Source organism: Lysinibacillus sp. BPa_S21 (assembly GCF_023337795.1).
Lineage (GTDB): Bacteria > Bacillota > Bacilli > Bacillales_A > Planococcaceae > Lysinibacillus.
Genome location: NZ_JALIRS010000021.1, coordinates 1 through 45819, shown reverse-complemented (window position 1 = coordinate 45819; position 45819 = coordinate 1). Strand labels below are relative to the sequence as shown.

29 protein-coding genes, 1 rRNA gene, 3 pseudogenes and 1 riboswitch are annotated in these 45819 nt (G+C 37.5%); of the genes and pseudogenes, 23 read left to right on the top strand and 10 right to left on the bottom strand.

Annotation, left to right across the window (positions count from 1 at the left end):
- Nucleotides 1-70: ribosomal RNA gene (gene rrf, locus MOK21_RS24080) — 5S ribosomal RNA — on the top strand; the annotation flags it as partial.
- A 526-nt stretch (nucleotides 71-596) separates the two neighbouring features.
- On the opposite strand, the pseudogene MOK21_RS22600 reads toward rrf, so the two are convergent.
- From MOK21_RS22600 to chrR, 3 genes and pseudogenes are all read right to left on the bottom strand, one after another.
- Nucleotides 597-1476, bottom strand: a pseudogene (locus tag MOK21_RS22600) (helix-turn-helix transcriptional regulator).
- Between the two features lie 320 nt (nucleotides 1477-1796).
- On the bottom strand, nucleotides 1797-2267 hold the full coding sequence (locus MOK21_RS22595) for a peptide-methionine (S)-S-oxide reductase (RefSeq protein ID WP_249076195.1): 471 nt from the start codon (nucleotides 2265-2267) through the stop codon (nucleotides 1797-1799).
- Nucleotides 2268-2422: 155 nt separating this feature from the next.
- On the bottom strand, nucleotides 2423-3154 hold the full coding sequence (gene chrR, locus MOK21_RS22590) for a class II chromate reductase ChrR (protein WP_249076194.1): 732 nt from the start codon (nucleotides 3152-3154) through the stop codon (nucleotides 2423-2425).
- A gap of 276 nt (nucleotides 3155-3430) precedes the next feature.
- Between chrR and scpC the strand changes: the two genes are divergently transcribed.
- Nucleotides 3431-4951, top strand: a complete 1521-nt coding sequence (gene scpC, locus MOK21_RS22585) for a succinyl-CoA:acetate CoA-transferase ScpC (protein WP_249076193.1) — start codon at nucleotides 3431-3433, stop codon at nucleotides 4949-4951.
- Between the two features lie 315 nt (nucleotides 4952-5266).
- On the opposite strand, the gene MOK21_RS22580 is transcribed toward scpC, so the two are convergent.
- Both MOK21_RS22580 and MOK21_RS22575 read right to left on the bottom strand, forming a co-directional pair.
- Nucleotides 5267-6748, bottom strand: coding sequence for a DASS family sodium-coupled anion symporter (locus MOK21_RS22580; protein ID WP_249076192.1), 1482 nt, complete (start codon nucleotides 6746-6748; stop codon nucleotides 5267-5269).
- 192 nt (nucleotides 6749-6940) lie between these two features.
- The gene (locus MOK21_RS22575) at nucleotides 6941-7573 is read right to left on the bottom strand and encodes a glycerol-3-phosphate acyltransferase (protein ID WP_249076191.1); all 633 of its coding nucleotides are present in this window, start codon (nucleotides 7571-7573) and stop codon (nucleotides 6941-6943) included.
- Nucleotides 7574-7880: 307 nt separating this feature from the next.
- A riboswitch (SAM riboswitch) is annotated at nucleotides 7881-7994 on the top strand.
- Between the two features lie 116 nt (nucleotides 7995-8110).
- On the opposite strand from MOK21_RS22575, the gene MOK21_RS22570 reads away from it, so the two are divergent.
- The 3 genes from MOK21_RS22570 (at nucleotide 8111) to MOK21_RS22560 (ending at nucleotide 11879) form a co-directional block, all read left to right on the top strand.
- A complete protein-coding gene (locus tag MOK21_RS22570; RefSeq protein WP_249076190.1) occupies nucleotides 8111-9412 on the top strand; it encodes an O-acetylhomoserine aminocarboxypropyltransferase/cysteine synthase family protein in 1302 nt (433 codons plus the stop codon).
- A gap of 388 nt (nucleotides 9413-9800) precedes the next feature.
- Nucleotides 9801-10187, top strand: coding sequence for a hypothetical protein (locus tag MOK21_RS22565; protein ID WP_249076189.1), 387 nt, complete (start codon nucleotides 9801-9803; stop codon nucleotides 10185-10187).
- 705 nt (nucleotides 10188-10892) lie between these two features.
- A complete protein-coding gene (locus MOK21_RS22560) occupies nucleotides 10893-11879 on the top strand; it encodes a homoserine dehydrogenase (protein ID WP_249076188.1) in 987 nt (328 codons plus the stop codon).
- 54 nt (nucleotides 11880-11933) lie between these two features.
- Here the strand turns inward: MOK21_RS22560 and MOK21_RS22555 are convergent, their stop codons facing one another.
- The gene (locus MOK21_RS22555) at nucleotides 11934-12164 is read right to left on the bottom strand and encodes a MerR family transcriptional regulator (RefSeq protein ID WP_049667308.1); all 231 of its coding nucleotides are present in this window, start codon (nucleotides 12162-12164) and stop codon (nucleotides 11934-11936) included.
- Nucleotides 12165-12605: 441 nt separating this feature from the next.
- Between MOK21_RS22555 and MOK21_RS22550 the strand changes: the two genes are divergently transcribed.
- The 3 genes from MOK21_RS22550 to MOK21_RS22540 are packed head-to-tail and all read left to right on the top strand — an operon-like array spanning nucleotide 12606 to nucleotide 15639.
- The gene (locus MOK21_RS22550; protein ID WP_249076187.1) at nucleotides 12606-13298 is read left to right on the top strand and encodes a response regulator transcription factor; all 693 of its coding nucleotides are present in this window, start codon (nucleotides 12606-12608) and stop codon (nucleotides 13296-13298) included.
- On the top strand, nucleotides 13276-13431 hold the full coding sequence (locus MOK21_RS22545) for a hypothetical protein (RefSeq protein ID WP_249076186.1): 156 nt from the start codon (nucleotides 13276-13278) through the stop codon (nucleotides 13429-13431). The genes MOK21_RS22550 and MOK21_RS22545 overlap by 23 nt, the downstream gene beginning before the upstream one ends.
- A 15-nt stretch (nucleotides 13432-13446) precedes the next feature.
- Nucleotides 13447-15639, top strand: coding sequence for a histidine kinase dimerization/phospho-acceptor domain-containing protein (locus MOK21_RS22540; RefSeq protein WP_249076185.1), 2193 nt, complete (start codon nucleotides 13447-13449; stop codon nucleotides 15637-15639).
- A gap of 339 nt (nucleotides 15640-15978) precedes the next feature.
- On the opposite strand, the gene MOK21_RS22535 is transcribed toward MOK21_RS22540, so the two are convergent.
- Nucleotides 15979-17127 carry an acyl-CoA dehydrogenase family protein gene (locus MOK21_RS22535; protein ID WP_249076184.1) on the bottom strand — a complete coding sequence of 383 codons (1149 nt, stop codon included), beginning with the start codon at nucleotides 17125-17127 and terminating at the stop codon, nucleotides 15979-15981.
- Between the two features lie 383 nt (nucleotides 17128-17510).
- Here MOK21_RS22535 and MOK21_RS22530 point away from each other — a divergent pair, with 383 nt between their 5' ends.
- From MOK21_RS22530 to MOK21_RS22515, 4 genes are all read left to right on the top strand, one after another.
- Complete coding sequence (locus MOK21_RS22530; RefSeq protein WP_249076183.1) at nucleotides 17511-18590, top strand: metallophosphoesterase; 1080 nt, start codon at nucleotides 17511-17513, stop codon at nucleotides 18588-18590.
- A gap of 324 nt (nucleotides 18591-18914) precedes the next feature.
- Complete coding sequence (locus tag MOK21_RS22525; protein WP_308221955.1) at nucleotides 18915-19748, top strand: undecaprenyl-diphosphate phosphatase; 834 nt, start codon at nucleotides 18915-18917, stop codon at nucleotides 19746-19748.
- A gap of 174 nt (nucleotides 19749-19922) precedes the next feature.
- Nucleotides 19923-21218 (top strand): protoglobin domain-containing protein, encoded by a 1296-nt coding sequence (locus MOK21_RS22520; RefSeq protein WP_249076182.1) that lies wholly within the window; start codon nucleotides 19923-19925, stop codon nucleotides 21216-21218.
- Between the two features lie 326 nt (nucleotides 21219-21544).
- Entirely contained in the window at nucleotides 21545-22507 is a 963-nt protein-coding gene (locus MOK21_RS22515) for a 2-hydroxyacid dehydrogenase (RefSeq protein WP_249076181.1), read from the top strand.
- A 191-nt stretch (nucleotides 22508-22698) separates the two neighbouring features.
- Here the strand turns inward: MOK21_RS22515 and MOK21_RS22510 are convergent, their stop codons facing one another.
- Nucleotides 22699-23499: a TIGR00266 family protein gene (locus tag MOK21_RS22510; protein ID WP_249076180.1), complete on the bottom strand. Its 801-nt coding sequence runs from the start codon at nucleotides 23497-23499 to the stop codon at nucleotides 22699-22701.
- A 645-nt stretch (nucleotides 23500-24144) separates the two neighbouring features.
- Here MOK21_RS22510 and MOK21_RS22505 point away from each other — a divergent pair.
- The 6 genes and pseudogenes from MOK21_RS22505 (at nucleotide 24145) to MOK21_RS22485 (ending at nucleotide 33864) form a co-directional block, all read left to right on the top strand.
- Nucleotides 24145-25623 (top strand): aldehyde dehydrogenase family protein, encoded by a 1479-nt coding sequence (locus tag MOK21_RS22505; RefSeq protein ID WP_249076179.1) that lies wholly within the window; start codon nucleotides 24145-24147, stop codon nucleotides 25621-25623.
- Nucleotides 25624-25649: 26 nt separating this feature from the next.
- Nucleotides 25650-26822, top strand: coding sequence for a saccharopine dehydrogenase family protein (locus MOK21_RS22500; RefSeq protein ID WP_249076178.1), 1173 nt, complete (start codon nucleotides 25650-25652; stop codon nucleotides 26820-26822).
- 10 nt (nucleotides 26823-26832) lie between these two features.
- Entirely contained in the window at nucleotides 26833-28026 is a 1194-nt protein-coding gene (locus MOK21_RS22495; RefSeq protein WP_249076177.1) for an acyl-CoA dehydrogenase family protein, read from the top strand.
- A gap of 263 nt (nucleotides 28027-28289) precedes the next feature.
- Nucleotides 28290-29054 (top strand): annotated as a pseudogene (locus MOK21_RS24075) (M9 family metallopeptidase N-terminal domain-containing protein); the annotation flags it as partial.
- Nucleotides 29055-29129: 75 nt separating this feature from the next.
- Nucleotides 29130-31520 (top strand): annotated as a pseudogene (locus MOK21_RS22490) (collagenase); the annotation flags it as partial.
- 253 nt (nucleotides 31521-31773) lie between these two features.
- Complete coding sequence (locus MOK21_RS22485; protein WP_249076175.1) at nucleotides 31774-33864, top strand: beta-propeller domain-containing protein; 2091 nt, start codon at nucleotides 31774-31776, stop codon at nucleotides 33862-33864.
- A 269-nt stretch (nucleotides 33865-34133) separates the two neighbouring features.
- Here MOK21_RS22485 and MOK21_RS22480 read toward each other — a convergent pair whose 3' ends face one another.
- Nucleotides 34134-35540 (bottom strand): polysaccharide deacetylase family protein, encoded by a 1407-nt coding sequence (locus tag MOK21_RS22480; RefSeq protein WP_249076174.1) that lies wholly within the window; start codon nucleotides 35538-35540, stop codon nucleotides 34134-34136.
- A gap of 258 nt (nucleotides 35541-35798) precedes the next feature.
- Here MOK21_RS22480 and MOK21_RS22475 point away from each other — a divergent pair, with 258 nt between their 5' ends.
- Both MOK21_RS22475 and MOK21_RS22470 read left to right on the top strand, forming a co-directional pair.
- A complete protein-coding gene (locus MOK21_RS22475; protein ID WP_249076173.1) occupies nucleotides 35799-36551 on the top strand; it encodes a threonine/serine exporter family protein in 753 nt (250 codons plus the stop codon).
- A 12-nt stretch (nucleotides 36552-36563) separates the two neighbouring features.
- Nucleotides 36564-37031, top strand: coding sequence for a threonine/serine exporter family protein (locus MOK21_RS22470; RefSeq protein ID WP_249076172.1), 468 nt, complete (start codon nucleotides 36564-36566; stop codon nucleotides 37029-37031).
- Between the two features lie 222 nt (nucleotides 37032-37253).
- On the opposite strand, the gene MOK21_RS22465 is transcribed toward MOK21_RS22470, so the two are convergent.
- Nucleotides 37254-39275 carry a GGDEF domain-containing phosphodiesterase gene (locus tag MOK21_RS22465; RefSeq protein ID WP_249076171.1) on the bottom strand — a complete coding sequence of 674 codons (2022 nt, stop codon included), beginning with the start codon at nucleotides 39273-39275 and terminating at the stop codon, nucleotides 37254-37256.
- A gap of 983 nt (nucleotides 39276-40258) precedes the next feature.
- Between MOK21_RS22465 and MOK21_RS22460 the strand changes: the two genes are divergently transcribed.
- From MOK21_RS22460 to MOK21_RS22450, 3 genes are all read left to right on the top strand, one after another.
- Nucleotides 40259-41980 carry an ABC transporter ATP-binding protein gene (locus MOK21_RS22460; protein ID WP_249076170.1) on the top strand — a complete coding sequence of 574 codons (1722 nt, stop codon included), beginning with the start codon at nucleotides 40259-40261 and terminating at the stop codon, nucleotides 41978-41980.
- Nucleotides 41980-43812, top strand: coding sequence for an ABC transporter ATP-binding protein (locus MOK21_RS22455; RefSeq protein WP_249076196.1), 1833 nt, complete (start codon nucleotides 41980-41982; stop codon nucleotides 43810-43812). The genes MOK21_RS22460 and MOK21_RS22455 overlap by 1 nt, the downstream gene beginning before the upstream one ends.
- 432 nt (nucleotides 43813-44244) lie before the next feature.
- Nucleotides 44245-45111 carry a GNAT family N-acetyltransferase gene (locus MOK21_RS22450; RefSeq protein ID WP_249076169.1) on the top strand — a complete coding sequence of 289 codons (867 nt, stop codon included), beginning with the start codon at nucleotides 44245-44247 and terminating at the stop codon, nucleotides 45109-45111.
- Nucleotides 45112-45819 lie beyond the last annotated feature (708 nt).

Sequence of the window (45819 nt, the reverse complement as noted above, 5' to 3'; positions counted from 1 at the left end):
CGGAAGTTAAGCTCTTTAGCGCCGATGGTAGTTGGGGGCTTCCCCCTGTGAGAGTAGGACGTCGCTAGGCACTTAAATAAGTCGAGGATTTATTCCTCGGCTTTTTTTTGCGATTTTTTAGTCAGTTAATCAAAACATATTGGTTCCTGCTAATCTCCAAATGTGTTGGGAAACGAAGGGATCTTAAGGCTGATACTAAGAAGTTTTTAATTTGTGTTTGAAATGACTGATACGTATGATAGCTTACGTCTAATTTATCTTCTAAATCTGTTTATAAAAGTACAGTTAACAAACATAAGGCAAGATTGACAACAAGCAATACCGATGTTGTTTGGAAGTTCTTTCTGTAAAAACTTTATTGCATATTCAATAGAGCTTTATAATAAAAAAAGAAAGTATATTGAACAATGAGTGATCAAAATGCTTTCTTTTCCTGTAATATAGTAAACAGTTTATACAACGTTGAGGGTTTAATGAGACAAATTTCTTATTCTCCAAGTCGCATTTCAAATTTAGTCTTAGCAGCAACCCCTCTAGGGTATGATCAGTTTCCTTTAATCCCAAAACCTAGTGACGTATAGACTATATTAAAATAATCACCCTTCATCAAATCCTAAATTAATCGGCTCTAATGGCAAATTTTCTTCTTGCCCAAGCATATTTGTTGATGTAACAGATAAATCTACTTCTTCAAACTTAAATCCATCAGCCCATACTTTACCTGTTCCTGTTAATAAAATGCCGAAGTGAATAGAAGCACTTTCTTTTGGTACATCTAATACAACCGAATAGAAGTTCCAGTCCGTTACCCTGAATAGGTCTATTATCCATATTATCAAACTGAATAACGTCACCTGTACTATTATCTATGCGGCACCAAACTCCACATTTTGCAACAACTTCTTCTGTCTTTAAGAAACAAGACAGTTTAATACGTTTTCCTAACCAATTTTCTGCAGAAAAACTTTGCATCATTGTCCCGAATTGCCCTTCACCTACATCTGTTTTCGAAGATAGTAAACCTGATTTCATGCCTGTATGAAATATTTGTCCATCCGTTTTCATTTCGTAAAAGGTTGGGTGTGAACCACTTAAAATCCAGCCTTTAATTGTCGTTAAATCACTCATGTTTTTTTCCTCCGTCCCTTGAAGTGTTCGCATGATTTTGCGATATTTACCTGGTGGCATTTTATATAGCTCTTTAAAAGAACGTGTGAATGCTTCTTGTGATTGATAACGTAACTCAAACGCAATTTGAAGTATCGATTCATCTGAATATAATAAATACATTGCTGCTAGTGCCAGCCTTCGTTTTCGAATATATTCACTTATCGTCAATCCAGTTTCTTGCTTGAAAATACGTGATAAATGAAATTTTGAATAGCCAATATGTGATGCATAATCATCTAACTGCCATTCATCTAATAAACACTCTTCTAAAGAATAAATTACATCTTGAGTTACTTTGCTATACATTTTGCTCACCTCACTTCCTAAGTTTAGAGGATATATCATTTTGTTTTTTAATATTAATTGCTATTTTACTACTCTTTCTATAATTAGATGAATAGTGTAAAAATTGATTTTGCAATCTAATCTCAAAAGAGGGGGGAAATCAAAATGCTTAGTCGCTAAAATCACTTTCATAAGGATTATCGTTCAAATCTACATCAATTTTATCTTCAATGCAGCAAACTTTATACCGAGACACTTATTAAACAGTTCTGTTTCCCTTATTATTTGATCAAGCAGTTTTGAAAACTTAAATCCCATAAACAATCTTTTAATAATCTCCCTTACTTATACCTATTTAATATTTCTTCTGGGATATGACAATAATCATCTGGACATCTAGCTAACCTATCTTGATGTTCTTCTGCACTTCTCATATAGTTTGTAAGAGGTAATACTTCAACAACTATAAGGCTGTAATCATTTCTCTCACTAAGAAACGCCTTCGCCTCTTTTAAGTGTTCAGGCTTTTCACTATATACTCCTGTTCTGTATTTCTCGCCAACATCCTGTCCTTGTTTATTTAAACTATATGGGTCAATGATTTCAAAAAAGTATCCCATTAATTCTTTTATTGTTACAACTGTCGGATCAAATCCTGTTTTTACACATTCGGCGTACCCATCATAAACACCCTCAAGTGTATGACTTGTTCCATTAGCTCTTCCTGCTTCTGTAAACTTAACTCCAGGTAAAGTTTTTATAAATGCTTGTACTCCCCATAAACATCCTCCTGCAAAATATACTACTTCCATATGGACTCTCCTCTTTGTTTAAAAAGTTCATTGATTTATTCCCTTTGATGTATCATAGCTTTTAAAAGCTAAAGAAAACTAGTGTATTAAAAATAAAATATAAAAAAGTGAAGTTACTATCATGCGAATGTAACTCCACTTTTTTATTGATGAGATTATTTCCAATTAAAACCCTTTTTCGCTAAGAAATCATTGATATGGGGACGGCGTTGTTCAATTAAAAAATCTGCCATTTGCTTTGTCCAGTTATCAATTTTTCGATTGGATGAGCGATTATTATAGTATGCTTCCATTGTGTCGTTATAAGCTGGTAAAAGTTCCTCATATTTTTCTGTATTGTATTCATTTTCATGTAATACCGCGGCAACAGGTAAACGAGGTTTTACTTCATTACGACGTGCGGGAACCCCAATTGTTAAGCCGAATAGAGGGAAAACGTATTCAGGTAGATTAAATAGTTCGCTTATTTCTTCAGGCTTATTACGCACTCCTCCGATGTAACAAATTCCATATCCCATAGATTCTGCAGCAACCACAAAGTTTTGCGCGAATAATGATACATCAGCTACTCCAACAAGTACATTTTCTGCGGAATCAGCGACAATGTCTACACCTTCTAATTTGCCTGCTGATTGAAGACGTTTGAAATCTACACAGAAGACAAAGGCGCCGCCAGAAGTTTCATATTGACGGGGATTACCAGAGAGCATCCCTAATTTTTCTTTTTTCTCCTCATCAGTTACCCAAATAACACTATAAGCTTGTACAAAATGTGATGTAGCCGCCATTTGAGCAGTAGCAATTAATTCTTCAATAATTTCCTTTGAAATCGGATTTCCATCATAAATACGAACTGAAGAGTGGTTACGTAATAATTCTTTTACCATCAAAAAAATCCCCTTTTCCCTTTTATATATCAAAAGCATATCACGCTTTTTCGTCAAAATCGAATTTTTCCGATGTTGAAATTATTTTTAAATAATTTGCGAATGCATAGAATTTCTCGTAAAATAAAATATTTTGTTAGTTATAGATTAAAAATTCTAAATAGTTTAAAATTATGGTGGCGGTTCATTTGGTTGGATTTCTAATAAATAGATGACTATACCAAAATGAGTAAACCGGATAGTTGGACAAAATAAAGTGGGACGGAGGAATAAGGGATGGAAGAGAAGGTGGCGAAAAAGCTTCGTAATGAACAGCTACGAAGCAAGGTTGTAACAGCAGAAGAAGCAGCGTCTTGGATTAAGGATGGTATGGTACTTGGGATGAGCGGATTTACCCGTGCAGGTGATGTTAAAGTGGTACCTCTTGCGCTTGTGGAGAAAGCTAAAAAAGAGAGCTTCCAGGTAGATGTGTATACAGGTGCATCACTTGGCCCAGAAGTTGACCAATACTTAGCGGAAGCTGGCGTTATTCGCAAACGTGGACCGTTCCAAGCGGATGCTGGTATTCGTAATAAAATCAACAGTGGTGAGATTACATTCGTTGATGCGCATCTATCACATAATGCGGAGCTAGTACGCCAAGGTATTATTGGTCCTATTGATTTTGCGATTATTGAAGCGTCTGCTATTACAGAAGACGGCTTACTAATTCCTACAACTTCAGTTGGTAACTCTCCTATTTTTGTGCAAGAGGCAGATCAAATAATCATTGAGTTGAACGTAGCTCAGCTTGATGCGTTAGAGGGTATCCACGATATTTTAATACCTGGACCACAGGGGAAGCGTGATCCAATTCCATTACAAAATGTATCCGATCGCCTTGGCACAATTGGTATATCACTAGATTTAAATAAAGTAAAAGGTATTGTGATTTCGGATATTTTAGATGCACCATCGACAATCGTCCCTGCGGATGAAGAAACAGATATTATGGCTAATCATTTATTAAATTTCCTTCGTGAAGAAATTAAGGTAGGTCGTTTAACGACTAGCTTAAGACCGATTCAATCGGGTGTAGGCTCAGTAGCAAATGCCGTTTTATTAGGTTTTAAAGATTCAGAGTTTGAGAATTTAGAAGTTTATTCAGAAGTGTTGCAAGATGCAGTATTCGAATTAATTGATGCAGGGAAGGTAAACTTTGCATCTGCTACTTCGATCACTCTTTCCGAGGAAGTTGGAAAACGAGTTTATGGTAATTTTGAGAAATATGCAGATAAACTTGTATTACGTCCGCAAGAAATTTCTAACCAGCCAGAAATTATTCGCCGACTCGGATTAATTTCTGTTAATACAGCATTAGAAGTGGATATTTACGGGAACGTAAATTCTACGCATGTTTCAGGAACAAAAATGATGAATGGAATTGGCGGCTCTGGAGATTTTGCACGTAATGCGCGATTAGGTATTTTCGTCACAAAATCTTATGCGAAAGGCGGAAATATTTCTAGTATCGTTCCAATGGTGTCGCATGTTGACCATACAGAGCATGATGTAGACGTTATCGTAACAGAGCAGGGGGTAGCAGACTTACGTGGTCTTGCTCCAAAAGAACGGGTTGGGTGCATTATTGATAACTGCGCACACCCGGAATATCGTGAGCAATTATGGAAATATTTTAACAATGCCAATGAAGCAACAGGTGGACATCATACACCACACATTTTAGAAACAGCGCTCTCATGGCATGTGAATTACGCAAAGAATGGTACGATGAAAAACCCTGCTTTATCCAAATAATTAACTAATAAAAAGCCTTGAAGGACTGTTGACTTGTTCCTTCAAGGCTTTTAATTGTTAATAACGTAATCCAAAATGCTCGGGTATCTCTGGAATTAGGGGAGAGACCTACGAAGTGATTAGGTAAGCCTCTGAAGTGATCAGGTAGCCCCTCGAAATGATCGGGTAAGGCACTAAAGTGATCAGGTAGCCCTCCGAAGTGATCGGGTAGCTCCCTGAAGTGATCGGGTAGCTCTCTGAAGTGATCGGGTAGCTCTCCGAAGTAATCAGGTGCCCCAGAGAAGTGATCAGGTATTCAAAGAAAACCCTGGATTTTTATAATAATCCGATCCATTTCCAATACGTTGCGGAAAATAGCAGAACTAGAATGTATCCAATAATCGTTAAGGGGATACCAGATTTTAAGAAATCCTTTGTTGTAAAGGCTCCTGTACCGTAGGCAAGCATATTTTGCGGTGCACTAATAGGTAAAAGGAAGCCAAAGCTAATAACGAATTGTTGTACGATCACGAAACCAACCTGATCGACATTAGTCGTTAGTGTTGAGGCTAGAACGATAAATACCGGTACAAGTGCTGATGCTAAACTTGTTGCACTTGCAAAACCTAAGTGAATAAGAATATTAAATAAAGTAACAAGCGCGATTGTTGCAAGAATCGGCATAGAATCTAAACCAAGTGAACCGAATACTTTATCAGATAACCAGGATGCACCTTTTGTATTAAGCAAGACCGTTCCTAACATTATACCTACTGCAAAGACGATAATTGTTCCCCAAGGAATATGAGGTTCAACTTGCTTCCACGAATAGACTCCGATTTTGGGCATTAATAGAATAGCGATTGCAACGATTGTGACGGTTGTCGTATCGAATGGGTGAAGTTTACCCTCTGCAGCCCAGAAAAATAGTAAAACTACAGATGTAATGATTAATCGAATTTCGGGAGCTTTTAATGGACCAAGCTCCGCAAGTTGTTTTTTGATTACTTCTTTACCACCTTCAATATTACTTGTTTCAGGTTTGATTAGTGTAATCATAATGAAAAATAGAGCCACTGACATGATGATCGAGAAGGGGGCAGCATAAAGTAACCAAGCACCCCAAGAAATATCAACACCAAATTGTTCTTTGATGAAATTTAAAGCGACCATATTTTGAGCTGCTGCCGTCTTAATACCGATATTCCAAATGGAAACAGCTTGTACAGAGGTAATGACAAGTAAAGCAGCAAGTCGACTATCACGTGGTAGGCCAAATGCCGCAACCATTCCGAGTAGTATTGGTACAACTGCGCCTGCACGTGCAGTAGCAGAAGGGACGAAGAATGCGAGTGCAATAGATACCAAAATAGCACCGAATACGATGGCTTTCGTTTTTGTCCCTACTAGTGAAAGAATCCATAGCGCAAGACGTTTATGTAAATTGGTAATTTGCATGGCTGCCGCTAGGAAAAGTGCTGCTGCTACTAGTGCAACTGCTGAATTACTAAATCCGCTCAATGCTAATTTTAATGCATCTGATGTTCCTAGCTCTCTCGTTGGATCTTCCATTGATGGAGCTAATCCTAGTAAGATGGTCACGAGAGCAATAATCATGGCAGAGCTAACGGGATAGGATACTGCTTCTGTAACCCAAAGGATGACCGCGAAAGCTAAAATAGCTAAAGCTCGTTGTCCAGCTATAGGTAAATCGCCACTGTTGGGTAAAAATGTAATTATAATTAGTGAAGCAAAGGCTAATCCAATCCAAAGAGGCTTTAAATTACGTTTCGGTTTTGCTTGTTCAGAAGTAGACATACATTTTCATCCTTTCTATAAGCATGGATATTATTTCCTATAACATCGGCTAGTAAAATGCTTTATTAAGAAAGGAATTTGTCTATTTATTGTAAAGAAAACTAGTGTGTGAAATACGCTCTATTTATAGCGATAACGGACAGTTACGAGAAAATATGTGGTCACAAAAAATACAAAAAAATCCAAAAGTTATTATTTTTTCTTTTTGAATGCAGAAGTCACTTTAGGCTCAGTTCCCTGTGTCAATCGTTTAATATTTTCGATATGCAAAATGATGGCAATACCAAAAAGAAATAAGGCTATACTCGTCGGGCCTATTCCAGGAATCCATAAATATGTGGCCATGTAAAATACGAGATAAAATACAAGTACACCGACAATTAAATAGTTCGTCAGGAAAGATAAAATAACAAATAAAATGAGTGCAAATAAACCAATTTTCCAATCAATCGCAAGTAATATACCAATGATGGAAGCGGTACCCTTGCCGCCGTTGAAGCCCATATAAAATGGGAAATTATGTCCAAGAATGACACCAGCAGCTACGATGTAGGTAAAGAGCCAAGCGTGTATTTCTGTTAATTGTGTTATATCTGTTAGGTAGGCTTGTGTACCGAGAATAGCGGCAACGCCTTTACCGATATCGATCAGTGCAACTAATATGCCGTATTTCCATCCAAGGGAAAGTGTTGCATTAGATGCACCTGCATTGCCATAACCTGACTTTTTTAAGTCTACCCCGGATAAAAACTGAGCAACTTTAGAGCCGTGAACACAGCCAATTAAATAACCAACAAGAAGAAAAATGATAATGGCTTTTATCATAAAAGGTCCTCCTTTCTAAATAATAGGCTCATCAAAAAAAGTAGGGATGATATTTTTAAAACATCGTCATTGTAATAAAGTGAAGTGCAGGAGCCCCCTGGAACCTTTGCTCTAGCGAAAGCGAAGTGCCCAATCGGAACGGAAATCAACCCTACGTTTTGATGAGAAGAGTAAACACTAAAATAGTGTATGCGTTGGTATTACGTAAAAAAGCATACAGAAGTTTCGGAAAAAATAAAATTTTAGTGTTGACAGAGAAAAAGTCTATGTTTATACTGTGTAACAACGATGGAAATTGAATCTCATACTCTTATCAAGAGCGGCGGAGGGATAGGCCCTATGATGCCCGGCAACCAGTAAGTGACGAACTTGCTAAGGTGCTAATTCCTACAGATTCTTACTTGGATCTGGCAGATAAGGGGAGGAAAACTTGCAACCGCAACCCTCTTCTTAGCTGAAGAGGGTTTTTGTTTTCTACTGAAAAATCCTCCTCATCTCCGGTACCATCGTAAAAAAATAACCATTTGGAGGTATACAATGACAAATTTTAAACCAGAAACATTGCTGTTACACGGTGGCCAAGAGCCAGACCCGGTAACAGGATCTCGTACAGTACCCGTATATCGCTCAACGGCATTTGTTTTTAAAGACACTGCTCATGCGCAACGTCTATTTGCCTTAGAGGAAGCTGGCAATATTTACACGCGAATTACAAACCCAACTGTAGATGTTTTTGAAAAACGCGTCGCTTTATTAGAAGGCGGTACAGCAGCAGTAGCACTTTCATCTGGTGCAGCGGCTATTGCGTTTTCCATTTTAAATCTAGCTGGCGCAGGTGATGAAATTGTCGCGGGTAGCTCTTTATACGGAGGTACTTATAATTTATTCGCCAACACACTACCAAACTACGGTATTAAAACAATTTTCGTAGACGAAACAAATCCAGAAAATTTCCGCGCAGCTATTACGGATAAAACAAAAGCGGTATTCGCTGAAATTTACGGTAATCCAAGTTTAAAGGTATTAGATATTGAAGCGGTAGCTAATATAGCACATGAAAACGGCTTGCCATTAATTATTGATAGCACATTTGCTTCACCGTACGGCTCTACACCGATTGATTTCGGTGCAGATATTGTTGTTCATTCCGCAACAAAATGGATTGGTGGCCATGGTACAACTTTAGGTGGCGTTGTAGTAGATGCAGGAAAGTTTGATTGGACACGTGGACGTTTCCCAGGCTTTACGGAGCCAGATGCTTCTTATCACGGTTTGCGTTATGGTATTGATACAGCAGAGGCTGCATTTGCCACAAAACTGCGAGTGCAATTACTACGCGACTTTGGACCAACATTAAGTGCAGATGCAGCATTTAATTTATTGCAGGGTTTAGAAACGCTTCATTTGCGTATTCCTAAACACAATGAAAATGCATTAGCGGTAGCCGAATATTTACGAAACCACCCATCTGTGGAATATGTAAATTACAATGGCTTAGAAGATTTCCCTACCCATGATTTAGCCAAAAAATATTTGAGAAACGGCTTTGGTTCAGTGCTTACATTTGGTATTAAAGGTGGACGTGAGGCGGGGCGTAAATTAATTGATAGTGTGAAATTATTCTCGCACGTAGCAAATGTAGGGGATGCCAAATCATTAATTATTCACCCTGCGTCTACTACACATCAGCAACTTTCCGCTGAAGAACTAATCCAAACTGGTGTAACCGAGTCGCTCATTCGCTTATCCATCGGTCTTGAGGCAGTAGAGGACATTATTGCAGATTTAGAACAAGCTATTGAGCAGGTAACAGCTTCACAACAACAAGTAGAAGCTTAATAAAAAACATTGGCTAATGTTGTAGCGTTTACGTATTTTCTCATTCGATAGGCCTCATCCGGTAATGCGTAAAACGTTGCTGCATCATCCGCTCGCCTCATTTGGTGAACGTAAGGATGTTCTTTAACATTAATACCTAGTAATTTTATAAGTATTATTGACTTATTTAATTCCTTGTTTTATACTAGGGAATAAGAAAAGTGTTCGAATGGCTACCAACCTGAACCAATCCGAGGTATTTATAGCACCGACTTGTTGATCGGTATAGCAAATCAAACTAACTTAGTTTCATAAGTGCTCCCCCACTTTTGAATATATATCAAGAGGAGTAGTTGCTCAGCCAGTAGCTACTCTTATCTACAAAACTGATGATAAAGGAGTGTTTTAAATGGGAAATGTGTATAGTGCGCAAAACATTGCATCTTATCTTATTTATGAGTTAAATGAAGGTCATGTGTTTGTGAACAACATGTCCATTCAAAACATACTTGCGTCAGTTGAGAGTAAATGGCAAGAGAGATTTGGACATTCTGCTTTTGAGGAGATTGTTTATGTCAATGAGGAAGTCTATACAGTAAAAGAAGTTTTCGAAGCTTATGAAAGCTATGGAGCAAGTCATATTCCTCTACCTGCGACAGAGTATTACTTAAAATACGGCACATTTCAATTAGTTGAACGTACGTATGCAATACCTAACTTTACGCAGGAGGAGATAATACTGGTGCAACAAGCTTTAACACATTATCGTTATAAATTGCTAGCCAAAGCTAGTTAATTATCCCTCATATATTTTAGCTCATTCTCTGCTGCTACAGGGAATGAGCTTTTTAAATAGATGAGAAGATAGACTGGCATAATTGAAAAAAATTTTTTTCATATATTTCAAAAGAACAATTTTTATGAACGTATTTTACATACATATAATAGAAGAAAGGTATTTATTTTGGGATCATCGTCAAAAGTTGTGGATGACATTTATTAAAATTTATATCAAATATAAGTTGATTGTAGTGAAGGTAAGAAAGCGCCAGCCGCGACGGAAATCAACCCTACGCTATGGTGATGATCCTTATTTGTTTATAAAGAATCGTCAATATTTGTTCAATTATTATAGATCAAGTGAAAAATCATATAATAAAAGGGATGAAAACGATTTCCTTTGCACGTCTGAAGAAAACAAATGTCCACACTAGGGAGATTTCCCTTGTGCAATGTATGTATTTACGTTACAATTTTCTTTAAGTTGAATTTCGAATTATTTGAATTTGTGTGTTTCACGATTTTGTATCTTCTTTCAGAATATTTTTGTAGTGAAAGTGAAACGCCATGACTAAATATCTGTTTGTAGACGAAGTATTAGAAACACTGCAAACTGACCTGCTTTGTAAAGTCGGCGCACAATTCAAAATCTGTACGAATTAAGCTGAGACGAAATAATTATAATGAAACTGCGGAATGTAAGTTGGAGGGAATAACACAAATGGCAACTATAAAGGCAGCTATATTAGGATTTGGAACGGTAGGTCAAGGAATTTACCATATTTTAAATGAAAAGCGTGAAGAGCTTAAAAATAAATTAGGAATTGAGCTAGAAGTAGCAAAAATTTTAGTTACAGACACTAGCCGTGAACGTGTACCAGGGACAGCGCATTTAATGACAACTAGTATGGATGAAGTCTTAGCAGAACCAGGTATGCAGGTGGTTTTTGAGGCGATCGTCAATGAGGAGCCAGCATTTACTTACTTAAAGCGTGCTGTTGAACATAAATGTCATGTCATCACAGCTAATAAAGTAATGTTTGCAAAGCGAGGTTTAGAGCTACAGGATCTTGCAAAAGAAAACGGTGTTTTTGTAGGCTTTGAGGCAACAACTGCTGGTGGTGTACCAGTTATTAAAACGATGAAAAATATTTTGCTTGTCAATGATGTTAGTCGAATTCAGGGTGTTTTAAATGGGACATCCAACTATATTTTAACGAAAATGCGTTCACAGGGCTGGTCGTTCGAAACGGCCTTAAAAGAAGCGCAAAATTTAGGCTATGCAGAGGCAGATCCATATAATGATATTTCAGGACAGGATGCCTTTAAAAAATTAATGATTTTAAGTGCGTTGGCATTTGGCGAACAACCAGATTGGGCTGACGTTGAAGTAGTTGGCATTGATAGTATTTCAGCAGAGCAAGTAAAAGAAGCCTGTGAAAAAGGCTTACGTTATCGCCATGTTGCTGAGGTTGAGAAGTTAGCAGATGGTAAAGTAGTCGCAAAGGTCGGTCCGCAATTAGTGGATAAAGAACATCCGCTTTATCCAGTTGATGACGTCAATAATGCTGTGGCATTGGATACAAATTATATTGGTACATTAACGTTAGTTGGACCTGGCGCAGGTATGTATCCAACTGCTAGTGTAATGGTTGAGGATTACGCAGAAATTATCGGTAAGCGAGCAGGGTTTGTCGTAACAATATAATAAAGAATGCCTATCACTCAACAATGTTCTACTTGTTTGAATGATAGGCATTTTTTAATCCTCATCTTTAACATCAATATCCTCTGGAATAGGTGTATTTCGCCAAATTTCAATTTCCTCTTTAATACGGTCTAACTGTTCAAAATAAGTGCTAAACTGTCCGCTATTAATCAGTATTTGATCCCCGTCGTATACTGAGCGAATACGGCCCTCGTAAACTAGTCGAAGTACTTGATCCTCTGGCATACCAAGCTCGATGGCTGTTTCTTCAATTGTTTTATACATAATTTCGCTCCTTTTGTTGTTTTTATTATAACCTCCCTTTAATAGAAAGCCTACTATGGGTTAATAAATGAAAGAAAAAGGGAAATGGTAATTGTTTGCTTTTGGATAAATCTGTATTATTAATATTAGTGGTTGCGAGGGACTATTATTACTACTAAGAGCAGTAATAATAGTCCGTTGTCTTTTTTTTCTAATTCATTCGTCTAACCGATACAACTATTTGAACAATTGATAGCATTCCTTGTTTAGAAGGGATACTATGTTATTGACATTAGAAGGATGCTTTGAGGACAAGCGATACTAGCTAATTTATATATGCTCTAAGTTGATCTACGTTTTGTTGAGGAGACTCATTAAAACCTTAAGAAATTCTTCATTTTTATAATAACTGGTTTTTAAGATTTAAAAGGTACACTATTTATTGAGAGCGAGGTGTATATCATGACGAAACTAACAGTTCTTGTAACAGACGATGATCAAGATATTCGTGATGGTATTGAAATTTATTTAAAGAATGAAGGCTACAATGTCATTAAAGCTGCTGACGGCGTAGAGGCACTCGAAAAATTAGAAAACAATGAAGTACATTTAATAATTTTAGATATTATGATGCCAAATATGGATGGAATAACAGCGACGTTTAAAATTAGGGAAGAGCGTAATATTCCAATTATTATGCTTAGTGCAAAGGCGGAGGATGGCGACAAAATTCATGGTCTGTCTGTAGGTGCAGATGATTATGTTACAAAGCCCTTTCATCCGTTAGAACTGTTGGCCCGAGTAAAATCTCAGCTGCGACGCTATGTACAACTTGGGACGTACAATGAGGAAGCGGCAAAGGTGGAAATCGACGGGCTTGTATTAGATGAAGATGCAAAGGAAGTTCATTTAGAAGGGGAGCCTATTCGATTAACACCAATCGAATATAAAATTACAGAACTATTAATGAAAAATGCAGGGCGTGTATTTTCGATAAGAGAGATTTATGAGCGTGTGTGGAATGAGGAAGCTTACAATGCAGAAAACATTGTGGCTGTACACATTCGGAAAATACGTGAAAAAATCGAAGCAGATCCGAAAAATCCACGTTATTTAAAGGTGGTGTGGGGCGTTGGCTATAAAATGGAAAAATAAAATAGAGCAGTATGCTACAATTGCAGGGTTTGTAGCAGGAGTTATTGGACTAATTTACTTTGGTGTGTACGCCTATCAGATCGTAACTGCCCGCTCTTCGGGGATGCTACAATTGCTTGAGAGAATTTTTTAGAGAGGAGTTAAAAGCATGTTGAAAAATTGGAAACCTCTTCTCGCTCTTATATGTTTAATCTGGGTAATTTTCGGTATATTTACGTTCTCTAAAGTAGGGTACCAATACATTGGGAAGTCCTATTTTCAATCCGGTAATTTCCAACAAGAACTTGATAATTTTCAGTCAGAAATAGGACCATTAGTGTTAAATGTGCCGACTGCTGAGGATTTGAAAAGTAAAATTGTGGTGACACAGAGTGAAATTGAAGAACATCGTAATTTTTATGGAACCTTAGGACAACAGATAGATAATATTAAAGCTCAATACGAAGAACGCATTCAAGAAGCTACTAATTTAAATGCAACAGAATTAAAAACAAAGCTTGAGAAAGAGCGAGATACAACCATTAAAGATATAAAGGCGAATTTTGAGGACGATGAGCATGTCCGTAAAAAAATTCTAGCCCAAAAGAATGAACTCGTTGATCAATATATAAAGGCAGTAAAAGAAGAAGCAAAGAGTTTTGTGAGAAATAATAATTACTGGTCTTATGAATTAACGAACACTGAAACAGGCAAAACGTATCGTTCAGGTGATGTTTCGGATAGTGGTGCGTACAAAATTAAGTATAATGAACAACATCCATTAACTACTTGGAATATTAGTGATAATTTAAGCCAAATTTTTTATCGAACGGATAACAGCTTGGATACGGAAAGTTTAAGGGAAACTTCTGATTACACTGGTACCATCACCATCTCTACAAAAACGGCGCAAGCAGCCAATATCTTGGAGGAATATGACCATTTTACACGCCAGCAATACATTTACTACTTCATATGGTTAACGGGTATTGTGGCAGCAATTTTTGCATGGAACGGACGTAAAGAAGTACTGCAGATGGTACGAGGTTTAAAGGAAAAAGAAGCTCTTGTAAAAATGAAAATTGATTATCAAGTGGGATTATTATTAATAAATGCATTCATCTATTTGGTAGCATCTGAAATTGCTTTTGAAGCGATTGAGTTTACTTATCAATCCAACTATGTACAGTATTTCACTAGTGTGCTGGTGAAATTGGGTGTCTTAATCATTATTGCAATGCTATTCTTTGTACAGCTAATTTGGTTGTATGATCGAGTGAATACAGTACAGAAATTAGAAGAGAATATAAAAGCTAGCTATTTATGGTCACTAGGTGGATCAATTACGGATTTATTTTTAAATCGTTCCATTGGATTACATGCTATTGTCATGATTGGGGCAGCGTTTTTTGGTGGCGGAAGTCTTGTTGCTTTTATGCTAAGAGGGGGAGGATTCCCCTTTCTAGTATCGGGCATCTGTGCGATGATCGGTATTCCAGCTATGATTCTTTTCCTTTCAAGAATGGGCTATTTAAACCGAATTATGAAGGATACAAAAGACATGGCAGAAGGGCGTTTAAATCATGATGTCAAAGTAATGGGCAAATCACCACTTGCGGAACATGCTGAAAACCTTAATCATTTAAGAGAAGGTGTCAGCACGTCTATGCATGAGCAGGCAAAAAGTGAACGTTTAAAAACAGAGCTTATTACGAATGTTAGTCATGACTTACGCACGCCATTAACGTCTATTATTACGTATACAGATTTACTGAAAAATCCTGATATTACTGAGGAAGAGCGCCAGCAATACATTCATATCCTTGATAAAAAATCAGATCGTCTAAAACTACTGATTGAGGATCTTTTTGAGGTATCTAAAATGGCGAGTGGTAATATAGAGCTTCATCGCAGTCGAGTCGATTTAACGCAGCTTGTACAGCAGGCAGTAGGGGAGCATGAAGAAGACTTAGCACAGGCGCATTTAGATTTACGCATGACAAAACCACAGGAGCCAATCTACGCGATTGTGGATGGACAAAAATGGTGGAGATTGATCGATAATTTAATCGTTAATGTTTTAAAATATGCATTAGAAGGTACACGGGTTTATGTAACATTGAAACGTACAGCAGACGGTGATGCTGAATTCACGGTTAAGAACGTTGCAAAATATGAAATTAGTGAGAATGCCGATGAGTTATTTGAACGCTTTAAGCGCGCCGATGCTTCACGCCATACAGAGGGCTCTGGGTTAGGGTTAGCCATTGCGCAATCTATTGTAGATTTGCATGGTGCTCGTATGAGTATAGAGGTAGATGGAGATTTATTTAAGGTCATCGTTCGAATTCCAACGGCATAAAGCAAAACCAGTGGCAATTATTTTGCCGCTGGTTTTGTTATGTTGAAAATGAAATGTTTGAGGGAATCTTTATGAATATTGTGGTCGTTGATCCGTCGTTATGGCGGGGTATCCGCAGCTTTGGCGGTTCTATCCACGACTTTGACAGTTCTATCCGTCACTTTGACGGTTCTATCCATCGCTCCGGCAGTTCTATCCGTCGTTCCGTCCCATCAAACCGTCGCCTTGGCTACAATTCGTCACTCCAGGCCATCCATCCGTCACTCCGGCCAAGCTCGGACGTCTTCAGGAACGGAAATCAACCCCTCTGCGGAAGAGCCATACACCTCAATTTCACAGTTATAATCCTAAATTCTTAGCAATAATTACTTTCATGACTTCATTGGTACCTGCATAAATCGACATGACTGGAATATCACGATATCTTCTAGCAATCTTATATTCTTCCATGTAACCATAGCCACCATGCAACTGCATACATTGGACAGCAAGCTCACGTGCATTTTCTGTTATCCAGTATTTTGCCATCGAAACTTTTGTCACGACATCATTTCCTGCGATATGTTCTTCTATTAAAGATTCTAAAAATGATTTGCCAAGTTCGATTTTCGTTGCCATTTCCGCTATTTTAAATTGCGTATTTTGGAAGTCGCTAATTGATTTGCCGAAAGCTTCACGTGATTTTACATAATCAATTGTTAAAGCTAGCATGTCCTCAGCGGCTGTTTGTGCGGCGATGGCTACTGCTAAACGTTCTTGCTGCAGCTTTTCCATCATATAGATAAAGCCTTTACCTTCTTCACCAAGGAGATTCTCTACTGGTACGCGACAATCTTCAAAATATAGCTCGGCTGTATCCTGTGCGTGCATACCAACTTTTTCAAGCTTGCGACCTTTCGTGAAGCCTGGTGTCCCATCTTCAATGACAAGAAGGCTAATGCCACGATGTTTTTTTTCTGCCTGAGGATTTGTCTTTACCGCAACGACCGCTAAATTTGTATGAATCCCATTTGTAATAAATGTTTTTTGTCCGTTGACGATATAGTGATCACCATCACGAATAGCAGTTGTTTGGATGTTTGCCAAATCTGAACCTGTGCCTGGCTCCGTCATAGCGATTGCTGTAATATTTTCACCTGTCACGCATTTCGGTAGCCAGCGTGATTTTTGCTCATTCGAGCCGTATGCCTCAATATAAGGCACGACAATATCGTTATGCAGACCAACGCCAATAAGGCTCGAACCTACACGCTCAAGCTCTTCTTGAATAATTACGCCGAAACTAAAATCGAGTCCGAGACCGCCGTATTGCTCTTCTACTTGAGGGCATAGATAACCCATTTCCCCAAGCTTACGCCAAAAATCAAGTGGAATAAGATGATCTTTCTCCCATTGTGGATAGTTCGGCTCAGCTTCTTCTGCTAAAAACTTACGTAAGGTTTTACGAAATAACTCATGCTCTGTTGATTCGAATTTATATTTTGTCATATGAACAACACCCCTTTTTTCCCCGTACATGCGTAAATTTTCTCTTGCAATTATAATGTTACTGAAATATTCAGAAAAATTAAAGTATATTATTCATAGATTTTCTACATAATCTTATATAATTAGGTTGAATGAGGGTCTTACCATTTAGTAGGCGCTTTCTAGTGATGGCTGTTGCATATGATTTCGTGTAATCACCTAAATTACGAAATTGTCACTTTCCTGATTAGATTGTCATGTAAATCATACGATTAAATGACAGAGGAAATGTACACTAGATATAATGAGCTAATTGGATACCCTTGTGCACTTACTTTCTTTAAGAGAAGGTTAAGTAGAATGCTATAATCAACTAAGACTATAGGAAAGTAGGGAACTGAAATATGCCTAAAGTAATTGGTGGAATTCTTTTTATAAGTATATATAGTGCATCAACTTTTTACTTAGGATGGGGATTGAGACAATGGCTTATGGCGATGGGGTGGTTCCATTATCCAATTGTCTATTGGTTTGTGCTGTATATCATTGCGTTCAGTAGTATTATTAGTAGATTACATGAGTCCTTACGAGTGTTTTCAATCATCAATAATTACTGGATGTTTATTTTTGAATACGGATTATTTCTTTGTTTGATAGCACACTTGATTATTTGGCTAAGTCCTTTTAAAACTGTACCGATAGTTGGCGGTATGGCAATGGCGACGTTGTTTGTACTAGGTATTGTAGGTACCTATTTAGCGTATTCACCTGTAGTCCGCCATTTAGAAATAACGATGGATAAAAAGAGTAGTGAACTAGAATCGATGAGAGTTGTAGTCGCATCAGATTTCCATTTAGGTGTTCTAGCAAATAAAGGACATTTACAGCGCTTTGTTACGTTATCGAATGAAGCAAAGCCGGATATCGTTTTTTTAGTTGGGGACATTGTAGATGACGATCCTAAATGGTTTGTTAAAGAGAGAATGGCAGATGTGATGAAGCAATTAACATCTACATATGGCGTGTATGGTGTACTAGGCAATCACGAGTATTATGGTAAGAAAATCCCTGAATTTATTAAAGAAATGGAAAACGCTAATGTAAAAGTTTTGTGTGATGAAACTATTAGAATTGATAATGTGTTAGTATTAACGGGGCAAGAGGATATTACAAACAAGGATAGAACACAACTAGAGGCACTGAAGATAACAGATGACTTGCCTTGGTTTGTCATGAATCATACCCCAAATGATTTAAATACGCCTACAAAAATGGGCGTAGACTTCCATATGTCAGGTCATACACATAAGGGTCAACTATGGCCCAATCAGTATATAACAGCACGTGTATTTGAGCTCGATTATGGTTATAAGTTGAAGGAGAAAATGCATACACTTGTTTCATCGGGCTTTGGCTTTTGGGGTCCTCCAATGCGAATAGGCAGCCGTTCTGAATTATGGGTTGTGGATATAAACTTTCGTTAAAAAAAGCGGCAGAAAAATTTCGTTGGAGTAAGGCTGATGATAAATGTTGTCTTTTGGCACAGCATTAAAAGTTGGGGATGACATTTGTTAAAAAGTATGCCATGGATATAAGTTGATTGGAGTGGAGGCTGGGCGACTCCTTGGGGATCAGCAATAGAGGAACGAAGGCTCATCGGACGCCCCCAGGAAGCTGTGCGAAAGCGAAGCGGCAGCTACATAGCGCCCAGCCGGAACGGAAATCAACCCACATTATGGTGATGTGCTCATCGTATATGAAAAAGTGTATTTTATTATATTTTAATCTGTAAAAGGTAAGGTGACAACGTGGATATTATTGAATTATTAAAGGCGCTTATTTTAGGCTTTGTCGAGGGAATGACAGAGTTTGCGCCAGTGTCGTCGACAGGTCATATGATTATTGTGGACGATATGTGGTTAAAGACAGAGGAGTTTTTAGGGATGTATCCCGCCAATACATTTAAAATCGTTGTACAGTTAGGTTCTATTTTAGCCGTAGTCGTTGTTATGTGGAAACGAATGTTAAATTTAGTTGGACTCTATAAAATTGATGGTCAAACGACATCGGTGAAAGGTCACTTCAATTTATTGCATGTTATTGTGGGTATGCTGCCGGCAACTATAATTGGCTTTGCGGCTAAAGATTTTATTGATGATCATCTATTTAAAGTCGAGCATGTGATTTATGCTTTAGTAGCTGGAGCAATTTTAATGATTATTGCCGATAAATTTGCATCAAAAAAACCAAAAGTTGATTCGCTAGATAAAATTTCTTATGGTTTAGCATTTAAAGTAGGGTTAGTACAATGTTTATCACTTTGGCCAGGGTTCTCCCGTTCAGGCGCAACAATTTCTGGTGGTGTACTATTTGGTATGAGTCACCGTGTGGCGGCAGATTTTACTTTCATTATGGCCGTACCAATTATGGCAGGTGCTAGTTTAGTATCTGTACTGAAAAACTGGGATACGCTGTCTATGGATTATATCGGATTCTATGTGGTGGGCTTCATTAGTTCATTTATCTTTGCATTATTATCAATTAAATTCTTCTTAGCACTTATTTCAAAAGTGAAATTAATGCCATTTGCTATTTATCGTTTAGTACTAGCTGCTGTACTGGCTGTTATTATCTTTATGTAATGAATAAAGTCACTCTTCTAATATAGAATGAGTGGCTTTTTAGTATTTTAAATGGTTAATAAGTATTATCATATTAGATGGTTTTTTACCTACATATTGTCTTTTCAATTGTCTAGACAGTATAATTAATTAAAGATTTATTTATTTTTAGTAAAATAGACATAGGTCGGTGGGGTGGAGAAATTGTTTCGAATTGGAAATAGACCAAAGAAAAAAACAATTGAGATTACTGATGAATCAAGTATAGGGGTTATTATTCAAGATCAGGAACGTTTACAGCAGTTAAATCTAGTAAATTTGACTAGAGAAGATTTGCAGTTAATTCGAAGTTTAAAACCGTATATTGAACGAAATGTCGCAGAGGTAGTGTCAGCATTCTATCACGAGATTGAAAGTGTGCCAGCCTTACGTCAGGTTATTGAGAAGTATAGCTCTAGTGACCGTTTACGCCAAACTTTACGTCATCATATTATAGAAATGTTCGAAGGGCGTATAGACGATGCATTTTTGGCGAAGAGAAGGCAGGTGGCAAAAATGCATGTTAAGATTAACTTGTATCCTAAGTGGTATTTAGCAGCCTTTCAAAATCTTGAAAAATTTTTAAGAAAGGTTGTTTATAAACTTCAATTAACGAGGGACGAAGAAGAAAAGTTTTGTAATGCCATAAGTAAAATGTGTAATTTCGAACAACAAATTGTTTTAGAGGAATATGATACTTACGCGAATACATTAATTGAAAAGCAACAGAGGAATGTTCGAACACATGTTAAAGAAATCATAGGTGGGATATCTACGCAGTTAGAGACTCAGTCTAAAAGCACAAATGAAACAGTGACCGAATATAACGCCAAGGAAGTTAATGAATACTTAAAGGAAAGTATCGATGAGGCGAAAATAATGCAGAAGGTATCGTCTGAAGGCTACTCTAAAATAGTGTTAATTAATGAGCAGACTGGGAAAATTCATCATAAGACAGTTGAAATGTCGGGTATGGTGGAGCAATTAGATCAATCTTCGTCTAAAATTAATGCCGTTATTGAAATAGTGAAAAGCATTTCTGGTCAAACAAATTTACTTGCGTTAAATTCAGCTATTGAGGCTGCGCGTGCAGGAGAGCATGGGAAAGGCTTTGCTGTCGTGGCAAATGAAGTTCGTAAGCTTGCTGACCAAACGAAAAGTTCAGTGGAACAAATTGCGGATCTCATAACTATGTCCAATGAAATTACAAATCAAGTTGTTCTAGCTATTAATGAGATTCAAGAACTGGTGAACAATAGTATTGAGCAAAACGAGGAATCTTTAAAAGCATTCGATGCAATATCCGGCTCAGTAGACGGTTCTATCTCTAACTTCCAAAATGTCGGGCTAAAAATAACGAAATTAGAGGAAATTATAGAATCGATTGGAGAATCTTCCGAGGAACTAAAACAAGTTGCCAATCGACTAGATACAACAATTAGAGATTTTTAACGACTATGCATAAAGCCTGTGCATAGTTTTTTAAGTTCAGGATGATAAAGTGTATGATACGAGATCCAGCAAGCTATGTGAAAGCGAAGCGGCTTATTCGATGCCATCAGGAAAGCACCCAGACGGAACCGAAATCATATTACGAATTATTTTTTATAAATGAGACAAAATCGCCTTTTTGAAGGATAAAACAATAAATAGACGGATGAAATTTGTAGAGTGATAAAAAGGAATAGAGATCACCTTGTAAAGATAAGAAATCCTCTAGAAAATACTTGTTCTAAGTGTTACGCTATAGGCGAATTAAATTGAGGGGTGTTCGGAAAATGAAAAAGAAATTATTTATTACACGAAAGTTCCCAGCGCATATAGTTGAGCCATTAAAAGAATATTATGATATCGAACAATGGGAAGAAGAAGAAATTGTTATACCTAGGGAAAAACTATTGGCAGCAGTCGCAGATTGTGAAGTACTGTGGGTAACGCTTGCTGACCAAGTTGACGAAGAGTTATTATTACACGCACCCAATTTAAAACTTGTAACAAATTTAGCAGTTGGATTTAATAATATTGATATTAAAGCTTTGCGTAAGCGCGGAATAATGGCGACAAATACTCCAGGAGTATTAACCAATACGACTGCTGATTTTGTCATGGGATTATTGCTTGCAACGGCACGTAGAATTCCAGAAGGTGATCGATATTTACGTGAAGGTAAATGGAAAAGTTGGTATCCGATGCAATTAGTAGGTAAAGATGTTTCAGGGGCCACTATAGGAATTATTGGTATGGGACGTATTGGCCAAGCTGTTGCAAGACGTGCAAAAGGCTTCGATATGAAAATTTTATATAATAATCGTAGACGTCGCCATGAGGCAGAAGAAATGTATGGCTTTCAATATGCATCGTTGGAGGACCTTTTAAAACAATCGGATTTTGTTGTTATTATGACACCTTTTAACAATGATACAGTAGGACTTATAGGTGCAGAGGAACTTGCTATGATGAAGGATGATGCGGTATTGATTAATGCATCACGTGGTGGCATTATCGATGAGAACGCACTTTATGATACGTTAAAAAGTGGTAAGCTGTGGGCTGCAGGGCTAGATGTCTTTGAACAAGAGCCTATTTCATTAGATCATCCATTGTTGACGCTTCCTAATGTTGTAGCACTTCCTCATATCGGGAGTGCCTCGCTTCAAACTAGAACTGCTATGCTGATGCTGAACGTTAAAGAGCTTACCGCATATGGGCAGGGCAAGGTTCCATCAAATCGAATCGATTAATGACACCGAAAAAAGGAGCACATCTAATTGCGATGTGCTCCTTTCATATTGATTAAGTATGGCTCTTTGCAGAACGAGGGGGTGATTTCCGTTCCTCTATTGCTAATCCCCAAGGAGTCGCTCAGTCCCCATTTCAATCAACCACTTCAATTAAGATGTCTCTTTTGGTATGTCTATTTAAACGGCGTCCATTATTTATTAAACATATCAAATAAACCGCCAATGCCACCTTCACCTTTAGATTGACCGCCACCGCCTTGAGAAATTGGTGCTGCAGCGAAGACGCGGCTTGCTAATCGGCTAAATGGTAATGATTGAATCCATACTTTACCCGGACCCTTTAAAGTAGCAAAGAAGATACCCTCACCGCCAAATAATGCAGTTTTTACGCCCTTGACCATCTCGATATCGTAATCTACATCAGATGTCATAGCAACTAAACAGCCTGTATCAACACGTAATACTTCACCGGGTGCTAGCGTCTTTTCGTGAATAGTTCCACCTGCATGTACAAAAGCCATGCCGTCTCCTTCAAGCTTTTGCATAATGAAGCCTTCACCACCAAAGAAGCCAACTCCGATTTTTCTCTGGAATTCAACACCGATTGAAACACCTTTAGCAGCAGCTAAAAATGCATCTTTTTGACAAATAATCTTTCCGTTCAATTGGCTTAAATCCATTGGAATAATCTTACCTGGGTATGGAGATGCAAAATACACATGGCGTTTACCTGAACCAACGTTCGTAAATGTCGTCATGAATAAACTTTCACCTGTAATTAGACGTTTTCCAGCACCAAATAATTTACCCATAAGACCACTTTCTAAGCTTCCTCTTGAGCCATCGCCAAAGATCGTTTCCATATGGATAGAATCATCCATCATCATTAAAGCTCCAGCTTCAGCGACCACTGTTTCTTGAGGGTCAAGCTCAACTTGCACGTATTGCATATCGTCGCCATATAATTGGTAGTCAATTTCGTGATTATTCATAAAGGATTCCTCCAAAAAATATTTTTGTTAATATATACGATTATAAGTTGTATAAGTTTCATCGCATAATTAAATGTTTTAGAAAAAAAGGGAATAGGCTAGTAAATGTCGAATATAAAACACTAGAATGAGTATTTTCCTTAGCCTGAAAATTTGTGATTGTTTAACTTCTTTTAGCGGATGTCGCGGAATCGGAAAGGAGTTAATAAAGGATGTTAGCCTAAAATCATCGCATCTATGCGATAACGACTAACCAACCTACATCCTGTTGCTGCCGCTACGTTAGCACTGCGCTTTCGCACAAAAAACATCTTGTTGCTGCCGCTGCGCTTTCGCACAAAAAACATTTGTTGCTGCCGCTGCGCTTTCGTGCAAAACCGATTCCGGACGCCATTATGCCAAGGCATAATGGATTGCTCATAAAAGATGACATCAATGTTCAGCTAAAGAAAATAAAGCCTCTGACGATTGTCATTGATAGTATTGAATCCAAAGTATGCTCTACAGACTTCTTTATATTAAAAATTCGGAATTTTGACATATTTAATTTCGTATAAATAGAGTTATAGATGCTATCTGTCTGGAAACGATATAGCTGGTAACAATGCAGCAGAGGCACCGTAGTTACTTCAGGGGGTGTATGTAGTGGAAATCAAAAACTATATTGGCGGTGAATGGGTAACCCATTCGCATTTACAAAGTATAATAGTGTCCAACCCTGCTAATGGGGAGCAGCTAGCTACAATACCGCGTTCTACTGCAAGTGAGGTAGATGCAGCGGTAGCAGTTGCAAAAAATGCACAAAAAAGCTGGGCATTAGTACCTGCACCTAAACGTGCTGACTATTTATATGCCATCGGTCAAAAAATGAAAGAGAAGAAGGAACATTTGGCGACCGTTTTAACAAAAGAGATGGGGAAGGTTATTGAAGAAGCTAGAGGTGAAGTACAGGAAGGGATAGACATGGCCTATTATATGGCTGGTGAAGGGCGACGGTTATTTGGAGAGACAACACCGTCAGAACTAGCCAATAAATTTGCCATGAGTGTACGGGCACCAATAGGCGTTGTAGGTTTAATAACTCCGTGGAATTTCCCGGTAGCGATTGCTACTTGGAAGTCATTTCCTGCAATAGTGGCTGGCAATACGTTCATTTGGAAGCCGTCTAATGAAACGCCGATGATGGCGTATGAAATGGGCAAAATTTTTGAAGAGGTTGGCTTACCAGGCGGAGTGGCAAATATCGTCTTTGGTACAGGGCCAACAGTTGGAACAGCATTGATTGAACATCCAGATGTCAAGGTTATTTCATTTACCGGTTCTACAACAACAGGAAGTAAGGTAGCAGAGCTAGGTGGGAAACACCTGAAAAAGATTTCATTAGAGATGGGCGGGAAAAATGCAGTCATAGTTATGGATGATGCCGATTTACAGCTAGCTACTGAAGGCATCTTATGGAGTGCATTTGGCACTGCTGGTCAAAGATGTACAGCATGTAGTCGCGTGATTGTGCATAAAGATGTAAAAGAGGAACTAGAAAAACGTCTATTAGACGAAATGCAAAAGCTAACCATTGGGGACGGCCTAGATGAAAGTGTGAAAATCGGACCAGTGATTAACAAAGCTGCATTAGAAAAGATTAATCACTATGTGCAAATCGGCAAACAGGAAGGGGCGACGTTGTTAGCTGGAGGTAGAATTTTATCGGAGCCTCCTTATGATAAAGGGTTTTATTATGAGCCTACACTATTTACCAACGTGAAGCCTGACATGATTATTGCACAGGAAGAAATCTTTGGTCCGGTCGTTTCTCTAATTGAAGTAGCAAGTTTGGATGAAGCAATCGAAGTAAATAATGGCGTAAAATTTGGCTTATCCAGTTCAATTTTCTCACAAGATGTGAATACGATTTTCCGCGCACAACGAGATTTAGATACAGGAATTGTTTATGTGAATGCTGGCACAACAGGTGCTGAAATCCATTTACCATTTGGTGGCACAAAGGGCACAGGGAACGGTCATCGCGACTCGGGTGTTGCTGCCTTAGATGTCTATACAGAATGGAAAAGTATTTATGTAGACTATAGCGGTAAATTACAAAGAGCACAAATCGATACAGAATAACAGATCAATGAGAGGGGATGTTCTTGATGAAAGTTGTTGTATTAGGTGCAGGTTTAATGGGGAAAGAGGTAGCTCGTGATCTAATAAAAAATAGCAAAGTGGAGCGTGTATTTTTAGGGGATATAGATGTAAGATTAGCGCAGAACTTTGTGGACTCGTTAAATACAGATAAGATTGAAGTTGTAGAGCTTCATGCTGAGCGCGATGATTCTTTAATGGAGGTAATCTCAAAAGGCGATGTAGTCGTTAATGCATTATTCTATTCCTTTAATGAGCGTGTAGCACAAGCGGCAATCGCGGCTGGTGTTCATTCCGTAGATTTAGGTGGTCATATTGGCGGCGTAACAGAAAAAATATTAGATCTTGATGAAGAGGCAAAAGCAAAAGGCGTAACCATTATTCCGGACTTGGGTGTTGCTCCTGGTATGGTTAATATTTTAGCGGGCTACGGTGCTTCTAAATTAGATGAGGTAGAATCTATTAAACTATTTGTAGGTGGTATTCCTACAGAGCCGAAGCCACCTCTTCAATATACGCGAGTATTTTCCCTAGATGGTGTCTTTGATCATTATACAGAGCCATCAAAAATGATTCAAAAAGGTAAACTTCAAGAAGTTCCATCGTTATCAGGTGTTGAACCTATTTATTTCAAAGATTTTGGTGTGCTTGAGGCATTTTATACATCTGGCGGTATATCGACATTGTATAAGACATTCCCAAATGTCCAAACACTAGAATATAAAACAATTCGTTATAAGGGACATGCAGAGAAATTTAAGTTATTAGCAGACTTAGGATTCCTCGACGCTGGTAATAAAGTAGAGATAGAAAATCAAGAGGTTCCTGTACGTCCAGTTGTTCGTGAGGCCCTTAAAAAGAAACTTGATCTTGGTACAAAACCAGATGCAGTGCTACTGCGTGTTATTGTAGCGGGGGAAAAAGCACAGCAACAGGTGACTTATGAGTATGAAATGGTTGTGCGTAAAGATATGACGATTAATGAAACGGCTATGGCGCGTGCAACAGCAAATACAATTTCTGTCGTTGCTCAAATGATTGGAGAAAATAAAATTACTGAACGCGGTGTATTTGCGCCTGAATCAATTGTACCGGGCGACACTTATATTGAAGAAATGGCTAGACGTGGTGTTGTGATTAAGGAGACGTCTCATATATCTGCAATGATCGTGAAATGGTAGGTGCTTGGTCATGAATTTCGAGTTTACCACTGAGCAGGAAATGCTACGTAAAACAGTACGGCAGTTTGTGGATGCAGAGATTATTCCACATATTGCGAAGTGGGATGCTGAGGGTGGCTTTGATCCGAAGATTTGGTCAAAACTTGCTGAGCTTGGCTTAATGGGTGTTTGTGTACCGGAGCAATACGGTGGTAGTGGTATGGATTTTAATGCACTCGCCATCGTTTGTGAAGAGCTTGAACGCGGAGATACAGCGTTTCGTACAGCTGTTTCAGTCCATACAGGTTTGAATAGCATGACCTTAATGCAATGGGGAACAGAGGCTCAAAAACAGCAATATCTTGTTCCGCAGGCAAAAGGAGTTCGGATTGGGGCATTTGGTTTAACAGAGCCCGGAGCAGGGTCTGATGTAGCCGCGATGACTACCACCGCAGTAAGGGATGGAGACAGTTACGTTTTAAATGGACAGAAAACATGGATTTCCTTATGTGATATAGCTGACCATTTTATCGTTTTTGCCTACACTGATAAATCGAAGAAGCATCATGGCATTAGTGCATTTATCGTAGAGCGTTCCATGGCAGGTTTTACATCGAAGGCCATTAAAGGTAAATACGGTATTCGTGCTGGTAATACTGGGGAGCTCTTTTTTGAAAATTTACGTATACCTGTGAAGAACCGCCTTGGAGAAGAGGGCGAAGGCTTTAAAATTGCTATGTCTGCGTTAGATAATGGTCGTTTTACAGTAGCTGCAGGCGCTGTCGGTCTTATTCAGGCGTGTCTCGAGGCGAGCGTGAAATACTGTCAGGAACGCGAAACATTTGGGAAGCCTATTGGTGAGCATCAGCTAGTAGGGCAAATGATTGCCAAAATGGAAGCGGGCTATCAAATGAGTCGCTTACTTGTATATCGTGTTGGAGAGTTGAAAAACAAAGGTGTACGTAATACGCGAGAGACATCCTTGGCAAAGTGGCAGGCATGTGATTTTGCTAACAAAGCCGCGGATGATGCTGTCCAAATTCATGGGGCATATGGTTATTCGGATGAATATCCAGTCGCACGTTATTTACGTAACTCGAAAGCACCGGTTATTTATGAAGGCACGCGGGAGATTCATACGATTATGCAGGCTGATTATGTATTAGGAAAACGCCAAGATAAGCCATTAGCAAAAATGCTACCGAAATGGCCATTTGAAGAGTAAGTTTATTTCAAGAAATAAACAAAAAAAGAATCCGAATTAGGGTTCTTTTTTTATGTTTCCGTAAATATTCTGTTTCGTTACAACTAAACCAATTTTTATGCTCCAATTGTGTCCTGACGTTCAAATTATACAAGAAAATTTGTTATAAAATAACATTTTATATCGCTTTACTCTCATAATATGGTATTTTAAAAAAGGTAATATAGTTCTAAATAATCAACGTATTATCAAGTTATGGATATAGTGCAATAGGAGGACTTGTTATGAAGAAAAAATTAAAACTCAATCAAGTGTTACTTGGAGTAAGTACAATGGCATTGTCGTTTGGAACGTTACAAGCGGAAGCATCAGCAGCAGAAAAAACGCCTTATAATGTATTACAAATGAAGCCTGCCGGCATAGTGACTTCGAATGAGGAAGTTACACATTCTACAACGGCAGATGAAACATTCTCATTTGAAAAACGTTTGGAAATGGGCGATTTTTCGGAACAACCAGCTCCAACTATAAAGCTTGCTGAAACGAAGCAATTGCAGGAACAATACTCGATGGCAGAGCTTAATAAAATGAATGACAGTGAGTTAATTAATACGCTAGGAAATATTCGTTGGTATCAAATCACAGACTTATTCCAATTCAATGAGGATACAAAAGCTTTTTATCAAAATAAAGAACGTATGCAAGTGATTATCGATGAATTAGGGAAAAGAGGAAGTTCATTTACGAAAGATGATTCAAAAGGTATTGACACATATGTTGAGTTATTACGTTCTGCTTTTTATGTGGGATTTTATAATAACGAACTAGGTTATTTAAATGAGAGAAGTTTCCATGATAAGTGTTTACCAGCATTAAAAGAAATAGCTAATAATCCGAACTTTAAACTTGGTACAGATGAGCAAGATAAAGTAGTATCCGCCTATGGTAAATTAATAGGTAATGCTTCTAGTGATGCGGAAACAGTTCAAAATGCTACGAAGATTTTAAAACAGTATAATGAAAATCTTTCTACATATGAACGCGCGTATTCAAAAGGACAAGCTATATACGATGTAATACATGGGATTGATTTTGACTTGCAGTCGTATTTGCATGATGCACGTAAAGAAGCTAATACGACGATGTGGTATGGAAAGATTGATAGTTTCATAAATGAAGTGAATAAAATTGCTCTTTTACATAATGTTACAGAAGATAATAGTTGGTTAATCAATAATGGTATTTATTATGCAGGGCGTTTAGGGAAATTCCATAGTAATCCGAATAAAGGTTTAGAAGTTGTTACACAAGCGATGCATATGTATCCATATTTAAGTGAAGCATATTTTGTGGCAGTAGAGCAAATTACTACAAATTATGATAGAAAAGACAATGATGGAAATACAGTGGATTTACAGAAAGTACGTGAGGAAGGAAAGAAGGAGTATTTACCGAAAACATATACATTTGATAATGGATCAATTGTATTTAAGACGGGAGATCAAGTAACAGAAGACAAAATTCAAAGATTATATTGGGCTGCAAAAGAAGTAAAAGCACAATATCATCGTGTAATTGGGAATGATAAAGCATTAGAACCAGGCAATGCAGATGATGTATTAACAGTTGTCATTTATAACTCTCCAGATCAATATCGATTAAATCGTCAATTGTACGGATATGAAACAAATAATGGTGGTATTTATATTGAAGAGAATGGAACGTTCTTTACATATGAACGTACGCCGGAGCAAAGTATTTATAGTTTAGAAGAGTTGTTCCGCCATGAATTTACTCATTATTTACAGGCAAGATTCGAGGTTCCTGGTTTATTCGGAAGAGGAGATATGTACCAAAATGAGCGACTAACATGGTTCCAAGAAGGAAATGCAGAATTCTTTGCAGGATCAACGCGAACAAATGATGTTGTTCCGCGTAAGAGTATTATTAGTGGATTATCAGATGATCCATCACAACGCTATACAGCTGAACAAACAATGTTTGCAAAATATGGATCGTGGGATTTTTATAATTATTCATTTGCACTACAGTCTTATATGTATAATCATCAATTTGAAACATTTGATAGGATTCAAGATTTAATTCGTGCGAACGATGTGAAAAATTATGATGCGTATCGTGACACTTTAAGTAAAGATCCACAACTAAATACGGAATTCCAAGCCTATATGCAGCAATTGATTGATAATCAAGAAAAATACGAGGTGCCACAAGTATCAGATGATTATTTAGTGCAACATAAACCAAAAGCATTAAATGAAGTGGAGCAAGAAATTGTCGATGTTGCTAACGTAAAAGATGTAAAAATGACAAAGCATAAGTCTCAATTCTTTAATACATTTACACTCGAAGGTACGTATATAGGTAATGAAACAAAAGGTGAATCCGAAGATTGGAAAACGATGAGTAAGCAAGTGAACCAAGTACTGGAACAACTGTCACAAAAAGAGTGGAGCGGCTATAAAACAGTGACGGCGTATTTTGTAAACTACCGTGTGAATGCGGCAAATCAGTTTGAATATGATATTGTTTTCCACGGCGTTGCGACGGATGAAGGAGATCGTCAAGCGCCTATAGTAAATATCAATGGTCCATATGCTGGGGGCGAAAATGAAGAAGTCCAGTTCAAGAGTGAAGGTTCAAAAGATAAGGATGGAGAAATAGTTTCTTACCTTTGGGATTTTGGTGATGGACAAACAAGTGAAGAGGCAAACCCTACTCATGTATACGAAAAAGAAGGTACATATAATGTGACATTAACAGTGAAAAATGATAAGGGAATAGAAAGTAAAGATCGTACAATTGTATCTGTACGGAAGGGCGAACAAACAGGGAATCCTCATCCAGAAGAAGCGAAGAACATTCCATTTAATACGCCTCTAAAAGGTGATTTAGTTGGTGATGATGATACGGATGCATACACATTCGAAGTTACGTCTCCAGAAGAAATCGATATTTCTGTCTTAAATGAAAATCAAATCGGCATGACATGGGTGCTTTATCATGAGTCTGATAAGCAAAATTATGTAGCATATGGACAGGAAGATGGAAATAGTATAAAAGGTAAACTTCATGCAGAGCCAGGGAAGTATTATTTATATATTTATAAATTTGATAAAGAAAAAGGGACATATACAGTAAATGTACAAAATAGTGCACAAACAGAGCTAGAACCAAATAATCGTCCAGAAGAAGCAAAAATGATCCCATTTAATAAGTCTTTAAAAGGTAGCTTGATGGATGATGATCATACGGATATATACACATTCGATGTTACGTCTCCAAAAGAAATCGATATTTCTGTTCTGAATGAAAATCAAATTGGCATGACATGGGTGCTTTGTCATGAATCTGATATGCGAAATTACGTAGCATATGGACAGGAAGATGGAAATAGTATAAAAGGTAAATTTACTGCGAAACCAGGAAAGTATTATTTATATATTTATAAATTTGATAATGAAAACGGGACATATACAGTAAATGTACAGTAATATACGATAGTTTTAGATTCAAAAGTAGAGGCAGATCTGATTTCTATAATGCATAATCATATATCTAGTGTCTAAACATAGAAAAGGGCAGCAGCTAACGTAAAATACATTAGCAGCTGCTCGCAATTATAGTCTATATAAGACGAGAGGGATTTACTTCCTCTCGTTTTTTGCTAAAAAATTTGGAATATTGTAACTTTCCTGTTATTTGGTAGTCTAATTGATAAACAAGTTTATGAAAGGGAGGAAAATAATGAGAAATAAGCGGTTGGCAATTTTACTCATCGCAGTACTAGCTATTTTGCCAGGAATTATTGTGCTGGTCCCGACCCCTAAAGTAGAGGCGCAAACTAAGAGTGTGAGTACGACTACCCATAGCTGGCAAGTATCCTTTACGGAGGAACTAAAAGAAAACAAAGTAGTGGAAGGTAATGTTTACGTAACAAATAGCAAAAATCAAAAGGTAACAGCAACAGTAACATTGGAGAAAGATAAAAAGACAATACTCGTAAGTGATTTAGCACCTGGAAGCTATAAATTACATGTGAAGAAAGAAGCGTTTGTATTAGATGGACCTAAAACAACATCGCAAGTAATAGCATTTACCATTATTGAAAAGCTTGAAGCTGTAAAATCAGAAAAAGAACTTCAACAATATTTCGAAACACTTTTAGCTAACTCACAAAAAGGACTTAATGAGGCAACTGTAGAAATTGCAAAGAGTGAAGACAAAGCGAGTGCAGATAACTCCTCAACAACGAATAATCAAGTCGAAGGAGTCGAAGAAGGAGATATTGTAGTTGTTAAAGATGGCTTTATTTATGCAGTAAAAGATCAGGGCATTACGGTAGTAGATGCTAAAGATCCGAAAAATTTAAAGTTAGCAACAACAATCAAGCTAAAGGAATCACAATATATTTCGAAGCTAGCATTATATAATAATTTATTAATAGTGATTGGGGATGAATATTTAGAGAAAGTAGGCACGAGTATGTCGATAGCTACTTTGTATGATATTTCAAACCCAAAGAATCCGAAACTCATACGTAAAGTAGGGCAAGAGGGATATTTAAACGATATTCGAATTACAGATGATACATTATATTTAATCGGTAATATGTATCCGAATTATTGGATGCTTAGAGAGCAAAAAACGCTGGATTTAAAACCGAAAACATTTGATAGTGTAGAAGGAAATGAGTACAAAAATTTACCTCTAGAGAAAATCTCTATTTTACCAAATACAATGGATGGATCCTATAGCTTAATTACAGCGGTGGATTTAAAAAATGGTGCAAAGACAACGGCGAACACTAAGGGATACTTAGGTGGTAGTAGTGGACTTTATATGTCGGAGAATGCACTTTATTTAACAACACCAATTTATGATGGAAATCTACTACCTTCTGTTGGTCGCATGACGGATATGATTTGGATGCCAAGAACAACTAATACACAAGTTTTTAAATGGAATTTTGATGGAACTACCATGAATTTTGTAGGTACTACGGAAGTAAAAGGAACAGTGTTAAATCAATATTCAATGGATGAGTATGAAGGTAATTTCCGAATCGTTACAACTGAAGGAAATGCGTGGGATGAACAAAAAATATCACGAAACCACCTATTTATTTTAGATGGAAATTTACAAGAGCTCGGTGCAGTAAAAGATTTAGCTCCTGGTGAAAAAGTGTATGCTGCACGCTTTATGGGCGAAAAAGCATATGTGGTAACATTTAAGCAAGTGGATCCGCTGTTTGTTATTGATGTAGCAAATCCGAAAAAGCCAACTGTGCTAGGTGAGCTGAAAATTCCAGGCTTTAGTAACTATTTGCATCCACTAGACGATACACATTTAATCGGTATTGGCTATGATACCGAGCAACGCTATAATGCATATTCGAAGCGTAATTTGACGGTCACAACTAATATGAAAATGTCATTGTTTGATGTTTCAGATTTCAAAAATCCAAAGGAACAATCAACAGTAAAAATCGGTGGAGAAGGCTCGTACTCCGAAGTTCAAAACAATCCTAAAGCGCTATTCCGCAATAAGGAATACAATTATTTTGGTTTCCCAGTTGTCCTGTATGATGCAGGGAAGGGTGATGAAATCGTCTACAAAGGTCAAGGTGCACAAATCTATGAAATCACTGCTGATAAAGGAATCGTCCTAAAAGGAAATATTGTTAATAAAAGCACTGGCGATCAGTATGAAAATTGGGAGCAGCGTGTACAGCGAGTAGTCTATATAGATGACACTCTTTACACAGTAGCTAACAATGAAGTAAAGAGCTATCAGCTAAAAGACTTCAAACCACTTGATACATTAACGATCAAATAAAAAGAAAGTCCAATAAACTCAAGTTAGCGTTTATTGGACTTTTCATGTTGTTTTCAGGAGTTATCGCCCAACTTTTATAGTTTATTGACCAACTTTCACGTTTTATCGCCCAACTTTCACGTTTTATCGCCCAACTTTTAAATTTTATCTACCAACTTTCGCGTTTTATCACCTAACTTTTAATTTTTATCGACATCTACCTTCAAAAGAGCAAAAAGGATTCACACACAAAACTGTGCGTGAATCCTTTTACTTTATTATGTGGTTAGTTATTTTTGACGATATGGAAGGATTTCCGATACTGTCACGAATTCATAGCCTTGCCCTTGTAAATAAGCAAGTACGGAATCAAGACCATCTGCAGTCGATTGGTGAATATCATGCATTAAGACAATGGCATTGTTGTGTAAATTGTTTTTGACATTAGGTAGTAATTGTTGCGCATTGCGATGCTTCCAATCTAATGTATCGATCGACCATAAAACAACAGGAATAGGAATTTGCGCGTTAATCGAATCGTTTGTTGCTCCGTATGGAGGTCTAAATACAGTTGGCTTTTGATTAATTGCCTTCTCTATTTCCGCTACTGTAGATGTGTATTGATTTACTGCCGATTCGAGTGACAATTTTGTTAATACTGGATGGTTCCATGAATGGTTACCTATTTCATGTCCCCGTGCAAGTACGTCTCTTGCGATCTCAGGGTAATATTGTACACGACTACCAAGCATAAAGAAGGTAGCTTTTGCATGATACTTATCGAGCGTATCTAAAATCTGTTCTGTAACCTTTGGATGTGGGCCATCATCAAAAGTTAAGGCAATACGTTTTTTGTTTGGATCTCCAATATCGGCTGGTTTTACCGGCTTTTTCATGGCAATCTGGAAATCAGAGGCTAACAATGGATTGATAAGGGATAGGGGAAGCTTCACAATTTGTGGACCAGCTGCTCCGTTAGCAATCTCATACTTATCAAAATAGAATTGTAGCGAATTATCAACGATAGCAAAGCGATTGAAGTTAGACCACTTTGGTTCAGTCGACTTTATTAAATCCTCCTTGAAAAGGTCATCCTTTAACTTGAGATTTTGTTGTAAGTCATTACGTACATGAGTAGCTAATGCCGATAAGCTGTTTTCATCGTTGTTTAACAATGTTTTAATGGAGATTTGTTTATCAGTTTCACTATTGATGAAGAATGTTTTTGTTGAAATCTCGGGATTAGCTCCGCCTGTATACAACATTTTTGTTAATACAAAAGAATAGTAATGTTTTTGATATGGGAAAGTTTCCAAGCTAATATTAAGCTCACCCATTACCTCTTTATCTTTATTTTCGTTCATAGCTGACAGATAGCTTTCTTTTGACTCTGTTATGTACTTTAATACAGCATCGTTAAAAGTTTTATTATCTGTTTCCGGATAATGAATAGCAAAAGGTGTTCGCTTATCATTAGATACATCTGTTACAATACGTATACCCGGAAACGCAGAGCTTTCTGTGGAGATATTACTCTTTATTGAATCAGCAGTTGACTCTTTAGAGGCACTAATTTTTTGAAACTTAAAGTCATCCTTTGATAGGATAATGACTAAAATAATAGTCGTTAATGTAATGATAAGGCCGATTAATAGGAAATCAATCATTGGGCCGCGTCTTTTTCTGCGTTCCGGCATTTTGATGGATACGCTCCTTCCTTGTGTATTTTTCTATACTTCTTATAAAATCAGACGTGTTAGTCCTTGAAAAAGTTATATGAATCTATGAAGTTCTGCTATCAATTTATGGGAAACCCGTCTTCAAGAATAAAAGCTTACCATCTTCAGTATATGAAAGCCAAAGTACTTTGGTTAAAAGTTAAATTTTTAGTTGAGTTTTTATTTGCAGTTCGATACTATTGGCAAGGAACCTTTTAAAGGAGGCAGATAACTGCAATGGTTTTACATGAAGTGGATAATGAATTTACGATTGACTGCTTATTGCTTGCAGGGCGAATTATGATTGAAAGTGGTGCAGAAACATACCGTGTGGAAGATACAATGTTACGCATGGCACATTCTCAAAATATGCTGGATGCGCAATGTTATGCCACACCTACAGGGATCATTTTTTCGTTAGGCAAGACACAGCCGACGAGAATTACATCGATTTCCAATAGGGTAACAGATTTACAAAAAATAGCCTTGGTAAATTCAGTATCTCGGAGACTCACATCTCACATGATAACATTAGAACAAGCTTATGACGAGCTAAAGTCGATACAAAAAACAAATTATTTTTTACCAACATATATTCAAGTCATAGCAGCGGCTCTTGCGAGTGGTTGTTTCCTTATAATGTTTAAGGGGGGATGGTCTGATTTCCTTTTTGCCTGTTTAGCAGGAGGATTAGGCTTCCTAGTACTTTTATTGATAAATGATTTAACAAAAGTGAAATTTTTCTCAGAATTTACAGCTTCATTAGTAGTAGGATCGATTGCTGTCTTTACAGTGAAATACGGCCATGGTACAGAAATAGATAAGATTGTTATTAGCTCCGTTATGCCACTAGTACCAGGTATTTTGATTACGAATGCAGTTCGGGATTTAATAGCAGGTCATTTTATGTCAGGGATGGCGAAGGGCGTAGAGGCCTTTTTAACAGCTTTTGCAATCGGCGCAGCTATTGCCGTTACCCTATCGTTTTAGGAGGCAGACGACATGGACTATATCACACAGTTGATTCTTAGCTTTTTTGCGACGGCGGGTATCGCAATTATTTTTAATGTACCTAGAAAAACCTTAATATATTGTGGCTTTGTTGGAGTAATAGGCTGGATGATTTACTTCGTCCTAGCAGAGCATGGCATGGATATAGTATATGCCTCATTCTTTAGCTCTTTCGTTATTGCTATCGTTGCCCATTTGTATGCTCGACGCTTCAAAATGCCAATGATTATTTTTATTGTTGGCGGTATTATCCCACTAGTCCCGGGTGGGATGGCTTATAATGCAATGAGAAATATTGTAGAAGATGATTATATACAAGGGCTACAGTATGGATTGAAAGCATTTTTAGTAACAGGTGCCATCGTTATAGGACTTGTATTCGCAGAGGTTCTTATACAGCTCATTTTCCGTTCTGTACGTAGCAGTAAGGCGACAATCCGAAAAGTTTATAAGAAATAAGACGCTACATCGTGAGTTTGGCGGATGGAATAAATGTAAGGAAGGAGGTTATATTCAAATGTAACCTCTTTTATAATGTAAAAAAATTTTCGCACATAAGTGGAGGTTGGACGCCCCGGAGAAGCGCTCAGCCGGAACGGAAATCCAGCCAAAGAGCCAAAATATTTTTTTAACTACAAAAAGGAGGTAACGTTTTAAACGTAGCCTCCTTTTTTAAATGAACTATTTAACTAGTAGTGCTTCAATCTCTTCAGCAGAAACTGGTTTACTAATATAGTAACCTTGAATCGCATCACAGCCATAAGAAATCAATAGGTCTGCTTGTTCAGCCGTTTCGACACCTTCTGCTACAACTTTAAGTTCCATAGATTTTCCGAGTTGCACCATACCGTTCATTAGCTTTTGGGTTTTTTCAGATTTTAATAAAGAACTTGTAAATGCCTTATCGATTTTCAATGTATCTATCGGTAGAATTTGCATATATCTAAATGAACCATACCCGGTACCGAAATCATCTAGTATAAAGGCAATGCCTTCATTTTCAAGTTTACGCATTTGCTGTGTGATAAAGGTAGCAGCTTCTGCTTCAAGGGCAAATTTCTCGGTAATTTCGATTTGAATTAGGCTTGCAGGACAGCCGGTTTTTGCCAAAGTTCCAAGGATTGACTTTGCCATGTTTTTATCACGGAATTCGCGTACAGAAGAGTTAATGGATACTTTTAAATCAAGGCCAGCTTTTTTCCAGATTAGTGCCTGTTCACAAGCTTTTTCTAGCATAAAGGAGCCGATATTATTAATAAGACCAGTTTCCTCAGCAATTGGAATAAGCTCATCTGGTGAAACAACGCCTATTACTTCATCTTCCCAACGAACCAGTGCTTCTACAGCTGTGATTTTACCTGTGTTAACATCAATTTGCGGCTGATAGAGAACCTTTAGATTTTTTTGGTCAAGAGCCTGAAGTAAACGTTTTTCAATTAAAGCTTTACGATTCAATGCCTTATGTGTTGCTTTGGATAATGAGACGATTCTATCGCCACCTGCTTCACGGACAGTTGTAATAGTAGCAATGGAAGCTTTCATTAGTTGGGAGAATGTAGTTTGATCCTCTGGATAACGTGTAATTCCGCCACTAATAGAAATAGGGACAGCAACATTACTGCTATAAATTGGATGCTGTTGTAAATAAGACAGGAAGCCTTGAATAAACCATTCACTTAATGGTGTAATCACGACAAAATCATTTTCGTTAATACGTGCCATGGTGCTATCTTGGAAATACATTTTTATACGATTTGTAAACTCTACAATAAGACTTTGATCGATTTGCTGATCATGTAACTCTTTTAATGTATAAAATTTATCAATACTTAAATAGACAAAAGAAAAGTTTCTTTCTTCCTCAATCATAGTGGAAATCACTTTTTCGAGTCGATGTGCATTCATAAGACCCGTTTCTGTATCGATATAAGCGATTTTTTCAAGCTGGTGTTGTATTGTCTTGGATTTCGTAATATCCTTTTCTATTAAAAAAAATTGTTGCTCGTTTGTTTCGATATTAAATGTTGGGATAGCTGTTAGTAGCACCCAATAAGACTGACCTGTTTTTGTGATTTTTTCTACTTCACCTTGCCACGTTTGGCCACTGTTTAAATTCCGCCAGATGGTATTCGTGATTTTTTCACTTTCTTTATTATCAGGGAATAGCTGCCAAAACGTTTTACCAATAACGCGTTTTGGTGTCCATTGACTAGTTTTTAGAAATTCAGCATTACATTCTAAAATGAACCCATCATGATCAAGGGTTACAGTCATAAATGTCGAGTCTAATCCCTGTTTTAAGTCTACTAGAGTGCTACTACTAGAAACAGAGCTAATCATTAGCTCTGGTAGCATAAACATCATAAGAATGAAATGCTCTCCTTGTTCAGTAAATGGTTTTGCTAGTAGCGCTGTTGTAATTTCTTCATTTGTATACGTTTTCAGTTGAATTTGATTGATATACGTACTGTCATCATTTTGTAAAATGGCTTGAAAGGTTTCTAATGAAAGCTGACGTAGTAAATTTTCATGAATGAATAAAGTGGTATGTTCTTTAATAGTAGTAACTGAAAAACCAAATAGCTGTTCAGCAAGCTTTCCCAAATTTATCACTTGTCCATCTTGATTCATGACAATAGCAGGAAAAGGAAGTGAATTTAAATAATGTTCATCGATCGTAAATGATTTATGCATATGACTCATGATTATTCGATCTCCTTGAGTAATCTATATATACTATTATTATAGTTAATTATCAGGAATTAGTCATTATGAATATGATTGTAAATATTTGATAATGAAAAGTTTTGGGACTTTTCTAGCGAAAAATAAGGAAAGAATTGAAGAAATATACCATTTTTTAGTATATATATAGGGAGCAAGAATTGTATAGAAAGGTTAAAAAGAATAGTATTTTATCGTCTCGGTACGATGTTATGGGGAGCAACCAAGCCTTTAATAGAGTGGTTTCTCCACCATGCGCTATAGAGAGGTTCCTTTATGGTAACAATTCGTGTATTGCTTGCAGATATATGATTATTTACATATTGATTGTTATCTGGCAAAAGATTTTTTCGGCAGTTGAAAACAAAAACTATGTTTCTAGCACCGCTAGTTGTTGTTGCTTATGTCTCTCTTAGTTTATAGAAATTGCAACCGAAATATCAAGTGATAGGGATTATTGGTACACCTATAGGTCTTTTCCTCCTACTAACGAACGCTTCATTTGACTATTTTTTAGTTAGTAGCAAAGCCTTATTTAGGAATTGCTTTGGTCTATTTGCTTTTTGCACATTGTTTCTTGCACATTCGATAAAAGAATCGGATGTACTTACTGGTGAGACTAGTATTGTTTCTAGACCGCTGACGGCCATAGTTATTTCAGTTATCATATTTGATACATCGCTAGGTTTTTGGCAATAAGTAGGTGTGTTTGTTATGCTTGCTTGTGTAATGGCTTTCTATAGGTGAGGAGAAAGCATAAAAATACTATCTGCGCAGGAGTTCTTTACTATGTTTGAATTTTATGGAACTCCTTGCCTTCTTTCAGAGGGTGCCCCAACACCTGTACCTGACGCTGCGTTAGCACTGCGCTTTCGTTCAAAACACATTTTGCAGGTCAACACACAAAGCTGATTCCGGACGAATTTAGCAGAGACATAATTGATTGAGAAGAGGGGGAGAGTATGAAAGAAATTTTTTCCTATGTAAAGCCTTATAAATGGACTGCATTGATCGCGTTTTGTTTAATGCTGTTGGAATTGTTTGTTGAGCTCGCTCAGCCACTTATTATGGCTAAAATTATAGATGATGGCGTACGAGCTCAAAATCAAGAGATGATTTGGCAATGGGGCATTGTTTTACTTTGCTTATCTTTCGTAGCCTTTATAGCTGGTGTTGTAAATTCGTATTTTTCATCGCACACAGCACAGAGTTTTTCTTATGATTTACGAAATGCGTTGTTTGAAAAAATACAATCCTTTACATTAGCTACTTATCAGAAATTCTCAACAGCTTCTCTTATTACACGGTTAACGAATGATGTGACGCAAGTTCAGACGGTGCTGTTTATGAGTTTACGTATTATGCTTCGTGCACCTCTTGCTGTTATCGGCAGCATCGTTATGGCTTTTATTGTAAATGCTAAATTAGCGTTGTTTTTAGTTATTGGCGCACCCATTATTTTTATTTTTCTTATTTTCATGGTGGCAAAAGGCGTGTCTTATTTTGGACTTGTGCAAAAGAGAGTTGATCGTTTGAATCGTGTCCTACAGGAAAATTTACAGGCTATTCGATTAGTGAAAGCTTATTTACGCGGTACATATGAATCCTCTCGTTTTGATGAAGTTGCCTCACGTTTAAAAATAGATACTGTAAAGGCGTTACGTACAATGGAGTATATTATGCCTGTACTATTATTCATCATGAATATGAGTCTATTAGCAGTACTGTGGTTTGGAACAAAACAAATAGCTTCAGGTACAACACCGCTTGGAGATGTTGTTGCTATTGTCAATTATGCAATGCGTATGACAGGCTCGTTTTCGATGTTTGCCTTTATTATTATTTTTTATGCGCGCGCAAAAGCCTCAGCAGAGCGTATGGCAGAAGTCCTTTCAACTGAGAATGAGATTGAGCTCACATCATCTTCAGAGAAAACGTCTAAAGGCTTGAATTTTGGAGAATTAGCTTTTGAGCATGTTAGCTTTACTTATCCTGGAGGAGATACTCCTGTACTATCCAATGTAAGCTTCCGAGTGAAATCTGGTGAAAAGCTTGCCATTATGGGGGCAACAGGTGCGGGGAAATCAACGCTGTTACAGCTTATTCCACGCTTCTACGAAGTGACAGAAGGTAAAATAGTAGTAGAGGGGAAAGATGTACAGCAATGGGATTTACAAGAACTGCGAGAAATCATCGGCTATGTTCCACAACAATCTTTATTATTTACAGGAAGCATTGCTGATAATGTTCGCTGGGGTGATGCAGAGGCTGACATGGATGCAGTGCTACAGGCTACAATGCAAGCGCAAATCCATGCTTCTGTGGAGGATTTCCCGAATGGTTATGAGACAAGAGTCGGTCAGAAGGGCGTCAATCTTTCAGGTGGTCAAAAACAAAGATTATCTATTGCAAGGGCGTTACTAAGAAAAGGGCATATCTTAATGCTAGATGATAGTACAAGTGCGCTTGATGTTAAAACGGAGCAGGCATTATGGGAGGCATTGAGTGAGGAACAAGCGACAATGCTAGTGGTCACTCAAAAAATTCGGACAGCTAAAGGGGCAAGTCGCATTTTACTTATTGATGCAGGAAAAGCAGTCGCATACGGGACACATGAAGAGCTTTTGCAAACGTCAGAGCTCTATAAAAAAATTGCAATCTCCCAACAGGAGGTAGAGGAATGATGGGATTTTTCCAAAAACCTTTTGGCTATGAGCCGATTTTAACGAAAGATGATTTAAAGCAAGCTGTTAAGAAAAAGAAGGGACCTCGTGCGACAGATTGGAAAAGTACACTACTTCGTTTATGGAAAATCGTTGATGAACAACGTGTACTACTCATTATTGTGCTGTTACTTGTCTTGGCGAGTTCCATTTTGGCTCTTCTTGGACCGTATTTAATCGGAAAAATGATTGACATGTATGTAACACATGGAGAGCTTGCAGGACTAGAGAAGGGGATTGTGCTGTTAATCGGCATTTATGCTCTATTAGCAGTATCATTATTTTTGCAAAACTTTTGGATGATTGGTATTGCCCAACAAACCATTTATAGATTACGAACGAGTGTATTTGCTCATTTCCAAAGACTTCCGATTGCCTTTTTTGATCGTCGGCAGCATGGAGAGTTAATGAGTAGGATGACGAATGATATTGAAGCAGTTAGTTCAACATTAAATAGTTCCTTTATCCAAGTGTTTTCTAGTGTCATAACGCTTACAGGAACAGTGATCATCATGCTAAGTTTAAGCCCTTTACTAACGGTATTAACGATGACAATTATACCGATTATGTTTTGGGCGATGCGTTGGATTACACGAAGAACCGCACCATTATTTAAGGAACAGCAAGCAGCCATAGGAGCTCTGAATGGCATGATTGAAGAAACGATTTCGGGCCAAAGAATTGTGAAAGCTTTCTCACAAGAGGAACGCATGAAAGGGGAGTTTCGCGAAAAAAGCTTACGATTAAAAAGTACTGGTTTTTGGGCACAGACATACTCTGGTTATATTCCGAAGGTCATGAACTTTTTAAATAATATGAGCTTTACAATTGTGGCAGGTATTGGCGGTGTACTGGCTTTTTATGGACATGTGTCAATTGGAGTAATTGTTATTTTTACAGAATACGCAAGACAATTTACACGACCGTTAAATGATTTGGCCAATCAATTTAATACCGTGCTGTCAGCGGTTGCTGGTGCTGAGCGTGTATTTACATTACTAGATGAACAGCCCGAAGAGGAAGTGGCTTTAGCACAAAAACATAAGCTATTAGGACAGGTAAGCTTTCAACATGTGTACTTTAAATATGAGCAAGCAGAAAAAGCTTACACTTTGAAGGACGTTAATTTTAACGTAGAGCCCGGACAAATGGTAGCTCTTGTTGGGGCAACTGGAGCAGGGAAAACAACAATCTTACAGCTTATTGCAAGATTTTATGAAGTATCAAAGGGTGAGGTCTTATTTGATGGTGTTAATGTTCAGCAAATAGAACGACAAGCGTTGCGCTCGCAAATGGCCTTTGTGTTACAGGATCCGTTTTTATTTGAAGCATCTGTACGTGAAAATATTCGTTACGGTCGATTAAATGCTAGCGATGAAGAGATAGAGGAAGCGGCGAAGCGTGCAAATGCACATGACTTTATTATGACGCTAAAGGATGGCTATGACACAGTACTAGTCGCAGATGGCGGTGGAATTTCGCAAGGTCAAAAGCAGTTATTGTCAATAGCACGAGCCTTGATTGCAGATCCTAAAATTCTGTTGTTGGATGAGGCAACAAGTAGTATTGATACCGTTACGGAGCTTACGATTCAAGAGGCTCTTGATGTGTTAATGCAAGGACGCACAAGTTTTGTTATTGCTCACCGTTTAAATACAGTGCATAATGCTGATATTGTTCTTGTTATGCACAAAGGTGAGTTAGTTGAAGCGGGTCCTCAACAAAAATTAATGGAGTCCGGTGGCATCTATGCGCAGATGTTGCAATCTTCATCCCATCATCTTGAGGAGTAATATGAAAGTAACGATGTAGGTGTAAGTCACATTTCTCAAACATAAGAAAGAGCGATTTCATATTGGAATTGCTCTTTTTTAGTTGGAATCTATTATTTTAATTCAATTTAAATGTAATCCGTCTGTAAAAATAGTATAATTATGGATAATGCCAGTAGGTAGTGAGTGACAATTGACATATCAAATACTTTAAAAATCCCTAACGTTATGGTGATAGGGATTCAATAAAATTGTGTAGTAGGATGGATTTTTATCTGTTAATTATAGTAACTTTCGGTCATTATAACCGTCAAAAATCATATAGAACCTTTTAATTTCACTATAATTAAGTGGAATTGTTAATATTTAGAAGTGGTTAGTGTATTTTGTTGCCAGCTTATTTTCTTTCTTGCTACAATGGGGCAATAGTCTAATACAAGAACGGAGTAAATGATGAATATTTCAGTGATGACAGTGTCTTTTCCGTTAGACGGGGAAACATTAAATGAATTAAAATTATTGTGTGAAGAAGCGACCACACATGATTATCGTGTATATGAAACTGCTATGGGTTTGCCTATGGCGAGCTCCTTTGAATCGAAGGGCTTTATGGTCCTTGCTTATGAGGACGATAAAGATGTATTAGTAGGTGCAGCTAGTGCAATAGATTTAATGGGGCTGCATACTTATGAATGGTCTTTAGTTGTAACACCTCCATACCGTCAAATGGGAATTGGAACCGCTTTAGTGGATGCTTTACAGGTCGGCCTCGAAGAGCGTGGGGCAGAAGGGCAATTGGCGGTAGTAATAGATGGCACACCTTTTGGGCACACATTTATTGAAAAGAAGGGCTTTGCATATAGCTTTTCAGAGGCCACTTTAGAAACAAGAGCAGAGTCAGTAGAATTAAAGAATGATATCGAAATCATCCCTTATGAAGGTCAACAGGCAGAACTGATTGCCATTTATAGTGCAGCTTTTGGAGACTTACCTGAAGAGTCTGAGGAGTTAATCGCTTTTAACACATCAACGACTGGAAGAAAGCTTTGGGTAGCGCGTAAGGACGGAGAAATTGTTGGAACAGTGACAACTGCTCAAGAAAATGAAATTCAGTGGGTAACAGCATTGGCAGTGCATCCAAACTGTGAGGGGCAAGGAATTGGTACTGCGATGCTTTCATTTTCCAAAGATTATGCAAGCAAAATTGGTGCGAAATTTGTCATGCTGGATGTTGAAATTGACAATCGAAAGGCGCTTTCTGTTTATGAGAAGGCAGGCTTTATGAAGGCTCAACAAATAGACTATTATGTAAAACAATAAGTGAAGAGTGAGGGATGTGCTTATGCATCGTTCCTTGCTTCTTTATGTTTAGTATGGGTTCAAACACTAGAGATAAGGAAGTGGTGAATTTTTCAGTTAATACAATGTCTCATAAAACAGAAACAAAACCCAAATCTCATTTTATTAGTGACGTTGCTTATAATGTCTGCAAGTTGATAGTAGACCGTCTAAGTGCTTTATTACAAGCGGCATAATCAATGTAAGTTTCTATAATAGTAGCAGTTGAAAAAATATAATTTATGAAATTGATTTAATAGAGATTAATAACAATAAGACATAAATGATCTTCAGATTGTGAGTTTTATATTAGATTGTTTTCTTAATCATTATATAGGAAGTTTCTTGACGGAGTGAAAAACTATTAATATTTTTTAAGAAAAAGTGTTGACCTTTTAAAATTATGAGTGTAATATAGTACAAGTCGCTAAGATAACTAATGACGAAACAATAAAAAATAAAAATAGTTGTTGACATCAAGTTGGTAGCGTGATATTATATAAGAGTTGCTGTTGAGAAAACAGTGACGAAATGAACCTTGAAAACTGAACAAGCAAAACGTAATCAATAAAGTTTTCAGTAACTAACTTTGAGTTAGTGAACGAAACAAAATTTTGGACATCAAACATGATGCCAGCAAAACAATTTGAGCTAATCAAATTTCTTTTTATGGAGAGTTTGATCCTGGCT

What these genes read in the sequence shown, in the direction of transcription:
- MOK21_RS22595 (WP_249076195.1), bottom strand. Translation starts at nt 2,267, where the DNA reads ATGGAAGTAGTATATTTTGCAGGAGGATGTTTATGGGGAGTACAAGCA.
- chrR (WP_249076194.1), bottom strand. Translation starts at nt 3,154, where the DNA reads ATGGTAAAAGAATTATTACGTAACCACTCTTCAGTTCGTATTTATGAT.
- scpC (WP_249076193.1), top strand. Translation starts at nt 3,431, where the DNA reads ATGGAAGAGAAGGTGGCGAAAAAGCTTCGTAATGAACAGCTACGAAGC.
- MOK21_RS22580 (WP_249076192.1), bottom strand. Translation starts at nt 6,748, where the DNA reads ATGTCTACTTCTGAACAAGCAAAACCGAAACGTAATTTAAAGCCTCTT.
- MOK21_RS22575 (WP_249076191.1), bottom strand. Translation starts at nt 7,573, where the DNA reads ATGATAAAAGCCATTATCATTTTTCTTCTTGTTGGTTATTTAATTGGC.
- MOK21_RS22570 (WP_249076190.1), top strand. Translation starts at nt 8,111, where the DNA reads ATGACAAATTTTAAACCAGAAACATTGCTGTTACACGGTGGCCAAGAG.
- MOK21_RS22565 (WP_249076189.1), top strand. Translation starts at nt 9,801, where the DNA reads ATGGGAAATGTGTATAGTGCGCAAAACATTGCATCTTATCTTATTTAT.
- MOK21_RS22560 (WP_249076188.1), top strand. Translation starts at nt 10,893, where the DNA reads ATGGCAACTATAAAGGCAGCTATATTAGGATTTGGAACGGTAGGTCAA.
- MOK21_RS22555 (WP_049667308.1), bottom strand. Translation starts at nt 12,164, where the DNA reads ATGTATAAAACAATTGAAGAAACAGCCATCGAGCTTGGTATGCCAGAG.
- MOK21_RS22550 (WP_249076187.1), top strand. Translation starts at nt 12,606, where the DNA reads ATGACGAAACTAACAGTTCTTGTAACAGACGATGATCAAGATATTCGT.
- MOK21_RS22540 (WP_249076185.1), top strand. Translation starts at nt 13,447, where the DNA reads ATGTTGAAAAATTGGAAACCTCTTCTCGCTCTTATATGTTTAATCTGG.
- MOK21_RS22535 (WP_249076184.1), bottom strand. Translation starts at nt 17,127, where the DNA reads ATGACAAAATATAAATTCGAATCAACAGAGCATGAGTTATTTCGTAAA.
- MOK21_RS22530 (WP_249076183.1), top strand. Translation starts at nt 17,511, where the DNA reads ATGCCTAAAGTAATTGGTGGAATTCTTTTTATAAGTATATATAGTGCA.
- MOK21_RS22515 (WP_249076181.1), top strand. Translation starts at nt 21,545, where the DNA reads ATGAAAAAGAAATTATTTATTACACGAAAGTTCCCAGCGCATATAGTT.
- MOK21_RS22510 (WP_249076180.1), bottom strand. Translation starts at nt 23,499, where the DNA reads ATGAATAATCACGAAATTGACTACCAATTATATGGCGACGATATGCAA.
- MOK21_RS22500 (WP_249076178.1), top strand. Translation starts at nt 25,650, where the DNA reads ATGAAAGTTGTTGTATTAGGTGCAGGTTTAATGGGGAAAGAGGTAGCT.
- MOK21_RS22495 (WP_249076177.1), top strand. Translation starts at nt 26,833, where the DNA reads ATGAATTTCGAGTTTACCACTGAGCAGGAAATGCTACGTAAAACAGTA.
- MOK21_RS22485 (WP_249076175.1), top strand. Translation starts at nt 31,774, where the DNA reads ATGAGAAATAAGCGGTTGGCAATTTTACTCATCGCAGTACTAGCTATT.
- MOK21_RS22480 (WP_249076174.1), bottom strand. Translation starts at nt 35,540, where the DNA reads ATGCCGGAACGCAGAAAAAGACGCGGCCCAATGATTGATTTCCTATTA.
- MOK21_RS22475 (WP_249076173.1), top strand. Translation starts at nt 35,799, where the DNA reads ATGGTTTTACATGAAGTGGATAATGAATTTACGATTGACTGCTTATTG.
- MOK21_RS22470 (WP_249076172.1), top strand. Translation starts at nt 36,564, where the DNA reads ATGGACTATATCACACAGTTGATTCTTAGCTTTTTTGCGACGGCGGGT.
- MOK21_RS22465 (WP_249076171.1), bottom strand. Translation starts at nt 39,275, where the DNA reads ATGAGTCATATGCATAAATCATTTACGATCGATGAACATTATTTAAAT.
- MOK21_RS22460 (WP_249076170.1), top strand. Translation starts at nt 40,259, where the DNA reads ATGAAAGAAATTTTTTCCTATGTAAAGCCTTATAAATGGACTGCATTG.
- MOK21_RS22455 (WP_249076196.1), top strand. Translation starts at nt 41,980, where the DNA reads ATGGGATTTTTCCAAAAACCTTTTGGCTATGAGCCGATTTTAACGAAA.
- MOK21_RS22450 (WP_249076169.1), top strand. Translation starts at nt 44,245, where the DNA reads ATGAATATTTCAGTGATGACAGTGTCTTTTCCGTTAGACGGGGAAACA.